The sequence below is a fragment of the Patescibacteria group bacterium genome (assembly GCA_028707065.1).
Taxonomy (GTDB): Bacteria; Patescibacteriota; Patescibacteriia; order Patescibacteriales; family WJLG01; genus JAQTUZ01.
Window position 1 is genome coordinate 1 of the sequence record JAQTUZ010000003.1, and the last position, 57,671, is coordinate 57,671.

Annotated in this window: 63 protein-coding genes (1 of these 63 running past the window's edge); 30 read left to right on the forward strand and 33 right to left on the reverse strand. The window is 43.7% G+C overall.

Annotation, left to right across the window (positions count from 1 at the left end; translation table 11 throughout):
- The 4 genes from PHE24_01590 to secE all read right to left on the reverse strand — a co-directional run.
- The coding region (locus PHE24_01590; GenBank protein ID MDD4901805.1) for a hypothetical protein at positions 1–735 on the reverse strand (735 nt) is incomplete at its 3' end.
- 139 nt (positions 736–874) lie between these two features.
- Entirely contained in the window at positions 875–1,306 is a 432-nt protein-coding gene (gene rplK, locus PHE24_01595; GenBank protein MDD4901806.1) for a 50S ribosomal protein L11, read from the reverse strand.
- A gap of 179 nt (positions 1,307–1,485) precedes the next feature.
- Complete coding sequence (nusG, locus tag PHE24_01600; protein ID MDD4901807.1) at positions 1,486–2,031, reverse strand: transcription termination/antitermination protein NusG; 546 nt, start codon at positions 2,029–2,031, stop codon at positions 1,486–1,488.
- Positions 2,032–2,165: 134 nt separating this feature from the next.
- Positions 2,166–2,357 (reverse strand): preprotein translocase subunit SecE, encoded by a 192-nt coding sequence (gene secE / locus PHE24_01605; GenBank protein ID MDD4901808.1) that lies wholly within the window; start codon positions 2,355–2,357, stop codon positions 2,166–2,168.
- Positions 2,358–2,940: 583 nt separating this feature from the next.
- Here secE and PHE24_01610 point away from each other — a divergent pair.
- The 22 genes from PHE24_01610 (at position 2,941) to PHE24_01715 (ending at position 20,885) form a co-directional block, all read left to right on the forward strand.
- Positions 2,941–3,417 carry a hypothetical protein gene (locus PHE24_01610; protein ID MDD4901809.1) on the forward strand — a complete coding sequence of 159 codons (477 nt, stop codon included), beginning with the start codon at positions 2,941–2,943 and terminating at the stop codon, positions 3,415–3,417.
- 174 nt (positions 3,418–3,591) lie between these two features.
- On the forward strand, positions 3,592–3,819 hold the full coding sequence (locus PHE24_01615; protein ID MDD4901810.1) for a hypothetical protein: 228 nt from the start codon (positions 3,592–3,594) through the stop codon (positions 3,817–3,819).
- A gap of 96 nt (positions 3,820–3,915) precedes the next feature.
- Complete coding sequence (locus tag PHE24_01620; protein MDD4901811.1) at positions 3,916–4,380, forward strand: hypothetical protein; 465 nt, start codon at positions 3,916–3,918, stop codon at positions 4,378–4,380.
- Between the two features lie 163 nt (positions 4,381–4,543).
- Positions 4,544–5,140 (forward strand): hypothetical protein, encoded by a 597-nt coding sequence (locus PHE24_01625; GenBank protein ID MDD4901812.1) that lies wholly within the window; start codon positions 4,544–4,546, stop codon positions 5,138–5,140.
- 302 nt (positions 5,141–5,442) lie between these two features.
- Positions 5,443–7,119, forward strand: a complete 1,677-nt coding sequence (locus tag PHE24_01630; protein MDD4901813.1) for a hypothetical protein — start codon at positions 5,443–5,445, stop codon at positions 7,117–7,119.
- A gap of 110 nt (positions 7,120–7,229) precedes the next feature.
- Positions 7,230–7,946 carry a 16S rRNA (cytidine(1402)-2'-O)-methyltransferase gene (gene rsmI, locus PHE24_01635; GenBank protein ID MDD4901814.1) on the forward strand — a complete coding sequence of 239 codons (717 nt, stop codon included), beginning with the start codon at positions 7,230–7,232 and terminating at the stop codon, positions 7,944–7,946.
- Between the two features lie 121 nt (positions 7,947–8,067).
- On the forward strand, positions 8,068–8,289 hold the full coding sequence (locus tag PHE24_01640; GenBank protein MDD4901815.1) for a hypothetical protein: 222 nt from the start codon (positions 8,068–8,070) through the stop codon (positions 8,287–8,289).
- A gap of 4 nt (positions 8,290–8,293) precedes the next feature.
- Positions 8,294–8,881, forward strand: a complete 588-nt coding sequence (locus PHE24_01645) for a CYTH domain-containing protein (GenBank protein ID MDD4901816.1) — start codon at positions 8,294–8,296, stop codon at positions 8,879–8,881.
- A 53-nt stretch (positions 8,882–8,934) separates the two neighbouring features.
- The gene (locus PHE24_01650) at positions 8,935–9,915 is read left to right on the forward strand and encodes a hypothetical protein (protein ID MDD4901817.1); all 981 of its coding nucleotides are present in this window, start codon (positions 8,935–8,937) and stop codon (positions 9,913–9,915) included.
- Between the two features lie 95 nt (positions 9,916–10,010).
- The gene (locus tag PHE24_01655; GenBank protein MDD4901818.1) at positions 10,011–10,538 is read left to right on the forward strand and encodes a nitroreductase family protein; all 528 of its coding nucleotides are present in this window, start codon (positions 10,011–10,013) and stop codon (positions 10,536–10,538) included.
- Positions 10,539–10,544: 6 nt separating this feature from the next.
- Positions 10,545–11,309: an inositol monophosphatase family protein gene (locus PHE24_01660; protein ID MDD4901819.1), complete on the forward strand. Its 765-nt coding sequence runs from the start codon at positions 10,545–10,547 to the stop codon at positions 11,307–11,309.
- A gap of 494 nt (positions 11,310–11,803) precedes the next feature.
- A complete protein-coding gene (locus PHE24_01665; GenBank protein ID MDD4901820.1) occupies positions 11,804–12,250 on the forward strand; it encodes a hypothetical protein in 447 nt (148 codons plus the stop codon).
- A 32-nt stretch (positions 12,251–12,282) separates the two neighbouring features.
- Positions 12,283–13,884 (forward strand): methionine--tRNA ligase, encoded by a 1,602-nt coding sequence (locus tag PHE24_01670; GenBank protein MDD4901821.1) that lies wholly within the window; start codon positions 12,283–12,285, stop codon positions 13,882–13,884.
- Between the two features lie 134 nt (positions 13,885–14,018).
- Complete coding sequence (locus PHE24_01675) at positions 14,019–15,245, forward strand: Kazal-type serine protease inhibitor domain-containing protein (protein MDD4901822.1); 1,227 nt, start codon at positions 14,019–14,021, stop codon at positions 15,243–15,245.
- A 19-nt stretch (positions 15,246–15,264) separates the two neighbouring features.
- The gene (locus tag PHE24_01680; protein MDD4901823.1) at positions 15,265–15,780 is read left to right on the forward strand and encodes a CvpA family protein; all 516 of its coding nucleotides are present in this window, start codon (positions 15,265–15,267) and stop codon (positions 15,778–15,780) included.
- A complete protein-coding gene (locus PHE24_01685; protein MDD4901824.1) occupies positions 15,781–16,500 on the forward strand; it encodes an L-threonylcarbamoyladenylate synthase in 720 nt (239 codons plus the stop codon).
- 55 nt (positions 16,501–16,555) lie between these two features.
- Complete coding sequence (locus PHE24_01690) at positions 16,556–17,896, forward strand: S41 family peptidase (GenBank protein MDD4901825.1); 1,341 nt, start codon at positions 16,556–16,558, stop codon at positions 17,894–17,896.
- A gap of 34 nt (positions 17,897–17,930) precedes the next feature.
- On the forward strand, positions 17,931–18,302 hold the full coding sequence (locus tag PHE24_01695) for a four helix bundle protein (GenBank protein ID MDD4901826.1): 372 nt from the start codon (positions 17,931–17,933) through the stop codon (positions 18,300–18,302).
- 50 nt (positions 18,303–18,352) lie between these two features.
- Positions 18,353–20,032, forward strand: a complete 1,680-nt coding sequence (locus PHE24_01700) for a CTP synthase (protein ID MDD4901827.1) — start codon at positions 18,353–18,355, stop codon at positions 20,030–20,032.
- A 29-nt stretch (positions 20,033–20,061) separates the two neighbouring features.
- Positions 20,062–20,406, forward strand: a complete 345-nt coding sequence (locus PHE24_01705) for a hypothetical protein (protein MDD4901828.1) — start codon at positions 20,062–20,064, stop codon at positions 20,404–20,406.
- 13 nt (positions 20,407–20,419) lie between these two features.
- Positions 20,420–20,614 carry a hypothetical protein gene (locus tag PHE24_01710; protein ID MDD4901829.1) on the forward strand — a complete coding sequence of 65 codons (195 nt, stop codon included), beginning with the start codon at positions 20,420–20,422 and terminating at the stop codon, positions 20,612–20,614.
- Positions 20,615–20,654: 40 nt separating this feature from the next.
- Positions 20,655–20,885 (forward strand): hypothetical protein, encoded by a 231-nt coding sequence (locus PHE24_01715; protein ID MDD4901830.1) that lies wholly within the window; start codon positions 20,655–20,657, stop codon positions 20,883–20,885.
- A 44-nt stretch (positions 20,886–20,929) separates the two neighbouring features.
- Here PHE24_01715 and rpmA read toward each other — a convergent pair whose 3' ends face one another.
- A complete protein-coding gene (rpmA, locus tag PHE24_01720; GenBank protein ID MDD4901831.1) occupies positions 20,930–21,223 on the reverse strand; it encodes a 50S ribosomal protein L27 in 294 nt (97 codons plus the stop codon).
- A gap of 258 nt (positions 21,224–21,481) precedes the next feature.
- Between rpmA and PHE24_01725 the strand changes: the two genes are divergently transcribed.
- Positions 21,482–22,711, forward strand: a complete 1,230-nt coding sequence (locus PHE24_01725) for a peptidoglycan DD-metalloendopeptidase family protein (protein MDD4901832.1) — start codon at positions 21,482–21,484, stop codon at positions 22,709–22,711.
- Between the two features lie 55 nt (positions 22,712–22,766).
- On the opposite strand, the gene PHE24_01730 is transcribed toward PHE24_01725, so the two are convergent.
- The 16 genes from PHE24_01730 to PHE24_01805 all read right to left on the reverse strand — a co-directional run bounded on the left by PHE24_01730 (position 22,767) and on the right by PHE24_01805 (position 37,831).
- Positions 22,767–23,006, reverse strand: coding sequence for a hypothetical protein (locus PHE24_01730; GenBank protein ID MDD4901833.1), 240 nt, complete (start codon positions 23,004–23,006; stop codon positions 22,767–22,769).
- A 161-nt stretch (positions 23,007–23,167) separates the two neighbouring features.
- Positions 23,168–23,404 (reverse strand): hypothetical protein, encoded by a 237-nt coding sequence (locus PHE24_01735; GenBank protein ID MDD4901834.1) that lies wholly within the window; start codon positions 23,402–23,404, stop codon positions 23,168–23,170.
- Positions 23,405–23,534: 130 nt separating this feature from the next.
- Positions 23,535–24,329, reverse strand: a complete 795-nt coding sequence (locus PHE24_01740) for a tyrosine-type recombinase/integrase (GenBank protein ID MDD4901835.1) — start codon at positions 24,327–24,329, stop codon at positions 23,535–23,537.
- The gene (locus tag PHE24_01745) at positions 24,326–24,805 is read right to left on the reverse strand and encodes a hypothetical protein (GenBank protein ID MDD4901836.1); all 480 of its coding nucleotides are present in this window, start codon (positions 24,803–24,805) and stop codon (positions 24,326–24,328) included. Before PHE24_01745 ends, PHE24_01740 begins: the two co-directional genes overlap by 4 nt.
- Positions 24,806–24,809: 4 nt before the next feature.
- A complete protein-coding gene (locus PHE24_01750) occupies positions 24,810–25,754 on the reverse strand; it encodes a tyrosine-type recombinase/integrase (GenBank protein MDD4901837.1) in 945 nt (314 codons plus the stop codon).
- 386 nt (positions 25,755–26,140) lie between these two features.
- Positions 26,141–26,299 carry a hypothetical protein gene (locus PHE24_01755; GenBank protein MDD4901838.1) on the reverse strand — a complete coding sequence of 53 codons (159 nt, stop codon included), beginning with the start codon at positions 26,297–26,299 and terminating at the stop codon, positions 26,141–26,143.
- Between the two features lie 141 nt (positions 26,300–26,440).
- Positions 26,441–27,298 carry an FtsQ-type POTRA domain-containing protein gene (locus tag PHE24_01760; GenBank protein MDD4901839.1) on the reverse strand — a complete coding sequence of 286 codons (858 nt, stop codon included), beginning with the start codon at positions 27,296–27,298 and terminating at the stop codon, positions 26,441–26,443.
- A 101-nt stretch (positions 27,299–27,399) separates the two neighbouring features.
- Positions 27,400–28,710, reverse strand: coding sequence for a serine--tRNA ligase (gene serS / locus PHE24_01765; GenBank protein MDD4901840.1), 1,311 nt, complete (start codon positions 28,708–28,710; stop codon positions 27,400–27,402).
- Between the two features lie 42 nt (positions 28,711–28,752).
- Positions 28,753–29,196 carry a hypothetical protein gene (locus tag PHE24_01770; protein MDD4901841.1) on the reverse strand — a complete coding sequence of 148 codons (444 nt, stop codon included), beginning with the start codon at positions 29,194–29,196 and terminating at the stop codon, positions 28,753–28,755.
- Positions 29,193–29,588, reverse strand: coding sequence for an NUDIX hydrolase (locus PHE24_01775; protein MDD4901842.1), 396 nt, complete (start codon positions 29,586–29,588; stop codon positions 29,193–29,195). The genes PHE24_01770 and PHE24_01775 overlap by 4 nt, the downstream gene beginning before the upstream one ends.
- A 13-nt stretch (positions 29,589–29,601) precedes the next feature.
- Positions 29,602–31,092 carry a lysine--tRNA ligase gene (gene lysS, locus PHE24_01780; protein MDD4901843.1) on the reverse strand — a complete coding sequence of 497 codons (1,491 nt, stop codon included), beginning with the start codon at positions 31,090–31,092 and terminating at the stop codon, positions 29,602–29,604.
- A gap of 950 nt (positions 31,093–32,042) precedes the next feature.
- Positions 32,043–32,516 carry a transcription elongation factor GreA gene (gene greA / locus PHE24_01785; protein ID MDD4901844.1) on the reverse strand — a complete coding sequence of 158 codons (474 nt, stop codon included), beginning with the start codon at positions 32,514–32,516 and terminating at the stop codon, positions 32,043–32,045.
- 150 nt (positions 32,517–32,666) lie between these two features.
- On the reverse strand, positions 32,667–34,223 hold the full coding sequence (locus PHE24_01790) for an O-antigen ligase family protein (GenBank protein MDD4901845.1): 1,557 nt from the start codon (positions 34,221–34,223) through the stop codon (positions 32,667–32,669).
- 173 nt (positions 34,224–34,396) lie between these two features.
- On the reverse strand, positions 34,397–35,122 hold the full coding sequence (locus PHE24_01795) for a glycosyltransferase family A protein (GenBank protein ID MDD4901846.1): 726 nt from the start codon (positions 35,120–35,122) through the stop codon (positions 34,397–34,399).
- Between the two features lie 82 nt (positions 35,123–35,204).
- The gene (locus PHE24_01800) at positions 35,205–36,344 is read right to left on the reverse strand and encodes a glycosyltransferase family 4 protein (protein ID MDD4901847.1); all 1,140 of its coding nucleotides are present in this window, start codon (positions 36,342–36,344) and stop codon (positions 35,205–35,207) included.
- A complete protein-coding gene (locus PHE24_01805) occupies positions 36,341–37,831 on the reverse strand; it encodes a flippase (GenBank protein ID MDD4901848.1) in 1,491 nt (496 codons plus the stop codon). The genes PHE24_01800 and PHE24_01805 overlap by 4 nt, the downstream gene beginning before the upstream one ends.
- Before the next feature lie 276 nt (positions 37,832–38,107).
- Here PHE24_01805 and rpmE point away from each other — a divergent pair, with 276 nt between their 5' ends.
- From rpmE to prmC, 4 genes are all read left to right on the forward strand, one after another.
- Positions 38,108–38,398, forward strand: a complete 291-nt coding sequence (rpmE, locus tag PHE24_01810; GenBank protein MDD4901849.1) for a 50S ribosomal protein L31 — start codon at positions 38,108–38,110, stop codon at positions 38,396–38,398.
- 172 nt (positions 38,399–38,570) lie between these two features.
- On the forward strand, positions 38,571–39,641 hold the full coding sequence (gene prfA / locus PHE24_01815; protein MDD4901850.1) for a peptide chain release factor 1: 1,071 nt from the start codon (positions 38,571–38,573) through the stop codon (positions 39,639–39,641).
- Between the two features lie 720 nt (positions 39,642–40,361).
- The gene (locus PHE24_01820) at positions 40,362–40,571 is read left to right on the forward strand and encodes a hypothetical protein (protein ID MDD4901851.1); all 210 of its coding nucleotides are present in this window, start codon (positions 40,362–40,364) and stop codon (positions 40,569–40,571) included.
- A gap of 106 nt (positions 40,572–40,677) precedes the next feature.
- On the forward strand, positions 40,678–41,580 hold the full coding sequence (gene prmC, locus PHE24_01825; protein ID MDD4901852.1) for a peptide chain release factor N(5)-glutamine methyltransferase: 903 nt from the start codon (positions 40,678–40,680) through the stop codon (positions 41,578–41,580).
- 67 nt (positions 41,581–41,647) lie between these two features.
- Here prmC and PHE24_01830 read toward each other — a convergent pair whose 3' ends face one another.
- The 4 genes from PHE24_01830 to PHE24_01845 form a co-directional block, all read right to left on the reverse strand.
- Positions 41,648–42,670, reverse strand: a complete 1,023-nt coding sequence (locus PHE24_01830) for a DUF3048 domain-containing protein (protein ID MDD4901853.1) — start codon at positions 42,668–42,670, stop codon at positions 41,648–41,650.
- 103 nt (positions 42,671–42,773) lie between these two features.
- Positions 42,774–43,472, reverse strand: a complete 699-nt coding sequence (locus PHE24_01835) for a 50S ribosomal protein L25 (GenBank protein MDD4901854.1) — start codon at positions 43,470–43,472, stop codon at positions 42,774–42,776.
- Positions 43,473–43,523: 51 nt separating this feature from the next.
- Entirely contained in the window at positions 43,524–44,627 is a 1,104-nt protein-coding gene (locus PHE24_01840; GenBank protein MDD4901855.1) for an FtsW/RodA/SpoVE family cell cycle protein, read from the reverse strand.
- Positions 44,624–45,550, reverse strand: a complete 927-nt coding sequence (locus tag PHE24_01845) for a hypothetical protein (GenBank protein MDD4901856.1) — start codon at positions 45,548–45,550, stop codon at positions 44,624–44,626. Before PHE24_01845 ends, PHE24_01840 begins: the two co-directional genes overlap by 4 nt.
- A gap of 316 nt (positions 45,551–45,866) precedes the next feature.
- Between PHE24_01845 and gyrB the strand changes: the two genes are divergently transcribed.
- Complete coding sequence (gyrB, locus tag PHE24_01850; protein MDD4901857.1) at positions 45,867–47,903, forward strand: DNA topoisomerase (ATP-hydrolyzing) subunit B; 2,037 nt, start codon at positions 45,867–45,869, stop codon at positions 47,901–47,903.
- Between the two features lie 174 nt (positions 47,904–48,077).
- A complete protein-coding gene (locus PHE24_01855; protein MDD4901858.1) occupies positions 48,078–48,509 on the forward strand; it encodes a divergent PAP2 family protein in 432 nt (143 codons plus the stop codon).
- Between the two features lie 147 nt (positions 48,510–48,656).
- Here the strand turns inward: PHE24_01855 and PHE24_01860 are convergent, their stop codons facing one another.
- The 3 genes from PHE24_01860 to eno form a co-directional block, all read right to left on the reverse strand.
- Complete coding sequence (locus tag PHE24_01860; protein MDD4901859.1) at positions 48,657–49,535, reverse strand: hypothetical protein; 879 nt, start codon at positions 49,533–49,535, stop codon at positions 48,657–48,659.
- 15 nt (positions 49,536–49,550) lie between these two features.
- Positions 49,551–51,137, reverse strand: a complete 1,587-nt coding sequence (gene gpmI / locus PHE24_01865; GenBank protein MDD4901860.1) for a 2,3-bisphosphoglycerate-independent phosphoglycerate mutase — start codon at positions 51,135–51,137, stop codon at positions 49,551–49,553.
- A gap of 225 nt (positions 51,138–51,362) precedes the next feature.
- Positions 51,363–52,619 carry a phosphopyruvate hydratase gene (gene eno / locus PHE24_01870; GenBank protein MDD4901861.1) on the reverse strand — a complete coding sequence of 419 codons (1,257 nt, stop codon included), beginning with the start codon at positions 52,617–52,619 and terminating at the stop codon, positions 51,363–51,365.
- A 159-nt stretch (positions 52,620–52,778) separates the two neighbouring features.
- On the opposite strand from eno, the gene PHE24_01875 reads away from it, so the two are divergent.
- Positions 52,779–53,036 carry a hypothetical protein gene (locus tag PHE24_01875; GenBank protein ID MDD4901862.1) on the forward strand — a complete coding sequence of 86 codons (258 nt, stop codon included), beginning with the start codon at positions 52,779–52,781 and terminating at the stop codon, positions 53,034–53,036.
- A gap of 141 nt (positions 53,037–53,177) precedes the next feature.
- On the opposite strand, the gene PHE24_01880 is transcribed toward PHE24_01875, so the two are convergent.
- From PHE24_01880 to PHE24_01900, 5 genes are all read right to left on the reverse strand, one after another.
- Complete coding sequence (locus PHE24_01880) at positions 53,178–54,389, reverse strand: phosphoglycerate kinase (GenBank protein MDD4901863.1); 1,212 nt, start codon at positions 54,387–54,389, stop codon at positions 53,178–53,180.
- A gap of 39 nt (positions 54,390–54,428) precedes the next feature.
- The gene (locus tag PHE24_01885) at positions 54,429–55,625 is read right to left on the reverse strand and encodes a PDZ domain-containing protein (GenBank protein ID MDD4901864.1); all 1,197 of its coding nucleotides are present in this window, start codon (positions 55,623–55,625) and stop codon (positions 54,429–54,431) included.
- Positions 55,626–55,649: 24 nt separating this feature from the next.
- Positions 55,650–56,387 carry a hypothetical protein gene (locus PHE24_01890; GenBank protein MDD4901865.1) on the reverse strand — a complete coding sequence of 246 codons (738 nt, stop codon included), beginning with the start codon at positions 56,385–56,387 and terminating at the stop codon, positions 55,650–55,652.
- A gap of 32 nt (positions 56,388–56,419) precedes the next feature.
- On the reverse strand, positions 56,420–56,776 hold the full coding sequence (locus PHE24_01895; GenBank protein ID MDD4901866.1) for a hypothetical protein: 357 nt from the start codon (positions 56,774–56,776) through the stop codon (positions 56,420–56,422).
- Positions 56,777–56,980: 204 nt separating this feature from the next.
- A protein-coding gene (locus PHE24_01900; protein ID MDD4901867.1) for an epoxyqueuosine reductase QueH crosses the window boundary here: on the reverse strand, positions 56,981–57,671 show its 3' portion. 233 nt of this gene lie beyond the right edge of the window; 691 of the gene's 924 nt are visible here — the last part of the coding sequence; its start codon lies off the right edge, out of view; the stop codon is at positions 56,981–56,983.

Consider the following 57,671-nt stretch of genomic DNA (forward strand, 5'->3'; position numbering starts at 1 on the left):
GATGGTGATATGCAAGTTGCCGGTATCATCGTTTTTGAAACTTAATTTGCCTTTCTTGAATTCGGCGATCGCTTTGATCGGATCCGGAGTAACCGTGTCGTTCTTCGGCGAAGGCATTAAGCCGCGGGTGCCGAGAATTTTAGCGATCACGCCCAATTTTCTCATCACTGACGGTTCGGCAATGGCCAGGTCAAAATCGGTTTTTTCGGTTTTTTTGATCTTAGCGATGAATTCGTCATTACCGATAAAATCAGCGCCGGCAGCAAGGGCTTCGGCTTCCTTGATCGGTTCGACAAAAGCGACGATGCGGACGGTTTTGCCCACGCCGTGCGGCAAGGCTACCGTGCCGCGGACCTGTTGTTCGCCCTTGGCCGTGTCGATGCCCAGATGAAAATGCACATCAACTGAAGCGTCGAATTTCTCGTGCGAATTTTCCTTGGCTAATTTAACGGCTTGATCGATCGGATAAGTTTTGCCGCGGTCGAAATTCAGGACAACTTTCTTTTTTTTCGGCGTACCGGCGCGGCGGGAAGATTTGCCCGATTTAGCTTTAGGGGCGGTTTTTTCGGCAGTCGGCTCGGTCTTTACTTCCTTTTTTTCCTCGATAGGTTTTTCAGCTTTCTCTTCTTTTTTAACTTCCGGTTTTTCCTTCTTTACTTTTTCCACTTTGGCTTCAGCCTTAGCAGACTTGTCCTCCTTAGCTTTAGCGGCGGAGGGCTTTTTTTCTTTCGGCATAATTTTTGGTTCGTGGTGTAACGGACAATTACAAATTAAAAATTAGAAATTACAAATAATTTGTAATTTGTCATTTGTAATTCAATCCTTCCACAATATTACAAATAATGAATATTTTTTTCTTTTTACTTATTACTTTTTACTTTATTTCAACCCCCATCTGCCGCGCGGTGCCGGCAATGATTCGTTTGGCGGCTTCGATATCGGTGGTATTAAGATCCGGCATTTTGATTTTGGCGATTTCCGTCAATTGCGCGTCGGTCAGCGTACCGACTTTTTCCATCAAAGGATTATGCGCGCCCGATTCGATCTTCAATGCTTTTTTGATCAAAGCCGAAGCCGGCGGTTTCTTCATTACGAAATCGTAAGTGCGGTTTTCATAGACATTGATGATCACCGGCAAAATATCGCCCTTCATCGCTTGCGAGGCGGCGTTGAACTTGGTGACGAATTCCTGGATATTCAAGCCGTGCTGGCCCAAAGCCGGACCGACCGGCGGCGCGGGAGTCGCGGCTCCGGCGGGAATCTGCAATTTTATCTGGGTGACTAATTTCTTTTTAGCTTTCGCCATAAATTTCATTTGTGCTGTTAGAAGCGAACAGTACAATTTTCACTTTTAATTATTTTGAATAGTCTGTCTATAATACGAATACTACGAATTATACGCGAATACTACAAACTCTGCGAACCGAATAAAATTTGTTAAATAGTTCGCGGTATTCGCGAAAAATTCGTAGTATTCGTATTATGTTATATCTTTTTAATCTGCAAGAAATCCAATTCCACCGGGGTTTCGCGGCCGAACATATTGACCAGGACTTTGACGCGGCCTTTTTCTTCATCAATGCTGGTGATCTTGCCTTCCAGATTTTTGAAAGGCCCATCGATGATCTTGACCGGCGAATCCACCGAGAAATCAATCTTGAATTTCGGCTCTTCAATGCCCATCCGTTTCTGCAAAGATTTTATTTCTTCTTCGGAAACCGGGGTCGGGGTCGTGCCCGTGCCGATAAAACCGGTGACGTTCGGCGTATTGCGCACCACATACCAGGATTTATCAGTCACGATCATTTCCACCAGCACATAGCCGGGGTAAATTTTTTCTTCCACGACTTTGCGCTTGCCGTTCTTGATCTTGATCTTTTTTTCGGTCGGCACCAAAACATTGAAGATCTGGTCTTCCACGTCCATAGTTTCGATTCTTTGGCGCAGATTAGTGGAAACATTTTCCTCATAACCGGAAGAAGTGTGGAGCACGTACCAGCGGCGGCCTTGATTTAAAGTTTGTTTAGCCATATATAAATGAAATTAGAAATTGGAAATTTGAAATTGGCTTTTTGACGAAGTATGATGTTCAACCAATTTCTAATTTCTAATTTCAAATTTCTTGTATTTGCCATGACAAAATATGCCGATGGCGAGATAATAATTTATTTCAAGTTGATCGCAGTCTGTAAGAGAGTGCTGAAAACATAATCCAGCGCGCCCAAAAAAGCGGCGACGCCCAAGGAAATGAGAATGACCAGCAGCGTATAATTATAAGTTTCTTTCTTGGTCGGCCAAGTGACCTTTTTCATTTCCTCGATCGATGATTTGATGTAATTGGTGATTGCGTTGGGCATAATATTTTAAATTATATTTTTTAGAACATGACATGATGCGAATACCGCGAATTTTTCGCGAATACCGCGAAATCTATTGACCGAAAACCCACCCCGCCTCGCTCACGCTCGGCACCCCTCCCAAGAGGGGAATAAAAATGGTTCGTAGTATTCGCGTATAATTCGTTGTATTCGTATTATATAACGGACGGCTCGAACAAGATAATGTTCCTATAATTAATATTATCTTCGCTTGTTCGGAAATGATCTCGCCTTACGGCGGATCATTTCTCTCACTTCGCTTGATAATAAAAAAAGAGCCCCGACCGGGCATTTATTCATTACTTTATTATAATACAGGAAACGGGGGAAGACGTCAAGAGAGAGAAGTAAGAAGTATGCCGACGTAATGTCGGCATCCCGAGCTTGTCTCGGGAAAAAGTAATAATTTAAAAAATGCTGATAGATTATAATAAAAATGGCTATTTAAGGGGCTTTTAAGGTTGTTGACATAACAAGGATATTATGCTATACTTAAAAGTTACGATAGATTTTTATTGACCTTTTGTTTTATATTCATTTCACAATTTTTCCAGGAGGAATCATGGAAAGCACAGTCAAGGCCCCGGCCGAAAGAAAACTCATTGCCACGTTTCATAACGTTGCTCGTCGGGTCGACAAAGTGGTGGTGGAGCGGAATGAAACCGGTTTGCATCTCGTCGCGGCGAATGCGCAGATCGGAATCGTCGAGCACTATCAACGGGGCGTCGTGGTGCAGGGCCGAATTCTGAACATGCATTTCTACGGCCTCGCCGTTGGTGATCTCGGTCGCAAGCTGAATTTCCGGATTGATGTCTATGAGAAAACCGTCGGGACAAAGACTTACACCTACGTCGACCTGCATAAAGTCAATGCTGTTCCCGAGGCGGATCTCAAGATCAACATCGAGGACCCCAAACTCGGCGGCGATGTCGCGATCGCGGGGACCAGCGCCTTCTTGCGGATCGAACCGCGCCCGGTAAGGACGCAAGCGGACGAGCCGCACCTCGAGGAACTCGTGGAAGCTGACTCGCAGCAGTAAGCCGCGGACAGTCAACGCATCATATTACCCCGAACCAAGAAAAAAATTCTTGGTTTCGGGGTAATTTTTTTTGTGCCAAAAGAAGCTGGCGATCGCCATAATCGCGGGACTTTTCGCCTTTGCTGAAAATGTGTTATAATATGATCAGGGTTAAATAAAAAATAAAATAAACATATGGACAAGGTTTCAACGGTAGTTAATAAAAAAATTAATCGCCTGATCCGCGTCTTGGTGATCAATGGGATTGTCTTGTTGATCCTGGCCGTGTTGATCGTCTGGACCCCATTTATGGCCCAGCTGGTGATGGGGCTGGTCGTAGTAATTATCGCTTATGTCTTTCTTTACAGCGCTTACAAGCTTTGGCATCTGAAAACCATCCTGGATAAATATATCAAGTTCTAATTAGAATAGCTTATCAGCGATTATTCTGCCGGACTTGATTTTTTATTATCAAATTGCTATATTGCTAAATTGATAATAATTTTGAAATCAAATTTTATGAAAAAAATACTTTATACTTTTTGTTTTTTGTTTTTTGTTTTTCTTTTAACAGGTTGTGCCGGCAAGCCGGTGATGATGGATCAGCTTAATAAGCAGGGCTTTTATCCTTATCACAACGAGATGTTTAATTTTAATCTGTCGTTGCCTAAGGAGTTTCAATATTATCAAACGCAAAGAATGACCTTTACCGATTACACCGATATCGATATTTTTGTGCCGACCGCTGACACGAATTATGTGGAACAAGTTCCGGGCTATGCCGAGCCGATCATTGTTCGCGTTTATGACAAGACCGCTTATGATAATTTAAGCGCCGATCTAAAAGCGCAAATGGTAAAAGTCGCGGAGAAAGGCAATAAAGTTTACAACCTCATCTTTTGGGATCAGCCGCCGAGCGATTGGGCGGGCAAATGGACGGATGCGATGAAACAGCAGCTGATCAAAGATTTTAAATTGAAATAAATTTCCGATTGATGAAAAAACGGCGCCGATCATCCGGCGCTGTTTTTGTTTCCATAGTTGTTGATATTTTTTTGCTGTCTTGACAAAGCAGGCATAATTACCTATACTTTTATGATTTTTAGTCCTTTATAATTTTGTTTAACTTTAGCAAGGGAGTTGCGTCATGCGTACATTTTTTACATCAATTATCATGGTTTTCGCTCTGCTCGGCGTGATGAGCAGCCCGGCTTTTGCCGGTGATAAAAACGACCTCTTAACAGAAGAAATATCCGGTATTATGAACGGGAGACAGCCCAAGGACCCTAATTACGTCTTGAAATGGAGCTTCATTGAATTCAGTAGTTTCCCTGTCTGCGTTGAAAAGCCGAAGTATCAAAAATTTGCCGAAAAACTCCAGGCTACTAATAAGATTATCGGTGCTATGGGAGATTTTAATTCTTCGGAAGACGGGTTTTCCGCGCAGGTGTGCGTGGTTACTTATTTGGAAAGGATTTCCGACGGGGCAGAGCTTCCCAATAAGCACTTCTGGAAAATTCGCTATACCTACGATGAACGTATAGCGGCCTGGCAATATGACGCCATCGAAAGTTGTGTTACTCGCTCGAAAAATAAAGAGAACAAATTATATCTCTACAAATGCGAGTCAACGTGGGGGATGAAGTCCTTAGACATCGCAATAAGGGCTGGTGTCGCAGGAGATCTTGCCAGAGAACCTGGTTTGAAAAGGGCGTTAATCGGTGGTGCCGATGAGATGTTTTGATTTATGTCTCAATCTGAGAATCAAAGGGTATTATGCATTGGGTCCAATATCGGCTCGGGCAACTTCTGGGATTTCCTCACTAAATAGCTATTTTGAACAAAACTCCGTTAATTTCCGACTTGGGAATCGCGGAGTTTTTTTATTTTTGGCAGTTGATTTTATCCGTAAAACAAGGTAAAATACAAGTATAAGATAAAATTAAATATCACGCAGAATAATGCCTAAAGTAGGCGGTTTTTTGATTGAAATTGAGAATTCCTTAAATTTTTAATTTATAATTTATAATTTGTAATTAATTTAATATGGTTAGTCCGCATTTAACCAAAAAGAAAAGCGAAATACTGACAGTTACTTTAGGCACCCGAAAACTTTTCCAGACCGTTTATCGCGAACAGAGCCAGGAGGTGAAAGAAAACGAAGGCGAAGCCAAGATAAAAGTTTCGGCGCTGATCTCCAAGGTCGCTTTTTATTACGAGAAGGTCCGCAATTACGTCGATTATAATGAAGAGCATCTGCACCGCAAGTACGCGGTGGCCCGCATTTTAAAACGGCAATTGGTCATCGAAGGCGCGGTGAAGATCACCAATAGCGAAGAAACGTCGCGCAATCTTCTGACCGAATTGATCCGCGCCGGCTATCTGCCCAATGACAAGATCCCCGAAGGCAAGATCGATGAAGTGAAAGCGATCCTGGAAAAACATTTGCGCCTGCGCGAACTGGCGATGCCGCACGGGATCACGGCTCAGATGGCCAAGCTGGTCACCAAGGAAAAAAGAGAATTGGGCGATTGGCTGATCGGTATTGCCGCTTCCGAGATCGAGTCGATTTTGGAAGTGGACAAAATCAAAGAGATGGTGATCAGCAATATGTACGAATATCTGGTCAAATTCATCAAGCTGCCGGTCAATTTCGCCGTTTACGAAAAAGATCTGCCCATTCAAATTTATTTAAGCATCTACCGCACTTATTTAAAGTTCGACCGCTCGATGCTGTCCTTCATAATTTTTAAATATTATAACGCTGACTGGTGGAACCCGACCGAAGAAACTACGGCTAAGATCGCCGCCAATATTCTGCCCTTGCGGCAGGCGATCGAGCGGCAGCTTGATCACCCGCTGGTCAAACAATTGGATAAGATCATCAACAAATACACGGTTTTTTATTCGATCCTCACCGATATGATCAAAGAAGACCCGGCGTCGCTTTATGAGACGATCAAGAGCAAGCCGCAGGTTTTTCCCGATCTGGTGAAAAACAATTTTCAAAAAAAATTTAATGTGACCAAGGCCCGCCTTTGGCGCGCCGGCGTCAATAGCATTATTTACATCTTCTTGACCAAGACGATCTTCGCGGTCTTACTGGAAATTCCGGCGACAAAATATCTGGGCGAAGAGATCAATCCTTATTCTTTGGCGGTTAATATTTTATTCCCGCCCTTCTTATTGCTTTTAGTGATTTTGTTCACTCGAGTTTCTTCGGAAGAAAATAACAAGCGCGTGGTGGCCGGGGTGGACGAAATAACTTTTGAGGAAAAGAACCGCCGCGATCCGATCGTCTTGCGCAAACCGACCATCAGGGGTCCGGTCATCAGCTTTATTTTCAGCCTGCTTTACTCGCTGACCTTTTTGGTTTCTTTCGGCGCGGTCGTTTGGGCCTTGGATAAGATCCACTTCACCTGGGTGAGCATCACCATCTTCTTGTTCTTCTTGGCTTTTGTCAGTTTCTTTTCGATCCGCATCCGCAAAAGCGTCCAGCAATTGATCGTCATCGAAGAAAGGGAAAATCTGCTCGATTTTCTGCTTGATTTTTTCTTCATCCCGATCGCGGCCGTGGGCAAATGGCTGTCAAAAAAGTTCGCCAAGATCAACGTCTTTATGTTCCTGATGGATTTCGTGATCGAAGCGCCGTTCAAAGTCTTCGTCGAGATCGCCGAGCAGTGGACGAAATATGTCAGGGAAAGGAAGGAGGATATCGAATAATTTGAAATGTAATACTAATCCACGAATACATACTAATATAACGAATAATAATTTAGAACGCATTCGTCATATTAGTATGTATTCGTATTAAATTAGTATTACAATAAAATATGCTTTATATAGTAGGAACGCCGATCGGCAACTTGGAAGATATCAGTATGCGCGCCATAAGAATCCTCGGCGAGGTGGATTTTATTTTGTGCGAAGACACGCGGACGTCAGGCGTTTTGCTCGAGCATTATAATATCAAGACGCCGCGCATTTCTTATCATCAGCATTCGGAAGATATCAAGGTCGATCAGATCATTAAATTATTAGAGCAGGGGAAGAATCTGGCGCTGATCACTGATGCGGGCACGCCGGGAATTTCCGATCCGGGTGGTGTTTTAGTTTCTAAAGTGATCGAGCATTTTGGCGAAGATATGAAGATCGAATCCGTGCCCGGCCCTTCGGCGGTCACGGCGGCGTTATCTATTTCCGGCATTCCGACCGACAAGTTTATTTTTATGGGTTTCCCGCCGCATAAAAAAGGCCGGCAGACATTTATTAAAAGAATTTTGGCCAGCGAATATCCTGTGGTCGTTTATGAATCCAAACACCGCATCGTCAAATTTTTGAATGAATTAAAAGCGATGAAAGAAAGCGCCAGCATTTCCGATGAAGAAGAAATTAAAAATAAGAAAAAAAATCTTGAATCAGTCGTGGTCGCGCGCGAACTTTCCAAAATGCACGAAACCGTCTATCGCGGCGATATTGATAATATAATTGCCAAAATAACCGCCACCCCGGACGACCAGCGCGGCGAATTTGTCGTAATCGTCGGCTAAACAAGTCCCCTCTAGAGAGGGGTGGCTCGCGCCGCGTGAGACGGGGTGTGTTACATAATTTAAAATAATTAACATTAAAAAAATATAAATTTTATGGCTTTCAAAGAACAATTTGCCCCCCTTGGCGGCAGAAAAGGGTCCCGGTAATATTGATGAAAAAATACTCAAAAAAACTCCAGCTCCCGGCGCCGCCGGATTGACTTGGGGCGAACTTTATGAACATGCCGCCGCGGAAAACGAGTTAAAATCAGGAGAAGATTTTTTCTCCTATGTCCGACGGTTAAAAAAACTTTGGGAAGAAGAAGACGACAAACCGAGCGCTCCGGTAAGCAAAGCCGCCTAATATTATGAATATCGAATACGAAGCGACATTTTTAAATATAGACAAGGAAGAAGCGAGAGAGCGATTAAAAAAGGCCGGCGCCAAATTGGTCAAGCCGGAAATTTTGATGAAGCGCTGTAATTTTACTTTGCCGAAAAATAACGAGATCGCCGGCAGCTGGGTCAGGGTGCGCGACGAGGGCGATAAAATTACCATGAGCGTTAAAATAATGACCGGCGATAAGATCGAAGATCAGAAAGAGATTTGTCTTTCGGTTGATGAAATGGAAAAAGCGATCGATTTTTTGGAAACTCTGGGTTGCCGCAAAAAATCCTATCAGGAAACTAAGCGGGAAACTTGGGAATTGGACAGCGTAATAATCACTTTGGATACCTGGCCGTTTTTGGAGCCGTTTGCCGAAGTTGAAGGTCAGTCCGAGCAGACTGTTAAGAGTGTAAGCGAAAAGATCGGTTTTGATTATACGCAAGCGCGTTTTTGCGCCGTCGGCACTCTTTATCATGAGAAATATAAAATCCCGCAAGACGTTATCAATAACCATACGCCGGAAATAACTTTTGCCAAAAACCCATTTATAAATAATTCCCCTCTATAAAGAGGGGTGGACTCGCGCCGCGCGAGGACGGGGTGTGTAAAAAAATGAAAGCTATGAATAATTCTATCGAATTTCCCGAACAGACAAAATCTCTTTCCTATCTTGATCGCGAAGAAGACTGGGAGCAGAAAATCAAAGAAACTATCGCATTATACGATTGGGGTATTGTTGATCTTTTGCATGAAGATGAATCTAAAAAGATTGAAAAAAAATTGGCCTTCGCGGATATTCCCGCGGCCGAGCAAGCGGCTTACGCTGAAACTGCCGGACGATTGGCGCTTGGTTTGATGAATTTTGGCGGTATGCGCGCCAGTTTGACCGAAGAAAAGTCAAGATTTGAAATGATTATGCTCCGTGGTAAAATTTCCGGTCATAATCCCGATTTGGAGCCGTTTTTGCATATGCTCTGTCTGCATTTGGCCCGCGAGGCTGATACTAATACTACCGGAGATTCATCCCGCGTATTTTCTGAAGTCATAACCGACGCCGCCGTAAATGCGGCCCGAGCCGGCAAGCCGGAATTGCATGATTCGCTGATCAACCCGTTTCATTTGGAAACTGGCATGGAAATATTAAAATTCAACGAAAAAACCGGTGAGGCGGAGAAAATGACGATTGAAACGCTGATCGAAAACGGCGACGGCATCATTTTCTTCGGCAAAGGCGAGAATGATTATGAGGATATCATTACTTTCAACCGGAAATTATCGCTGGGCGAATATGTGAAAAAAGATAGCGAGAATTATTTTGGCGGCGCAGGCTATCTTAAAGAAAAATTCAACTTGGATAAATTGGTACCGGGAACCGTGATAAAAATCGATGCCAGCCATCCATTGAGCAAGGAACAGATAACCGAGGAAGTCACGGTCGTTAAAAGCAATCAGGCCGAATTGGAAGAGCAATACGGTCCGGCCTGGCTGGCTTTTCTGGATCACGCTCCCCGAAACAAAAAATTGCTTACCGTCAGTATGAGGTCGGCTACCGGGGAGATTTTTGAGGATGTTAATTTTATGACTTTGAAAATCGTCGAATAATTTATCTAGTTTGTCATTTTCGCGAATGCGGAAATCCAAGATTGAGCGCACGGAATCTGGATCCCCGCATTCGCGGGGATGACTGAATAAAATTTATGACCGTCAAGGAGGCTATTCAAAAAAGACGCAGTATCCGGAAATATCAGAATAAGGAAATTCCGGCGGAAATAATTGATGAGTTGCTGGAAGCGGCGCGCTGGGCGCCGTCGGCGCGGAATGTCCAGCCCTGGGCATTTAAAGTGGTGACGGGCGCCGAAGATAAAGCCAAGCTGAAAGAGAATCATGTTTTTATGCGGGATTTTGTTTATGACGCGCCGGCGATAATCATCTGCTGCGTCACCGAGGAAGATTATCCCAAAGATAAATTTCAAGCCGGCATGCAAGCCACGTTTGATAAATGGTCAATGATCGATATCGGCCTGGCGACGGAAAATATATTATTGCAAGCCACTGAACTTGGTTTAGGCGGTTGCGTCGTCGGGATGATCGATATGGAAAAAATAAAATCAGTTCTGAATATCCCGGAAAAATATTTTATCCCATATGTTGTTCCTATAGGCTATCCCGACGAAACCCCGGCACCGACGCCAAGGAAAAGTTTGGAAGAAATAACCATGAATTAAAAGTATATGGAAAAATTCATTAAGCAGATAACAAAAGAAGCGGGCGCTGCTATTCTGAAAAAATTTGGGAAAGTGGGCGTTACGCATACAAAAGAAAATGCAGCAGATGTCGTTACCGAAGCTGATTTATTGGCAAATAATATTATTATCAGAGCCATTAAAAAGAAATATCCATCCCACGCGATAATATCCGAAGAAACAGGCGAACATCAAAACGGCGCTGAATATTGCTGGATTATCGATCCGTTAGACGGTACGCGTAATTTCCTTACCAGGACTCCGATGTTCGCGGTAATGATCGGCCTCGCCCATAATGGAAAGATGGAATTAGCCACTATCTATAACCCATGCACGGATGAATTATTTTTTGCGAAAAAGGGGGAAGGTACGTTTTTAAATGGAAAAAAGGTTCGTTGCTCACAGCATAAGACATGGGAGAACAGCTGGGGACTTACAAGCGCTAGAATGTCAAAAAATAACGTAGCTAATTTGCGTAAATTATTAAAGCATTCGGAGAAGGAAGAATTTTGGATGAGCGCTTTGGGATCAGCCGGGGTTAGTGTTATGTATCAGGCAGATGGCAGAAGAGATTGGCGGGCTTCGCAAGGCGGAGGGTTGTGGGATTACGCCGCTGCTTCGCTAATTCTTGCGGAGGCGGGATGTAAAGTCACTAATTTTAAAGGCGAGCCCTGGTCTATAAAAGATAGAGAGATTTTGTCGGCGAATAAATATCTTCATTCTAAATTATTGAAGATTATGAATTCCGAATAATTAACGTTAATTTTGCCGTGCTAGAGTCCGCTTTGCCTGCCCTGAGCTTGTCGAAAGAGGCGGAGACTGCGCCGGAACAAAAGTTTGCAGAAGGTCTGGTAGCTGGTATTTAGTAGTTGAGTCTTTTTGTCATCCTGAGCGCCGCGCGAAGGATCTATTAAGTAAAAATTGAATTTAGATTTAATTATCTTATAACTGCCGTTGGTTGCATTATAAAAAATAATAATGTCAGGAATAGACCCACCCCGTCTCGCGAGGCGCGAGCCACCCCTCCCAAGAGGGGAATAAAAAAAGTTGAAGAAATAATTAATCTCGGCGCAGTTCCGACTTGTCCCGAGCTTGCCGAGGGAGGCGGAGACTGCGACGGAACCAATCTATCTCCGAGAAATATTCTCTCAGGAATGAAATCCTATAATTAAGGCGGTAGAAATTAGGACATAAAGCGATTTATAGTCGCCGCGAGGTGCGACTTCTATGAATGACAAAATAAAATTATGAATTTTACAGAAATAATAAATGCTCGCGGAATTGTAGCAAATAAATTCGTCTCCATTGAGGGGTTGGTGGCGGTTATAATCTGCTTGCATTATTTAAAAAGAGTTGACAATAAATTTATATTAAATGTTTTAAAAAATGAGCTATCGTCCTTTGGTCTTTGTAAAAGTGTTTTAAAATTAATTATTGATAATAAAAAAAATGGCGACGAACTACAAAATTTAGAAAAATTAAATCGTATTCGTAATATTTTTAGTCATTCTGTTATTAGTGGCGATTCGGGCCAATCGAATGGTGATATTATGAATGCTAGTTTCGTTAATCATAAAGACTTGGATAAAAAAATTAATGCCGAAGAAATGCTTAAGGAATTTAATTCTTTATACGATTCAACTATTGAGTGGTTAATGAAAATTTTCGAAGAAAAAGGAGGTAATTTTAAATAATTTATAATTCATAATTTATAATTTGTAATTGAATGTCCAAGTTTTATATCACCACCACCCTTCCTTACGTCAATGCCGAGCCGCATATCGGGTTTGCGGCGGAGATTATCAAGGCGGATTGTTTAGCCAGATGGCACACGTTGCTGGGCGACGAGGTATTCTTTAATACCGGTACCGATGAGCACGGGCAGAAGATCTATGAGAAGGCCAAAGAGGCTGGCATTGATCCGCAAACTTATTGCGATGAATATGCGGCAAAATTCCGCAGCTTGAAAGAGCTGTTGAATTTAAGCGTGACTAATTTTATCAGGACGACCGATGAAAAACATATCAAAGCGGCGCAGGCTTTTTGGAAGCTCTGCGAGGCTAACGGTGATATTTATAAAAAGGATTACAAGATTAAATATTGCGTGGGCTGCGAGCTGGAAAAAACCGATTCGGAATTGGTAAACGGCTGCTGCCCGTTACATCCGAACAAAGCTTTGGAAGAAATAAACGAAGAAAATTATTTCTTTAAATTTTCAAAATATCAACAACCGCTTTTGGATTTGTATAAAAATAATCCTGATTTTGTGAAGCCGGAAGAACGCGCTAATGAGATCAAGTCTTTTGTGGAAAGGGGATTGCAGGATTTTTCTATCTCCCGCCTGGCCACGAAAATGCCTTGGGGGATTCCGGTGCCGGGCGATGAGACGCAAGTGATGTACGTCTGGTTTGATGCGTTGGTTAATTATATAAGTTGTCTCGGATGGCCGGATACAAACCACCCCCAGACCCCTCCTTCGGAAGGAGGGGGGCTGACACACCCCGCCTCGCCGGGCTCGGCACCCCTCTCGAGAGGGGACTTTGACACACCCCGCCCTTCCACCCAAGGCGGACAAGTCGGCACCCCTCTTGATAGAGGGGACTTATTTAGTGAGTATTGGCCAGGATTACAGGTTTGCGGCAAGGATAATTTAAGGCAGCAGACCGCAATGTGGCAGGCAATGTTAATGTCGGCGGGATTGCCTAATTCCAAACAGGTTTTGGTTTTTGGTTTTATTACCGTGAACGGACAAAAAATGTCTAAGTCGTTGGGGAATGTTGTTAATCCAGCAGAGATGGTGGTGAAATACGGACTTGATGCGACAAGATATTATCTTTTGAAAGAGATCAAACCTTTCGCTGATAGTGATTTTTCCTGGGAAAAGATGAATTTACTTTATACGGCCGACTTGGCCAACGGCATTGGAAATTTAGCCGCGCGTGTTTCAACTCTGCTCGAAAAAAATCAGATCGAAACTGTTTTGCTTACACCAACCATAACACACCCCGTCCGCCCAGGGGGCGTCCACCCCTCTCAAGAGGGGACTTTTGCCGCATTCGCGGAGAAGATGGAACAATATGCCTTTGACGAAGCTTTGGGAGTATTATGGAAAAAAATTGCCGAGTGCGACGTAACCCTCACCGAAAAAAAGCCTTGGAAAATGGAAGACAAGGCGGAAATTAAAAAAGTCCTCGAGCCGATCGCCCAGGAAATATTGAATATTGCTTATTTACTGGCGCCTTTTATGCCGGAAACTTCGGAAAAAATTATCAAGCAATATTCGGAAACGCAAATTAAAAAAAGCGATTCGTTATTCCCCAGAATCTAAGCGCCCCCTCCCGCCACCCCCGGCCATTCCTCAGACAGGAGGGGAGGCTGATCATAATTGTTATTAGCCGGGATTATTGATATAATTATAAGCAGTTAAAATAAATAATTTATTCATCTAAGTGATAAAAAAATATGAAAAAACTTTTTTTAGACGGTTTACTGGTCGCTGTTTTGGCGGTTTTTTCATTGGCGATTTGCGGCAACCGCGCTTTAGCGCAAGATAATTATGAAATAGCTTCGGCAACCACCACTCCGGCGGCTATTAATTTATACAACACGGACAATCCGGCCGTGGTGGGATGGAACGCGACAGGTACGGACAACCAAGGATTCAAGGTTGTCTGGTCAAAAAATGCCAACCCGACTTATCCCATCCGCTATGGCGATCACGTTGATAATATTCCCAGCGCCAGCGCGCATACTGATACTTTAACCGCCTTTTTGGGCAATGGAACTTATTTTGTGCGGGTTTGCAATCTGGTCAGCAATACTTGCGGAGTTTATTCCAATCAGATCACGGTTCAATTCGGCGTGCCCGCAATCCCGGCCACTTCCACGACTCCGGTCGCCACTTCCACGCCGGTGGCGTGCAATATGATCTATGCTCCGGTTTGCGGCGCGGACGGACAGACTTATACTAACAGTTGTTTTGCCGATGCGCATAAGGTGACGGTTAAATCTAACGGCGCTTGCCCGGCCGTGGCGACGACGACGCCGGTTATTGCCACCACCACCCCGGTTTTATCGCCGGTTTCGGACATCGACAAGATCAATCAAAGCGCCGAGGATCTTTATCAAAATAAGATCGGCAATATTTTGGGCCGGCTCGATACGGCGGTCGATCAGGCCAAGGAACAACAGGCGCAAAATAATTATTTGACCAAGCTGGAGCAGGGATTGGCCCAGCCGATCTCCGCGGCGAGCGCCAACTCGGTCACCGCTTTTATCGCTTACGGGGTTGATGCTAATACGCAACTTCTTGGCTCGGGACAGCGCGCGGCAGCGGTTTATTCTTTCAAGCAAGCTTATGGCAAATTGCCGACCGCTCAAGCTGATTTTGCCGATCTCATCAAGATCGCCAATGGCCGCTGGCCGTCAGTGACTTCCGCAACTGCCGAAGCGCTGGCCAAGGCGCAATTCAAGAAAATTTATCTGCGCGATGCCGATCTGAATAATCCGCATGACGCGGCCGCGATCGTGATAATCGCTTACGGTTTGCAGCAGCAGGCGAAAAACAGGAATCTAAAATCAGAAGCGGCGGCCCTGCATACTTTTAAAGCGATCTTCAATCGCTTGCCCTCGGGCACGGTTGATTGGAATACTTTGGGAGCCATAACTTATTCAGGATCAACGAGATAATTTTTAATTTTAATATAGCATGTCTAATTTTGACATTATTTTGATCGCGATGCTGGCCATCTGCGCTTTGCGCGGCTTGACCACCGGTCTGATCAAAGCCGTGGGCGCGTTCCTGGGGATTATCGGCGGCGCTTTTTTTGCCAGCCATTTTTATCTGGTTTTATTCGCGGCGACGCAAAAATGGTATGGCGGCTACGACAACATCGGCAAAGTCGTTTCTTTTATTATTATCTTCGTGGTCCTGGCCTGGGCGATCCATATTCTGTTCATTGTTTTGGATAAGACTTATAATCTGCTCTCGATCATTCCGTTCATGAAATCGATCAATCGCCTGGCGGGCGGAATTCTCGGGCTATTGGTCGGGGCGATCATCCTCGGCTTATTGATCTATGTCGTGGCGAAATACGCGCCGGCCGGAACCATGGTCGGCAACTGGCTCTTGACTTCGAAGGTGGCCCCCTGGCTCTTGGGAATAGCAAAAATTTTAATGCCGTTGCTTTCGGGAAGTTTGAAAAGTATTGAGTCGATAATTTAATTGGAAACCCACCCCGCCTCGCTCACGCTCGGCACCCCTCCCGGGGAGGGGAATAAAATGGAAACCCACCCCCAACTTCGCTCCGCCGAACGGAGCTACGATGGACAAGCCGGGGAAGGGGATAAAAATGTGAAAATTATTAAAATTAATCGCCATAAAGTTTCCGCGCAAGAAATCGGCCTAATCGTCGATTTTTTGAAAAAGGGAAAAACGATCGTTTACCCGACCGACACGATCTACGGTCTGGGTTGTTCGGCGACCGATAAAAAGGCAATTGACAAAATTCGCCGGATGAAAAAAAGGGACAAGAATAAACCGTTTTTGATTTTGATTGCCGATTTTAAAATGGTACATAAATATTTTAAAGTGGATAAAAAACAGGCAAGTTATTTGCGGAAAATTTGGCCGGGAAAAGTATCGGTAATTTTAAATAAAAAATCAGCGTTGCCCGGCTATGTTTCCGCGGGTTTGGCCAGCGCGGCGGTGCGTTTGCCAAAGAGCGAATTTCTTACTAAAATGATTAAAGAACTAAAGCAACCGATCGTTTCCACCAGTTTGAATAAAAGCGGTCAGCTGCATCTTGTCCGAGTCGCGGATTTAACCAATTATTTTACCGTGACCAAACCGGATTTGATCGTCGATGCCGGCACGATCAATGGCAAACCTTCGAAATTGATCGACTTAAGGGATGCGGCTAAAATAAAAGTTTTGAGAAAATAATCAATTAGTAAATTACGGGCGCTGATAAGTTTTTCATCAGTCCCTGACCGGATTAATGTTCAATTTTTTAAAATTTTTCCAAAAAAAGCAAAGAGAAGGGGAACTGGCCGCCAGGCATCATTTTGTCCGCCAGGCGATACTGGTTGTTTTGGTTATAATTTTATTATTTGTTTCTTTCGCCGCCGGAATGTACGCCACCGGCAAGAATAAACTGATCGCCGTTTTGGCCAGCAAAGAAACCGTTTATCTGGGCAAGATCACCGGCAAATATCAGCAAGATACGGGCGGGCGCTTGTCGCAGGATATTGATTTTAATTTGTATTGGGAAGTTTGGGATGCCTTAAAAGCCAGATATGTCGATAAGGACAAGCTCAATGAAAAGGAAATGTTTTACGGTTCCTTGCGCGGCTTGGCCGCGTCATTGGGCGATCCTTATACCGTGTTTTTCGACCCTAAGGATTCGCAAACTTTTGCCAATGATCTGTCCGGAACTTTCGAAGGCATCGGCGCCGAAGTCGGCTTGCGCAATGACGCGATCACCATTATCGCGCCGCTCTCGGGAATGCCGGCGGAAAAAGCCGGCATCAAGGCCGGCGATACGATCATTGCCATTAATGGTTCTTCAACTTTGAATATGACGATCGATCGGGCGGTGGAAAGGATCCGCGGCCCCAAGGGAACAAGGGTGACGCTGACGATTTTCCGCCAGGGATTCAAGGAAACCAAGGATATTTCGATCATCCGCGACGTCATTTATGTCAAAAGCGTGAAGACCGAATTCAGATCGGATAAAATTTTTGTCATCACTGTTTCCAATTTCAATGAAGACACCGCCGGTCTTTTTGAGAACGCCGTGCAAGAAGCGGTTAAGGACAAGCCGAAAGGCTTGGTTGTTGATTTGCGCAATAATCCCGGCGGCTTTTTGGATTCGGCGATCAGCCTGGCCTCCGAGTGGGTGCCTTCGGGCAAGCTGGTGGTGAGCGAAAAATCGACCGATCCGGCCGAGAATGGCCAATATGATTCTTCGGGCATCCAGCATTTGCGCGATTATCCCACGGTCGTTCTGGTCAACGGCGGATCGGCTTCGGCCTCGGAAATATTAGCCGGCGCGCTTAAGGATTACGGTTTGGCTAAAGTTGTGGGCGAAAAAACTTACGGCAAAGGTTCGGTGCAGGCCCTGGAATCCTTGAGCGATGGTTCGATGATCAAGATCACCGTGGCCAAATGGTACACGCCCAACGGCTATTCGATCGATGAGCAGGGGATTACGCCTGATATCACGGCCACCACTTCCGAAGCGGCCTTTAACGCCGGTAAAGACCCGCAATTAGACACAGCGGTTAATATTTTACTGGGTAAAAGCACTTCCACGCCGGGTACGGCAACCAAAAAATAAATTAGTTGATTAGTTAATTGGTTAATTAGTTTTTATGGGGAGGGGCTTAGAAAAATTAAAGATATACAGACTGTCGGTTCGCTTAGAAATTTTTGTTCACCGCGTAGTTAATGAAAAATTTCCCGAGGAAGAAAAATATCGCAGCTCTGACCAATTAAAAAGATCGTCATCTTCTTCGTCTGACAATATCGCTGAAAGCTACGGCAAATTTTCTTTTGGCGCTAAAATAAATCATTTATACATTGCGAGGGGAGAAATGGCGGAAACGAAAAGCGGAATTGAAAGAGCGTATTTAAAAGGTTTCATTTCCGAAGAATTGGCAGAATTCACGGTCAATAAATATACGGAACTAATTAAGCAAACCAATTGCTATATCAATTTTTTAAAACATAAAAAAATTAAATAGTTGAACTGGTTTATTCTAAAACTAATTAACCAATTAACTAATTAACTAACATGGTTGAGAAGATCAAAAAAGATAAAACCAAATATGTGTTTGTCGTCGGCGGCGTGATGTCCGGCGTAGGCAAGGGGATTACCACTTCGTCGATCGCCATGATTTTGCAGTCCAAGGGCTATAAGGTGAGCGCCTGCAAGATCGATCCCTATATCAACGTCGATGCCGGCACGATGAATCCGGTGGAACACGGCGAAGTTTTTGTGACCGATGACGGCGATGAAACCGACCAGGATGTCGGTAATTATGAAAGATTTTTGAATAAAAATATCTACCGCGAGAATTATATGACCACCGGCCGGGTTTATCTTTCCGTCATCCAAAAAGAGCGGAATTTGGAATACGGCGGCAAGTGCGTGGAAGTTGTGCCGCATATTCCGCTGGAGGTGATCGGCCGCATCCATACGGCCGCGGAAAAAGCCGGCGCGGAAATCATGGTAGTGGAGATCGGCGGCACGGTCGGCGAATATCAAAACTTGCTGTTCTTGGAAGCGGCCAGAATGATGAAACTTTATAATCCGGAAAGCGTCCAATTCGTGATGGTTTCTTTCTTGCCCATTCCCAGCAAACTTGGCGAGATGAAAACCAAGCCGACGCAATACGCGATCCATTCTTTGAACGCGGCCGGTATTCAGCCGAACTTTATCGTCGCCCGCGCCGAAGTGCCGGTCGACGAACCCAGACGCGCCAAGATCGCCATCAATTGCGGTATTGCTCCGGAAGACGTCATTTCCGCTCCTGATATTGATTCAATTTATGATGTGCCGCTGAATTTCGAGAAAGATCATTTGGGCGACCGGATCCTCGACAAATTCGGCTTAAAGAAAAAGAAAGATGATATGAAAGAATGGACGGCGATGGTGGCCAAAAGACGGAAAGCCAAAAAAACAGTGGAGATAGGCATTGTGGGCAAATATTTTGTCAGCGGCCATTTTTGTTTTACTGATTCCTATGTTTCAGTCATTGAAGCTATAAAACACGCCGCAACTTTTAATAATTGCAAGGCTAATTTGCATTGGCTCGGTTCGGATGAAGTGGAAAAAAACGGCGCGTCGTTCTTGAAAAAATACGACGGCATCATTGTTCCGCAGGGCTGGGGCTCGCGCGGCGCCGAAGGTAAGATCGCCACGATCGAATATTGCCGCAAGAATAAAAAGCCGTATTTCGGCTTATGCTATGGCATGCAAATGGCGGTGATCGAATTCGCCCGCCATGTTTTGGGATTCAAGGATGCCAACTCGGCCGAAGTCAATCCGGCTACCAAGCATCCCGTCATCCATATTATGCCGGGACAGGCGGAATTGCTCGCCCAAAAACAATACGGCGGCACGATCCGTCTGGGCGGCTGGCCATGCAAAATAGTTAAAGGCACGCATTTATATCGAGCTTATCAAGTTGATAAAAATAAAGACGATATTGTGATCGAACGCCATCGTCATCGCTATGAATATAATAACGAATACCGCGAATTAATGGAGAAAAAAGGTTTAACCGTGGCCGGTACTTCGCCGGATGGACAAATTGTCGAGGCAGTGGAAATTACTGATCACCCTTTCTTTATCGGCACGCAATTTCATCCGGAATATATTTCCCGTCCGCTCGCGCCGCACCCGCTGTTCGTCGAATTCATCAAAGTCTGCTTGACATTGAAGAAGAAAAAGAGTAAAAAAGATAAATAATGTTCATTTCAAAATCAATCGGAGGAACAATGAAATCAGTTAAAGATGCCAAGAAAAGAGTAAAGCACGATGACGCCAGTTTGGTTAAATTTATTCATCGGATGGTAATGGCCTGCTCGATGGAAAGATATTTGGGTTTTAATCTGCCGCCCGGCAAGCACACGACTCTCCATTATAGCGCGGAAAATTCGTATGTTTTTAGGAAAAATTTTCTTAAGGAAGTGCAAGAAAACGAGGGGGAAGGCCGGAGAATTAAGCGGGCGCTCGCCGAAGAATATCGGCTGCGGGGCTTGCCTGCCAGACTGAGGAGGCAATTATGTCAGATCAATTATCACTCTTTAACCCTTAAAATGCAGCAACCCGTTGCAGTTTAGCAAGGAGATTGTTATGGCCAGAGATGTGGATTACAAGGGAACGGATGGTTGCGGCGAAGCCAGATTTTGCGACACCATGGTTTGCCGGGGAACTGATTGCCACGATTACTTCGAAACAAAACAGCATAAAAAATGGCGTGAAGTTCAGAAGCGGAAGGAAACGCGAGAAGATAAGAAGCGCGGAGTATTTGTCAGCGGCCGCGACTGACGGATAATCCGCCTAATCGGACTGGAGAAAGGAGGCCCTAGTGAAAGAGAGAATAAATCCTCACGAAATAAATCCGGACGAATCCGACGATTATGATGACAAAAAAAATTCGGCGGACGAACCCGGAAGTGCCGAATTAAGCGGGCTCGAACCAGAGGAAGAGCCCGATGACGTCGATGCTCCTAAAAAAATTACCAGTGCCTTTGATGTTATTAAACAAATATTGCCTGACGGCGACGACGAAATTGACGAACTTGATTTTGATAGATAAAAAAACTGCCCACCTCAAGTGAGCAGTTTTTCATTTTTCAGCGATTATTTCTTTTTGGCAGCTTGCGGAATCACGTTGACGACTTTCACTCTGGCCGTGCGGTTATTATATTTCTTCATGGTTTTTTCGGTATATTTCACCAAACCGTTGCTGGTCGCGAATAAAGTGTGGTCAACGCCCATCTTGACGTTCTTGCCCGCGAAATATTGCGTGCCGCGCTGGCGGATGATGATGTTGCCGGCTTTGGCGTATTGTCCGTCGCTTAATTTTACGCCCAGGCGCTGGGAAGCTGAATCGCGGCCCAATCTGGTTACGCCGGCTGCTTTTTTATGAGCCATATTTAATCACATAACACATATCACATAACACGTAACATGCAATTATTTAAAATTAATTATATTTAAAAAATTAATGTCGCCCAAGGGGTGATCAGCCTCTGGCTGAAATAATTAAAAAAGAATCACTTATTAATGATTCGTTGATGTGTTTTCAGTATAACAAGAGGGGAGTGGGCTGTCAAGACAATTTGACTTGATTTTAAAATCATATCATAATAACGTATTGAGTATTTGAATTATCTATGCTATACTTAGATTATGATTAATCAAAAAATTAAAATATTTCTGGTAATATTATGCATTTTGGGCTTGAGCCTGAATACTTCGGCAGTGGTGCGCAGCATGACTGATGATCAGACGACCAAGGAGATTCAGCAGCTAAACCTGCGGATCAAGGATAATCAGAATAAAATGCAGGATATCGAGCGCGAGAAGGCGCAATATGCCGCCAATATCGCGGCCGCTCAGGCGCAAGCCAATACTTTGCAGGGGCAGATGGCGATTTTGGATAATCGCATTGCGGCGGCGGAGCTGGATATTGAGAGCACGCAAAATCAAATCGACCAGACCAATTTGCGGATGAAGCAGATCAATCTCGATATCAATAACAAACAAGCCTCGATCGAAAAGGAAAAAAATGATATTGCCATTACGATTAAATTAATTTATAAAGAGAAAGATGTCAGCGTCCTGGAAGCTCTATTGCTGAACAATTCGCTCGCGGATTTTCTTGATCGGATAAAATACTTGGAAGACGTGAATGAAGGAATGTCGGAAAGCTTGGATAATTTAAAAAATGACGAAGCGGACCTGGAAAAGGGCAAGGCCGAATTAACGCAAAAAAATACCGAATTGCAGACTTTAGCGGTTAGCCTCGAGCAAAATAAGCAAGCGTTGGAAAGCGACAAGCAGGATAAAGCCGGTGTCTTGGCGGAAACGCAAAATTCTCAGGCCAAATATCAAAGTTTGGTGCGGCAATTGAAAGAACAGCAGGACCAGGCAAATACGGAAATCACTAATTTGGAAAAAACTGTCCGGGAAAAGCTTGCCAGCTTAAGCCAAAATAAATTAGAGCTTAGCCCTAGCGGTTTGATTTGGCCTGTCCCCAAAAATTATATCACCACTTATTTTCACGATCCGGAGTATCCTTTCCGCTATTTGTTCGAGCATCCGGGCGTGGATGTCCGCGCCGCGCAGGGAACGGAAGTGGTGGCGGCCGATTCGGGCTATGTGGCTCATGCCAAGATGAACGGCACGGCTTATGCCTATGTTATGATCATTCACGGCAACGGCCTTTCCACGGTCTATGGCCATGTGGCCAAAATGTTCGTCAAGGAAGATGATTATGTGTCGCAGGGCGAGACGATCGGCTTGAGCGGCGGCACGCCGGGTACGCTTGGTTCCGGCCCGTTCACGACCGGCCCGCATCTTCATTTTGAAGTCCGCCAGGACGGCGTACCGGTCAATCCGCTCGAATATCTGCCGTAATCAGAAATACGAAATAAAAAAACGGTTTACTGATTAAACCGTTTTTTCGTTTTGTCTAAAAAAGATGATGATACCAGTAGGGATCCTTAACGATTAATTTTAAAGGCGACAGCTGAATATCTATGGTGCAACAAGAGGAAATAAGAAAAATAATAATCAGAATAATGCCAATACCCAGACAAAGTTCTCCCCGAATATCCTTTTTCCCGGTATAATGGTTTGGCATCACTGAAAAAAAACCAAACACAAACAAAGGAAATCCGATTATCGCCGTGATAAAAGCTAGCGTATTCATGCCGCCTCCTTTATTAAGGTCTGCTATAAGCTAATATCATACTTCAAAGAACTGACATAATTTAAGCATTTTATTCAAAAAAAATCAATCTCGCTTGAACCTCGAGAGGGGATTAAGCGTATAAAACAAAGGATGCGTTCGTCGCGCATCCTTTTTCATGTTTAAGCATCCGAATGGCTTATTTTTTTTGTGCCTCGCCTGACTCTGCAGCGGAAAATCTTTACGAGCTCGATTACCAAATGAGACAGATACTGATTGAAGTTATCTGACCACCCATCAAAGATCGCCAGCAGCAATGTCATTGATACGAAGAGACAAGCAAGAATAATAAATCCGACACAGCGAAACAGATTCTTGATATAGGCGATCATCGCCCTTTTTATTCGCGCAAAATTCATGGGAAACCCCCAGGGATATGTTAAATGTGCATATTTTGTAGTGTATTATCTTAGCAGATAAAAAACAGGAAGTCAAAGCCAGAATTTTTTTATTTTTTCAGATCTTTCCCGCCGTGCGACTGGCGGAGAATTAAAATTCTAGATAGCTTTTTTCGTCAGCCGGAAATTCAAAGTGTTTGAATATGCTTGTTATTTTAATATTATCTGAAAAAATATTGGCGGACAATGATTTTCTCAAGTCATTTATTGAGAAATCATTTTTGGTTATTTCTTTGAGTCTTTTTACAATAATCTGCGCGGCCCTTTCCGTGATAGGGGAATTAAAATTCTTCTTCCTGCGCTGGTAACTGAAAAAAAGATATTGGTCGCATTTAATATTATTTTTTAAACAAAAATTAAATATTGTTTTCAGAAGTTTTTTATTTAATATTATAATTTTACCGCCAATATTTATCCAGTCATTTTTTACGTTACCAAGTTTAATTTTTATAAGTTCCTTGGTTTTTAAGCCAGTTTCATATAGCATCATTATCAATAAATTATCTCTTTCGGCTGTTACTTTGTCGTTTTTCAAAATAATGCTCGATAAATTGTCTATATTTTCCACTCGTTTAAAATTTTTCTTCCCTGCCCTTTCGATTGGTATATTTTTTATTTCTATTGTTACGCCCTTGGTCTCCTTTAAAAAATCGCAATATTTTAAAATAGCATAGATATATGAATTCTTACTTTGCTTTGATTTTCCAGTAGTATATTCGGTAATAAAATTCAAAAAGTTTTTTTCGGGAAAATTAAAATAATTAATTTTTTCTCTTGCCAGGTAAGCCAAAAATTTATTTATTGAAATAAAATAATTCGATATAGTATTATGTTTATATCCCTTAGCCTTGAGCCAAGCAATAAATCCATCTAGTATTATTTTCATAAATTAAATTCTAATAAATAATCGTCAGACGGGACAAGCATTATTTTGCAATTTTTTAAGAAAGATAAATTCAAATAAAGTTTATATAAGTTGGTAGTGCCGACTTCTATAAATACATTCTTATCGGTCCCGAGGTCGGCTCGTCCATAATATAATGCCGGTTCTTTCTCGACTTTTATGCCATTGGTTAGAAAATATTTTTCTATGGTCGAGATAAGATCGTTATGCCAATTTCCTCCGTGTTTTTTCAAATTATCAGTATTAAGATTGTTTTTCGCCTGCCAAATAGAATTATTTAGATAAGAAATTTTTTTTAACTTCATTTTCCCTGAAACAATAAAAATGGCGATTTTTCTCAATAAGCAATATTCGCATTTTATCGGATCGTTTTGTTCGAAAGGGGATTGGGAAATATTGTTTTTAAGAAATTCAATTTCATCGGAGATCGCTTTTTCCGCTTCATTCCAATCGATCATAAAATTAATTTTTTAAAGGATGAAATTTTTTTTGAACGCTTTCGGCGTAACGATCAGAGGCATGAACGTAGCGCGTCGTGGTGTCCAATGATTCGTGGCCCAAAAGAACTTGAATGGCGGCGGGGTTAGCTCCGCATTCAGCTAAATAAGTGGCAAAGCCGTGTCTTAAAGTATGAGCGGAAACAGGAAGATTGATTCCCAAAAGCTCGCGATATCTTTTTATTCTTTCCTGAATATAGTTAGCGGAAATTTTAGCGCCCTTAATATTGTTGGCGTTCATTCCTTTGAACGGGATGAAGACAAAGGGGGATTGCTTGCCTTTTATTTTCAAGTATTCATCCAAATGCTTCCTGGCTCTAGGCGTCAAATAAACAAATCTTTCTTTTTTTCCCTTGCCTAAAATAAAAATTCTTCCTTGAGCGTCGATTTTATCCTGCCGCAGATTAACCAACTCGGAAATTCTCATTCCCGTGGCAAACAGTACTTCCATAATAGCCCTGTTTCTTAAAGCGATTCTTTTATCGGTTTCCAGCTTCATTGGTGATTCTATTAAAGTGATCAGCTCGCTTAATTCCGGTATCTGCGGTTTCTTTTTTATTGTCTTGCTCATCTTGATCGCGTCCGGCGGCAAAGGAACAGGATAATCCATCTCAATTAGATATTTAAACAAGGAGCGAAGAGAGGATAGCATCCGATTAGTAGAGTAGGCCGATAGATTTTTTTCGGTTTTTTGATCGGCCGGAGTCTTTCGATCAATGGAAATCAGATAAGCTTTATAATTCAAAATATCTCTTTTAGAAATTTTTTTAAATTCTAAATCCTCCTCTTCTAAAAAATTTTTAAAAACGGTCAAATCCCGTTCATAGTTATAAATCGTTTCGGGGGAGTAGCCATTAACTTTAAGATCAAGGAGAAAATCCTCTATTAATGGAAGTTCTATTGTTTTCATATTATTAGACTGAGTGTAAGGGATATTATACTCAGTACTTTTATATTATATAAAAGGGCTGATTCGTCGTCAAGCCCTTGGTTTTTAAAATCTATTTAATGTTTTAGTGTATTCACTATTGGATCCTGATGTTACAATACTACACTACCCGTATTTCCGGATAACCATGGGTATCGAAAATATTTATTTTTTTATTATAATTTAACAATATTATATTTTGTCTTTTTAGTTCTAATTTTAGGCTATGTTGTTAATAGCGATTCATGTATATTTTGTTAATATTAGCCATAAAATAGATACTTAGGCCCTAAAAGGCCCTATAGCGCTTGAGAACTGATTTTCAGTATTCCACCTCATCTTTTAAGATAAATTTTATAGTCAGGCGCTTAATTGGTCATCATTACTCCTAAAATATGGATAGCTGGAACGAAATTCAGTAAAAATTTGATAACCAAGAGAAAGATGCCGACAACTAAGATTAAAGCAACTAAGATGGCCAGAAAGAAAACGAATTTAAATATTCTTTCCGATGATTCATTGCTCATAAAAAAATAATGCTTGGTGATTTTGAACAACTTATCGATTTGGACCTGTTATCAGGTTTTTAAACCCGACGATCACGACCCAAATCTGCCTGCCTGCCGGCCGGCAGGCGAATTGTATCACAATCTCCAAATATATTATAGTTATTGATAATAAATTTTGTCGCCAAAGCGCAAGTCGATCATTTTTTGCTTGGCAAAATCATCTTTCAATTTTTGATCTTTTAAAATCAATAAATTGTTCAGTTGCTTACCGACATCGTCTTTGGTGTTGAAAATTATTTTTAAACCCTCAGGCGTCAGCAATTTTATCGTGTCCAGATCATCGTCGACGATAAAATGATCGATACTGATCCCCGGCATTTGTTTGGCGAATTTATCGTAAAGCGAGGCGGTAAAATTAAGGTAGCTCGGGTCAACCGCGATTCGGTTGCCGTACATTCGTTGCGTTGATTGATTGACGATCAAGGGATATTTATTGTCTTTTAGGTCCAGAGGGCTGATCTCTTGCACCGCGTAGCCGTCAGTATCGGCATAATAATATTTATCCCCTTCTCGCCAGATACAGGCCAAAGGCTTATTGACAATATCGATTGAGAGCGAATCCGGCCATTCTTTTTCAACATCGATCTTTTGAAAGTGATATTTTTTTTGCAAGGTGGCCTCGAATTTATTTTTACTGAAGAAAAGCAGATTGCTTTGCGGAAACAGCAGAAAATGATTGGCGCGCATTTGCTCGCTGATCAAGCCGCGCACATCGGCATCGGACATTTGATCGACGCCGGAGATGGAAATTTTTTTGATCCCCCAGAAATGCGAAATAAAAACGAACCAAATAATGAAAATCAAAACCAGGACGATGAAACCGATAATTAACTTGCCTTTGACGCCGGCAAATGACATTATCCTTTCCCGCCTTCTATAAAAAGGATTTTCCAGCTTTTTTTCGTGGTAGTCGATCGGCAGATGCCTTCTGGCTGGATAATTGCCGAATAGAGACATAGTTATAATTTTTCGGAACGCGATATTTTACTTTCCGATGGACAAGTTGATTGAGCCGGACGGCAGAATATTCCGTTCCGACGCGAATAAGGGCGGTAATTTTATTTGTGCTGAATAATTTTGAGGCCGCCCGGCATATATTTTTGTAAAATTTCCGGTATCTTAACGCTACCGTCCGCCTGCTGATAATTTTCAATAATGGCGATCAAGATGCGGCCAATGGCGAAGGCCGTGGCATCGTTCATGTGGACAAATTCCTTTTTGCCCGCGGCGGTTTTGTATTTGATATTCAAGCGGCGGGCCTGATAATCGGTCATATAATCGGAAGTATGGGTTTCGCGATATTTTCCCTGCCCGGGCATATAGCACTCAATATCAATTTGCCGATAATCGGGCTTGCCCATGTCGCCGGTGCAGACGGAAACGACTTGATAGGGAATTTTCAACGCGCTAACCAAATATTCCTGGACGCCGACGATAAAATCCTGTTCCTGCTGTCCCCCATCGGCCGTGGAAAAAATTTCCATTTCCAATTTATCAAACTGGTGGCGCCTTAAGATTCCCGTGGTGTCCTTGCCATAAGATCCGGCTTCGCGGCGAAAAGAAGTCGAATAGCCGATATATCTCTTGGGCAAATCTTTGGCATCAAATATTTCATCCATATGGATCGGGCCCAGGCTGTGTTCAGCGCTGCCGATCAGCAAAAGATCGTCTTCTTTAATGTAATATTTGTCTTCCAGAGGCTCGAAACGGTCCATCTTCTTCATTATTTCTGATTTGACCATATCCGGGACGATTACCGGCACAAATGGCTTAACTGAAGGATTGCCGGTTTTCTTGGCTATCTCCCCGATCGTTTTTTCATTAGTAAGCGTATCCATCACAAAATTGATCAAAGCAAATTGCAACAAAGCCGCGCCGCCAAAAAGATAATCGAAACGCGACCCGGAAATTATGGCCGCTTTTTCCGTGTCGATTATTCCTAAGGCCGTGCCTAGTTCCATATGATCCTTGGCCTTAAAATCAAAAACAACCGGCTCCCCTACTCTCCTTGAAACCACGTTGCCTGATTCGTCCGGGCCGATCGGCGTATCATCAGCGGCGACATTAGGAATTAAATATAAAGTTTTAAGATATTCATCCTCAATGATTGCTAAAGCTTCTTCTTGCGCGGCGATATCTTCTTTTAATTTCTTTCCCTCCTCGATTTTTTCCGGCGATGGCTTGCCGTCTTTCTTGCCTGCCTCGGCCAGTTCATTCCTTTTGGCCCGGTTAACATCGATTTGTCCCAAAAGCTCCCTTCTTTTGTCGTCAAGCGCCAATAAATCGTCAAGATTCACTTCCGCTCTTTTATTTTTTATCGCCTCCGCAACTTTTTCCTTGTTTTCACGGATAAATTTAATATCCAACATAACTTCAATTTAAAATTATAAATTATAAATGAAAAATATTTTCTAGATAATTTTTTTCAGATCGCCATTAATAATTATCGGAAACATACCGAGAATTTCTTCTTTATAGGAAATTTCCGGCAGAGGCTGAAGCAGGTAAATCGGTTTGTTCTGATAAAAAGCCAAGCCCATTTCCATTAAAGTATTACCACCGATATAATTCGCTATTCCTTTCTTGTCGTAATTAAGAACTATTATCGCTTCACACCAATCAATCTTGTCAAAATGTTCTCTGATACCCTGTTTTTTTATTTCCCAAATCCACTTCGCCTCATCTTTCGCCGCGTGACGGATGTTATAAAATTCCTGTGAGGAAATTATTCCGCCATCTCCGTTTGGTCTGTTGCCCGGCGGAATTTTAATTTCATGCCCCATGGCTTCCAATTCTTTTTGCACCGCCAGCATCTGATCATAAAAAGCAATGCTGCCACAAAGAGTTATCTTCATAAATAGCCTAATTTTTTAAACCAATATTTATAAGCTTCCTCAAGTTTCAACTTTTTTAATTCCGAAATCGCTACCCAATTGATATTTTTTACTTCGGATTCTTCTTTTTTGAGTTTTCCCGTCCATTCCGACACTTCATATAAGAACCAATTATGGCCGACCACTCCCCTGCTGCATTCATTCCAATCCAAAAATTCATTGAAAAGCAGGCGGCTTTTTCGTACCTTTAATCCAGTTTCCTCAAAAATTTCCCGCTTCATCCCCTGCTCCGGATTTTCGCCTTCTTCGATATGTCCGGAAGGGCAAGACCAGCCGAAAGGAAAAATAGCCCGCTCGATCAAAAGGATCTCTCCTTGATTATTTTTAATTACGGCGCCGGCGGATTGATGCATGTTTATATTGGCGTTATGTGTTATGCGATTTCGGTTTCATCAGCGGAAATAACTGGCATTCGCGGATCGGTTTATCGACCAGAAAGGCGAATAAGCGTTCGCCAAAACCAAACCCGCAGGTAGGCGGCATGCCATGTTCGAGCATCTCCACGAATTCCCAATCCGGCATCATCGCTTCCTTGTCGCCGCGGTCGATCAATTTTTGCTGTTCCTCAAAGCGCTGGCGCTGTTCCAGCGGATCATTCAATTCCGAATAGCCATTGCCAATTTCCGAACCGGCGATAATGACCTGAAAACGCTCGGTCAGCTCGGGATTACCGGGCAGTGATTTAGCCAGCGGCGAAACAAGCTTGGGATGATTGACCGCAAAAGCCGGGCCAACGATCTTTTTCCGGCAGAATTTCCAAAGCGTGTCAATCAGGCGTTCCTTGCTATCGCCTTCATATTTAACATTCAACTCGGCTAATTTGTTTTTAATCTTTTCCACGTCCGCGTCCAAAACATCAATTCCCGTCTCATCTTTGATCTTGGCGCAATAATCAATTCTGGGCCAATCCCCTTTTAAATCGTATTCCTGATCCTTGGTTTTAAATTCGGTGGTGTTGAAAACATCTTTGGCGATTTTTTGATAAAGCTCCTGGACAATCTTCATCCCGTCTTCATAGTTCGCATACGCCCAATAAAATTCCAGATTGGTGAATTCCTGAACGTGATCGGGAGAAGATCCTTCATTGCGGAAAACCCGGCCGATTTCGAAAGTCTTTTCAAAGCCGCCGGCCATCAATCTTTTTTGCCAGAGCTCGCCGACAGAAATTCTTAAATAAAGATCAAGATTAAAATCATCATGATGGGTGCGGAACGGATTGGCTTCGGCGCCGCCGGTAGTATTTTCCAAGCTGGGAGTTTCCACTTCCAAAAATCCTTTTTCCTGCATAAAACCGCGCACCGTGTTCCAAAATTTTGCTTTCTTGACGAAGAGATCGCGAACTTCCGGATCGGTCAGGAGATCCAAATATCTGAGGCGAAATCGTTCATCTTCGTTTTCCAAACCATGCCATTTTTCCGGCAAAGGCAGAAGAGCTTTGGCTAAAATTTTCCAGCTCGAAACCATCAAGCTTTTTTCGCCTTTGTGGGTGACAAAACAAGTGCCGGCCGCCTCGATAAAATCGCCCATATCGATCAGCTTGGTAAATTTTTTGAATTCTTCGAGGCCGATGTCTTTTTTGGAAAATGCTAATTGCATCTTGCCGGTGCCGTCAAAAAGTTCGATAAAAGTCAGATTGCCAAATTCCCTTTTGATCATTATTCTTCCCGCGAGAACAATTGTTTCTTTGGCGGCTTCCAGATCGGAAAAATCCGTCAAAGCGGCAAGGATCGAATGAGTTCGGGGTGATTTATCCGGAAAAGGATTGCTGCCGGATTTTTTTAGTTCCTCAAGTTTTTTCAAGCGGTCTTCTCTCTCGCCAGGAGTATGTTCAGCGCCATTTTGTTTTTCGTTTGACATATAAACAAAAAATCTTTCCCCTCCCGTAAGAAAGGAAATTGCTAATATTTATGTAGTTATTTTAATTCATTTTAAGTTTGTTGTCAAAATAACATGACGCGAATCTACGGATTGTTCGCGAATACTACAAATTATTTATCGAATTGTTAAAGTATAATTTGTTAATCTGTTCGCAGTATTCGCATTATATTTTGTATTTCAAATTTTGATTTTAGCTAAAAAAAGCCCTCGGAAAAAAAATAGGGCCGAGGGCAAGATGCGAGTGGAAAGAAAGGAAGGAACGGGGTGGGAAGATAGAGAGAAGGAGCGAAAAAAAATTGATTGAAAAAGGGGGAAAGGAAGAGAAAAGAGAGAAGAGAGAGAAAAAAAGTTAAAAGGGTCGGGGAAGGAGGTTGAGCGGGAGGGGGGGTAAATGGGCTTGGGAATGGGGTGATATCAATCAATTTAATTTAAAGGTGCGGGAGATTTTTTGTTTTTGGTGTTTTGCTTTTGGTGTTTTTTGCGGGGGTGATTAAGAACTGTTTTTTATTCTGGCGGTTCAGGCGCCAGCTAAAAGAAAAACAGGTGAGGTCGGCCGCTTTCGCGGCCACCTGCTTCCCCGCCCCCCGATCAAAATCGGGGGTTGGCGGTTTTCCCCGACCCATCCTTTACAGTGAAGCATCATACGCATAAAATGCGTATTATAATTGCCTCTAGGAAGGGCCAAGCAAGAATGACCGTTGTCGCGATGAAAATAACTTTCATGCTCCCCTCCTTTCAAGGAAGACTTTTACAGCACAAGGGCATAGAAGCACTATACCCGCCCCCTTTTTATCATAGTCCTAAAAATGTGTCAATATTGACAAAACAATGAATATTAATCATTCTTGGGCAACAAAAAAAGACGGAACATCGCCGTCTTTTTTGAATATTTTAAAGTATAAATTTATTTAACTAATTGGCCAATCAACTTATTCAATCCCCAATATTTTATATTTCATCTCCCCTTTTGGTGTTTCCACTATTACTTCGTCCCCTTTCTTGCGCCCCAGGAAAGCCATGCCCAGCGGCGATTCGTTGGAGATCTTGCCTTCGCCCGGAGCCGCTTCGTTAAAACTGACGATCGAGAAATTCTTTTCTTCGCCGGTTTTCACGTTTTGCGCCTTGATCTTCGAACCCATGGCCGCTTTGCCATTGCCATTGCCATGACCGTCGCTTTCCACGACAGTTAAATTTTTTAACAGATTCGAGAGCTCGATGATCCGGCCGTCATTAAAGGCTTGCGCGTCTTTGGCTTCATGATATTCGGCGTTCTCGCTTAAATCGCCCAACTCTTTGGCTTTCTCGATCCGATCAGCGATCTCTTTTCTCTTGACGTTAACCGCGAGATCCAACTCTTCCTGCAATTTATTAAACCCTTCTTGAGAAATGATTTGATCGGGCATAGCTAAAATTATAAATTATGCCGACGCGAGGTCGGCATCCCGAGCTTACCCCGGGATAAATGATGAATGCTAAAATAATCCCGATTGATAAATTTATCAACCATCAACTAACGTTTTTTTAATTTTTTATAGTCTTAAATATAGTACAAACTAGGAACAAGCGCAAGCCCCCCTCCGCTCATGATAAATCGCGGCCGCGGCCAGCAATAAAAAGCCGATTCCCAAAGGATGATTAGTGTAAGGGCTGAAGAAGCTGACAATAGTTATCAACAAGAGGCCGGCGCTTAATCCCCAGGCGAGCCAAGTTTTAATTTTCCAGGCATCCTTAATGACTTTACCGATCAGTAATAAATAAGCGAGCAGGCCGAACAAGCCAAGCTTCAACCAGATATCCAGCCAGCCCCATTCGAAAGCATAGGTGGTGTAGGTTCCGCCCGGGCTGGCAGCCAAAATGCGCGGATCGCTGGCGCGGTAAGTGATCGTCGTACCAAAACCATCGCCCCAAACCGGATCATTGCTGATTTTTTGCCATAAAGGCGGCAACAAGGAATAGCGCGAAGCCAGAGCGGCTTCATTGGAAATTTTCCCGGCGCGATCGGCCAGGGCCCGGGTAATGTCAAAATCGATGCTTGGTTGGGGAAAAGGAAAACGGGCCACGGCAAAAATAAGCGCGAGGCTCGCGATCAAGGAAATAAAAAGAAGCGAGATCAGGGAAAAAAGTTTTTTCCAGCCATAATTTTTAGCGGTCAGCCAGGCGTAGAAAATGAAAACGGCCGCGGCGCCGACCCAAAAACTGCGGGAAAAACTGATCGCCAATGTTCCGATCATCGCCGTTCCGGCGGCGGCGGCGAAGATAATCTTGCGCCGGCTTTTCTTGATTTCTTCCCAAAAATGGTTGACGGCGAACAAACCGAGAAACAGCGAGAGCAGAACATAGATCTGCGACTGCATAAAAATTCGCACAAAGCCGTTGGGCATCACTGTTATTTCTCCGACCAGCGTGTCCCTCACCCATTGATATATCCGATCGGTTAAAAGCCAATGCCAAATGCTCGAATCGGGAAAAGCATGAGTGAAAAAGAAAAACAATAAAAAAGTTTTAAAACAAATCCAGGCCGTGCCGGCGGCCAGCAGGCGCCAAACCGGCGCAAAGGGCCGGTCGCCGGCGATCGCCGGATTGAAGAAAGTTTCATAAAAAGGAAAGATCAAAAGGAAAAACAGCCAGCCGTTGGCGTCAAAAAAAATATTTTGCCAGTCATTACCGCGGAAATATCCGATCAGGACGCCCAAGACGAGAAAAAAACCAAGGATCAGAAAATAAGAAAAATTAGCCGTCTTGAAAAAATTAGTCTGCAAGAATATCGAATGCTGTTTTTTTTGTTTGTCCAGCAAAGCGAATAAAAAATCTTTGCTCCAAACCGAAATTACCACCAGCCATAAAGCGATGCGCAAAGATATTTTTACCGTCCCAAGATCAAGATGCAGAAGATAGCCTTGCGAGCCGATGAACAATTCTAACAAAATTATCCAAACGCCGTATTTGATATTAACGAGCGACAAGATCAAGGTCAACAAAACTACCAAAGCAAAAACCCAATGATCGATATCTAAAAAAAGATGCCCGAAAAAGGACATTAATTCGACAATTGCGATTACCAAAATGATAAAATAAAACGCGGGATTGAAAATTTTTTTTAAATCTTCCATATAATATATAATCCGAATACTACAAACTGTATCCGAGTACTACGAACTCTACAAAACGAACAGGATGTTCGAAAAAAATGTTCGTAGTATTCGGACACATTATAACTAATTCGGATGAGCCGCATTCGTAGTGCGGCGGACGAATCACGTAGGTTCGGATTATATTTTTAACATTATTTCTTTTCTTTTTTCGGCAACAGCAAACCGTGTTTTTCTTTGACGATCCGCACCGCCAGATTGTATTTTTTAACTGTTGGCAAAAATGGCAAAAATTTATAGGCGACCGACGGCAGCCAGCTGGACATGGTCCCGCCGGTGCAAGCGGAAAAAAGCGGCTTGTCGATCCAAATCCCCTTGTCACCCTGTTCGCTGATGGTCAGCCATAGATCCCAGTCTTGAAATTTCTTCAGATTTTCGTCCCAGCCGGTGATCGGAAAATTTTTCGCGCGGATCATCGACATCGTGGAAATATAAGGCATCTGCCTTAATTTTTTCGCGTCAAAGTCTTGCAGTTTGAAAAGTTTATCGCCCCACTTGAAAGAACAATAAACAAAGGCGGCTTCGGGATGATTCTTCAGAGCGTTGATCATCTCCCAAAAGCAATTGCGGTCTAAAACAACATCGGCGTCGCAAAAAAATAAGTAATCCCCTTTTGAAGCCTGAAAACCGTGATTGCGGGCATTGGGCGCGCCCTTATTCGCTTGTTCGATCGATCGATAGCTGATTTCCGCCAATTTAAATTTATCCTTAAACGAATCAATGACCTCGGCGGTATTATCGGTCGAGCCGTCGTTAACCGCGATAACTTCAAAATCTTTATAACTTTGCACTAAAACGCTGTAAAGGCAGCACCTTAATTTTTCACCCTGATTATAGGCGGGAATGATGACACTGATCATAAATTGGTTGATTAGTTGATTGGTTAATTAGTTGTTGAACAGTCGGCTTCGTTCAACGAGAAATTGGTTGTAATAAAACCAATTAACTAATTAACCGATTAACTATTTTTTCTACCATTTTTTTAGCACTAAAATTTTCCACAACGCGCCTTTTGCCTTGCTCGCCCAATGACTGCCTTAATTTGGGATCGGCCGCCAGTTTGATGACCGCTTGGGCGATTTCTTCCGGTTTTTCCGGATCAATCAGCAAGCCGTTGATATCGTGGATTACCGCGTCGCGCACTCCCCCGCTGTCTCCGGCAATCACCGGCTTGCCGGCCAAGTTCGCTTCCAGATAAACCGTGCCGAAACCTTCATAATCGCCGGCGATATTCCGGGAGGGCATTATAAATATATCACATAACTCAAGCCATGCCCACCGGTCGGCGTCGGAAATCTGCCCCAAAAAAATAATTTTATTATTAATCTCCGCCGGCAAGCCCGCAGCCATTTTTTTAAAAGTATCGGCATCCGGTCCGGCGCCGGCAATCACATAAACCGTAGCAGGGGCTGATTTAAGTATCGCGCTCATCGCTTCGATCACTTTATCAAAGCCTTTGCGCCGCACCAATCGGCCCAAACCCAGCAAGACTGTTTTATTTTCCTGGCCATATTGCCGTAGCAGGTCCTGGACGCGGCGCGGGTTTCTGACAAAGCTCGGTTCGATGCCCGGATTGACCAGGCCCATTTTTTCGGCAAAACTGCCATTGAAAACTTTGACCGAATTAGCCGTATAGCTGTTGGAACAAATGATCTTGTCCGCCCCGCGCAAAATTTTTTCAGTGATTCGCCTCTTTCTTTTGGTGGCGGTAGCTAAGGAAAAATCCAGGCCATGAAGCAGTACGGTATATTTGAATTTGATGAATTTGGATAAATAATAAGCGACAATGCCCAGCGGAAGTATTTGCCCCACGATCACCCGTACTTCTCCGCCCAGATCATTGATCGCCGAGCGCAACTGGAAAAAAGCCGGTAACCAGCGCGGCCGGATCTTAGCGGATAACAACCGGCGATATTTTATCGGCTCGCGGTCTTTTACTCCCAAGGCGTCATCAGCTAAAACAAACAAACTGCCTGCCGGCCAATATTCGGCATAATTTTCGTAGAGCGTCGCTACGCCGCCCTTTTGCGGCGGAAATTCCAAAGTGACTAATAAATATTTTTTTTCGGCCAATGGTTTCATGTTGATTTTTTTTTCGTAAACGATCGCCAGACATAGGCGATCTCCTCTGTTTTAACGGTTTTGAACAACAAGATCAAGACAAGATAGAGTATCGCCGAGCCGGGCACGACGATCAAGATATTTAATTTCGTTTTAAGATAAAAGGCAAACAAAGCCATGATGATTGCCGCGGCCAAAATTTTTCCCAAAGCCACGATGATTTTTCGCTGATCGATCTTGATGATTTTTTTCGCCCAATAGAATCCCAGCAAGGTCATCAGAAAATTAGTGATCAGCACCGTCACGCTCGCCCCCACGGCTTTATAATGCGGGATTAGCAGGAAATTAAGCGCCACGCTGATGACGGTGACGATGATCATATTGAACGTATTGTTTTTTTGCCGGTCGCAGGCGTTAAGCAATGATCCGATCGGATAATTGATAAAAATAAAAATGGCGGCCAGGATGGTGATTTGCATCGGGAAGACCGCTTCGGCATAGCCGGTTTTAAATAATAAAATGATCTTGTCGGCCAGCGCGAACACGCCGGCGGAAATAGGCAGCGAAATGATGGCCAGATAAATAATGGCCTTTTCAAAAGAAACGGCCAATTGCGCCCGATTGCTGACCCAGTAGCGGCTCATGGCCGGATAAAGCGAAGCGATAAACGCGCCCGGCAAGAATTGCAGGGCGAAGATTATCCGGAAGGAAATCTGATAATAGCCGACGAATTTGTTTCCGGCAAAATGTTCCAGCAAGACCGAGTCCAGATAGGTGTAAACGCGCTGAAAGATCGCGTAAATGCCGAACGGTACGGCGATCAAAACAATTTTTTTCAGCAATTCCTTATCCCAGTAAAACCCGATCTTGACGCCGATCTTGCGCCGCAGAACCGCGTAGGAATAAATAAAATTAAAGGCGCTGGCGATGGTCAAAGAGGCAAAAATGAACGGCAAGGAAAACCCGTAATACATAAAAAATAAACCGCCGATCATCACGATTATTTGGAAAATAACCGAGGAAATGCTTTCGAAAAATAAATTATGGAAGCCGCGAATGACGCTGTAAAAAGTTACGGTAAAAGAATCAAACGCCGCCGCGATCGCCGCCAGATAAATAAGGATTTTGATCTCATCGCCATAGCCGGCGATCTGCGCCGCGACGAAAATAAAAAAAAGAGCCAGCAGCGTCAGCGGCAATTTGATCGCCATGACCGTGCCGAGCAAATTCTTAGCCTCCAGATTCTTTTTGGCCACTTCTCTGGTCAAAACCCCGACCAAACCCAGATCCATGATGATGGAAAAGATCGTGGTAAAAGAAATGGCAAAATAGTATTTGCCTAAATTTTCCGGTCCCAGGTTCCGCGCCAGTAAAGTAAAATAAGTGAACGAAATCACCTTTTGCAAGATCAAGGCAAAAGTGAAATAAGAAGTGTTGCGCGTCACGCTGCCGTCGATTTTCATCACGTCTTCCGCTTCCCGTTCGATTTCCAATTCGTCATTTTCCATGGAAAATTAATTTAGCCGATATTGTTAATATTATAGCACATCTTTATCATGGTCAACGCCGATAAGCTATTATTTTTTTGTCTTAAAATTGGCCAAAATAATTTCTCTTGCCTATTTTAATCTTTTATGTTAACATTTAATCATTATTTATAGCATCAGCAAATGCTATTTTATTTACTTAAATAATTTATTCGCGGTATTCGTAATTCCCCTCTCGGGAGGGGTGGCGCCGCCTCGGCGACGGGGTGGGTTATCGCGAAATTAGCCTTATATTTTATGAAAAAGGATATTCATCCGAAATATTATGAGAACGCCAAGGTGACTTGCGCCTGCGGCAATGTTTTCACCACCGGCTCGACTAAGCCGGAATTAAGAGTCGATTTATGCTCGGCTTGCCATCCTTTTTATACCGGAAAACAGAAGTTAGTCGATACGGCAAGGCGCGTGGAAAAATTCCAGGCCAGACTTGAAGCATCCGGTAAAATGGCCGGCAAAAGAGTGAGCAAGAAGGAAAAATTGACGGCTAAAGCCGTTAAACGCGCGGCCAAGAGAGTCGAAAAGGAATAATGCCACTAACGGCTATTCTTTTTTGCGTGCTATAATATAGTTTGTAGCATGCAGGGAAGAATAGCCGTTTTAATTTTTGTAATTTCTAATTTTTAAATTTTTAAATAATTTTTAATGTTCAATTTTTAAAAATTAAAAATTAAGCCTTATTTAAAAATTATAAAATTTAAAAATTTCCGCTATGTACGAAGACATAAAAAAACAATTTTCTGACCTGGAGGCGCGATTGATGGATCCGGCCATTGCCACTGACCCTGCCAAAATGGCTTCCCTGGGAAAAAAGCACGCCAATCTTAAAGATTTAATGGCGAATATTTTGGAATTGGAAAAAAATGAAAAAATTATTATTCAGAGCCAAGAATTGATTAATATCGAAAAAGATCCGGAGATGAAAGCCATGGCGCAAACAGAATTGGCCGAGGCGGAAATGAAAGTCGCTGTTTTAAAAAAACAGATCGACGAAGAATTGCATCCGGCCGATCCGAACGACAAAAAGGACGTGATTATCGAGATTCGCGCCGGCGCCGGCGGGGACGAGTCGGCTTTGTTCGCGGCCGAGCTTTTTCGGATGTATTCCCGGTTTGCCGAACGCCATCATTGGCAAGTCGAAATTTTTGAATCCAGCTTAACCGGCATCGGCGGTTTTAAAGAAATCGTTTTTGGCGTCAAGGGCAAGAATGCTTATGGTAATTTGAAATTTGAGGGCGGAACTCACCGGGTGCAGCGCGTGCCCGAAACGGAAAAACAAGGCCGCGTGCATACTTCCACGGCCACGGTGGCTGTCGTTCCGGAAGCGGAAGACGTTGACCTGGTCATTGACGCGAAAGACCTGCGCATTGATACTTATTGCTCTTCCGGACCGGGCGGCCAGAAGGTCAACAAGACTTCTTCGGCGATCAGGATCACCCATTTGCCGACCAATGTCGTGGTGCAATGCCAGGATGAAAAATCCCAGCACCAAAACAAAGACAAAGCGATGATGATTCTGCGTTCGCGCTTGCTGCAAAAGATGGAAGATGAAAAAAGAGCCAAGGATGACGCGGCGCGCAAAAAGCAGATCGGCACCGGCGATCGCAGCGAAAAAATTCGAACTTATAACTTTCCCCAGGACCGGATCACTGATCATCGGATCAAGCAATCCTGGAGCAATATCACGGTGACGATGGAAAACAATCTGGAAGACATAGTCCAAGCTCTCAAAGAAGCTGAAAAAAATCTCAATAAAGGCGGTGAATTAAAATAAAAAGCGGCCAAACAAGGAATTCCTCGTTGGCCGCGAAATCTGCCCGCGCTGCCTACCGGTACGGCATCCTGAAGATAAAAACAACTTATTGGGACCCTGTTTTGGGTGCGGGTCCTTCGGACAGAACAGGCTGAAGGATTAAATTTATGCATCCATCTTTTATTCCCCGCTTTTCGAATTGATCGGAAAATAATGAAGATGACACCAGCCATTAGCATGACTAATGTGAGCCAGGGAAAAATCCTTCGTTATAACCATTGGCTCAATGTATATTAGCACTCTATAAGATTTGAATTTTGCAGTCAAGCATCACTTCGTTATCCCGCCCCGATTTTAATAAAATAATAAGGTTTTAGATATAAAATTAAACACGATAAATTCATCATCCAATCTATTTTCCGGCAAAACTGGAGCGGGATTGTCTCAAGCGGTTTCCGCATAAAAAAACCGGAGTACGCTCCGATAAACAGAGGTGCTCCGGGTAGTACAGAGGGAAAGCCACAGCGCTTCCACTGCTCTGCTTTACCGCGCCTATGGGTAACGCGGTATATTGTCAAACGAGGCGGCCGATGCCCCAAAAGGATATTGACGGATCACGTTTCCGGGGAAATGACGGATTCTAATCCGCGCAAATGCACGCCGGACAGATCCATGCCCACCCTTTTTTCCTCTGAAGGAAGGGCTTCTCGGCCGCGATTGATCGAATCTTACCGTTAAACCGTGGCATCACCGGTTTGGGGTGAATCAAATCGCTGGATCACCTCCCTTCGCGTGATCGTCTGCGATCTTAAAGATCCGTTTAACGGTCTTGACGCCCTGCTTAAGGAGCTGGAACGGCATGCTTCCTCCTTGTTGCTGGTGATGATTGATTATACGCGTCCGAATTCGGTTCAAGCTAGCTCGACTAATCTTTTTAGTTCTGCGCAATAACTTTTGGTTTTATTTGCGCAGCTGGTTATCCGCCAAGCTTACCTCTTTCGGCTTTCAGCTCTTTATGATTTAAGATTATCAAATTTTAATATTTTGTCAATATTTTATGAACATTCGAGCGGCGCTGGTATTCGGCGTCAAAGAAACTGAAGTTAAAAATATCGATCAGCCGGAAATTGAAGCGGAAGAAATTTTGTCATTTGTTTTGAAGAAAAATAGAGAATTTTTGTTTACTTATCCGGAAAAAAAATTAAATTTTTGCCAAAGCGCCAGATATAAATATCTGATCAAGCGCCGAGTCCGCGGCGCGCCTTTAGCGTATCTTACCGGGCACCGGGAGTTCTATGGTTTGGATTTTAAAGTCAATAGGAATGTCTTGATCCCCCGCCCCGAAACCGAATTGATGGTCGATGAAATTCTAAAGCGATTTAAAAACGCCCGCCAGGGAATGATCAGCACCTGGCAAAAAAAATCAGCCATCAGGAATATTATCGATCTGGGCACCGGTTCCGGCTGCATCATCATTTCCTTGGCTAAAAATTGGCGCGGTAATAAAATTAAATATTGGGGTTTGGATATTTCCCGGAAGGCGCTCGCGGTCGCCCGCCGGAATGCCAGACTAAATGGCTTAAAAGGCCGTATAAATTTTTTATACAGCGATTTGCTTAATAATATTGATAAAAAAATTTTTAAAGAGCCGCTGATCATCGCGGCCAATCTCCCTTATTTGACCGCGGCTCAAGTAAAAGATTCGCCAACTATCCAAAGAGAGCCAAAAATCGCCTTGCTGGCCGGAGTCGATGGCCTTGATCATTATCGGCGGTTATTTCGGCAGATCAAGGATCGCGCCAGATTGTTAAAAAATAAAATATTTGTTTTTTGCGAGATCGATGATGCCCAAAGAAATCCCCTGGAAACGTTGGTTAAACAAAATTTTTCCAATTCCGAATTATCTCTCATCAAGGATCTGGGCGGCCATGATCGTTTGGCGATCATTGAACTGCATTAAGATTTTTGAATCATAAAACCCCGGCTGCTCACCGGGGTTTTATGATATTTAAAGGGACTGGCGGCGGCTAATTCGGGCGCATAACTTCGATCCAAGTCGTGCCGGCATTGAATTTAACTTCTTCGCCGTTAGCATAGTTGAATCTGGTTCGAGACGCGGAATCTTCCTTGACCCACCGTCCGGCTTGGCAGGCGCCATCAAGACAGATCGTGGCATCGCCCGAACCGACATTCTGCATTTTTAAGCGCAATACAGCGTCGATAACCGCGGCCGGCACGATTTGAATGATGATATTTTTGGCAATGATCAAGTTATTGTCAGCGGTCAATTCCGGCCCGTTCTCGAAATAACGGATATAATCATTATCGGTTTTATCATAGACCCATTTTGCCCGAAAACTAGGCGCGCGGTAGTTGATCGAAATTTCAGCGGTGGTGGAAGAGTTCGTTGTCGGCGCGTCCTCTTTGAATTGCCAGGATGAATAATCAGAGGGCAAAATATTTTTGTCAATCAAGAACTTGTTAAAATTATCCGAAGAAATATAAATATTGTGGGGAGCGGCGCGATTGGTCGCTCGCCAAAAATATTGGCCGCTGTAAAATTCGTTCAGATCGACCAAGCCCTTTTGCTCGATATCAACCAAAGCTTCGGGACTGCCGCCGCAATGGCCGTAAACCGCGCCAAGTTCGTCAGCCCAATCAACAAAATAGGGGCGGGCGGAACGAAGCGGGCCGATCTTCTCAACCTTCTCGTCTGTCGCAAAAACAGCCATCAGCCGGGTGTAATACCCTTCCACCTCGGCTTCGTACACTAAATTAGCCTTTTCCAGGCCGGCTTGCGGCCGGGCGTCGGGGTGATTGTCGATCATGATGGCCGCTGGCGCCAAATTGGCCACGGCGGTTTTGACGTAAACGCCGTCGATCCGGCGCCTAGCGCAATCAACGCATTTTGAAGTCCCGTCGATTTTTTGGCCAGAATTGCCGTTCTCTTTTGCCGCGCCGGTTGCCGAATTTTCCGATCCGGAATGAAAGGCGAATGCCCAAAGTAAAAAAGCGATCAGCGCCATAAACAAAACTATGGAAATAATCATGATATTTTTCCATAGTTTTGGACGGTTTTGAAGATAATTTTGGATATTGGCGAGCATTCCCCTTGTTCGTTTCTTTAAAATAATGCCAAAGTAAAGAAGATGATTATTTTTTGCCTTCCGTTTTAGCTTCGGGCTTGGTTTCGGTTTTTGCTTCGCCCTCAACCGCGGCTTCTTCGCCGGCGACGCCGGTTTCCACTGCCGCGACTTCCGCGCTTTCGGCCGGAGCGGTTTCAAACACTTCTTCCGCTTTCGGTTCGGCAACGGTCGCCACCACATCATCGGTTTCACGGAGCAACTTGATTCCTTTGGGTAATTTCAAGTCGTGAATTTTAATGACATCATCAAAAGTATTAAGCGGTGAAATGTCCACGTCAAGATGATTGACCAAGTCTGACGGCAAGCATCTGACTTCGATTTCGTTAATGCTTCTGATCAATACGCCGGATAATTCTTTGACCGCCTTGGACTCGCCGATAAAGTGCAGCGGAATTTCGGCATGGATCTCTTTGCTCATATCGACTTCATAAAAATCAACGTGGATCAAAGTATCCTTGACCGGATCGCGCTGCTCCTCTTTGATTAAAACCTTTCCCTCCGCTTTGCCCGCCACGATCAGATCGATCAGGGTCGATTCGCCGGCGGCGGCGACGAGTTTGCGCAGATCATTAACCGAGGCCTTGATCAGCTTGTTGGTTTTAAGATGCGGGCCATAAACAACCGCCGGAATAAATCCGGACTTAATCATTTCTTTAACGTTTTCTTTTTTGTCTCTTTTTTGCGCTATTAACTTCAGACCGTCCATATTTAATTTGTTTCTAGTTAACCGTTGGCGATAACCAAACAGACTAATTAGCTAATAATTTATTTTAGATTTTATAATGATATTTTCAATTATCCCGATCATGATCAGGCTGGAAATAATAGAGCTGCCGCCGTAGCTCAAAAATGGCAAAGCGATCCCCACGATCGGCATAATGCCGATATTCATACTAATATTAACGAACATTTCCAGAAAAATCAAGCCCACCCCGCACAAGATAATAAAAATGCCGAAATCATTGTTGATTTTACGGGCGACCGAGAGACAGCGATAAAAAATTATGCCAAAAAACAGGAAAATCAGCCCCACTCCCAAAAACCCCAGTTCTTCGCAAATAACCGCGAAAATAAAGTCAGTTTGGGCTTCGGGAAGAAACTTCAATTGCGATTGGGAGCCAAAACCCACCCCGCGGCCGATCAAGCCTCCTGAACCGACCGCGATCATCGCCTGCGAGGCGTTATAACCGCGATTCAGGCTATCGGAATGCGGATTGATAAAAGTTAAAATTCGCTGTTTTTGATAATCCTTAAAAGAAAAAAACCAAAGACTGGCGCCTCCCAATAAGATGATAATCAGCAAAATAATAAAAAATTTTTTATTGAATCCGGCGATCGCCAGCATCATCAGCCAGATTAAAAATAAAATCATCGTCGAACCGAAATCCGGCTGGATAAAGGTTAAAAACGCCAAAGGCAAAAGCAATAAACCGGAGATGATCAGCTGTTTCGTTGATCTGATCTTGATCGCCCGCGAAGAAAAAAAATACGCCAGCAGAATAATTAAAATTATTTTAACAAATTCTACCGGCTGCAGGCTCAATCCCATGATATCAAACCAGCCCTTGGTGCCGTTGATCGTTTTACCAAACAATAAAACAGCGCCCAAAAAGGCGACAGCCAGAACATATAAATACTTGATGGATAATTTTAAATAATTAAAATCCAAAAAGGAGAAACCGAACAGGAAAAAAATGCCTAAAATGACGAACAATATTTGTTTTTTGAAGTTCAACAAGTCAGCCGTCCCCCGCCCTAAAGCGATGCTGTAAATTTCGACCAAGCCGAAGCAAACCAGCAAGACCACGGCAAAAAAAAGGACCCAGTCGAAATTTTTTAAATAGATGATCAGCTTGTTCATTGCGGTTGCCGATAGGCTCCTTGATCTAAAATATTCAAATCCGGCGTGATATTGATGCCGGTAACGTCGCTGATCGTCCCTGGCCAGGTTATTTCCGCCCGGCGTTTTTCCCGGGAAATAAAATTGCTGATCGTGTATCGATCAAGATAAACGATTCGATTGCCGCTGGTCAAAATTATCGTCAAAGGAACTTCATAAAAACTATAAGCGCTATTATTGGCCAGCTTGAAAGTTAAAGTGTTGAGGGCGATTTTTTCCGATACCGCGTTGCTTTTAGCCGGAGTAAAAAGCTGGTCTTCCACGGCAATATTAAGGTGATCCGCCTGATATTGAGGCCAATTGCTGATCACGTGATTATTGATTTTTTGCCAAACAATATCGGTTAAAGCAAACTTTAAGTCGTTGGGGCTGGCATTAAAGGATTGATTTAAAGATAAAATATATTTTTTTTCGCCGGGGAGAAGGAAGTCTTTTCCGCAGATTTTTTCGCCGGCCGATCTGGTGAAACAATAATCAAAGGCCGCCCACCACCGCGCGTTAGGGTTGGTAGCTTGAAGATAAAGATCATATTTGCCGTCAAGGGCGAGATATCCGACCGGAGATAAAATTAAATTTTTCGCCTTGAGCTGATCAAGATAAGCTTGGCCGACCATCGTTGATTGCGCTAAATTTTTAACCATTTGCTCGTCGGCATTCATTCCCACTAGGAGATAATAACCATAACCGTAAAGAGTATAGCCCCAGCTCAAAATTGAAACCGATAATAAAAAAATAATCAGGATATTTTTTAAAATCCCGCGATTTTTTGTCCACCACAAACCGGCTTCCAGGGTTTTCATCGATACGCCCGTGACGTCGGTTTCGTAGCGGTTCAAATTAACGCCGGTTTTTTTATTGGCGTCGAGTTTTTGTTTGTCAGCCATAAAATATGTTTATGTTCTTAATTTTAACACATCCATGGAAAATTATAAACGCGATGGCCGGTTTTGTCCATTTTTACGTCACAATTTTTTAACGATTTTGTAAAGGTTTTATCATCATTTTTTAGCGCCTAAAATTCTTGCTTATCGGTTCTTTTTTTGCTATAATTATAGCAGACAAAGCAATAAACCTGTGTTAATAAATCAAGTAGCTTGAGTGTTGTTTATGGGGCTAATATTAAGTGATTAATTCGACTGGATGACTAGCCAAATTAATTTTATTTAATCAACTTTTCCCCAATCAACCAATTAACCAAATATGACCAATAAAGAACTGGAAAAGAAGAAAAAAGAATCGACTTATGACGCGAGCTCCATCACGGTTTTGGAGGGCTTGGAACCGGTCAGAAAACGGCCGGGAATGTATATCGGATCGACTTCGGCGGCCGGCTTGCATCATTTGATCTGGGAAGTAGTCGACAACAGTATCGATGAAGCGATGGCGGGATTTGCCAACTATATCACCGTCTCTCTTTTGTCTGACGGCATGGTAGAAGTTATCGATAACGGGCGCGGCATTCCGGTGGGAAAACATAAAGCCACCGGCGTTTCGGCTTTGGAAACGGTGTTAACTAAATTGCACGCGGGCGGAAAATTCGGCGACAGCGGCTATAAAGTTTCCACTGGTTTGCATGGCGTCGGCGTCTCCGTGGTTAATGCCTTGAGCGAATACATGAAAGCGGAAGTTCACGTCGACGGTAAAGCCTGGGTCCAGGAATATCGCATGGGCAAGCCAAAGGCGGCGGCCAAGCCAGTCGGCAAAGCGGTCGGTACCGGTACCATCATCATTTTTAAACCGGACGCGACGATCTTTACCGAATTGGAATTTGATTGGGAAAAAGTGCTTACTCGGTTGCGCCAACAAGCTTATTTGACCAAAGGCATTACTTTTGAAGTCAACGATAAACGCGTTAAAGGACAGGAAAAAAAATATAAATTTCATTTTGAAGGCGGAGTGCTTGCTTATATCAAGGCCCTAAACCGAAATAATACCGTTAAGCATGAAAATATTTTTTACGTAGACAAGGAAATTGAAGGTTCCCGAGTGGAAATCGCTTTACAATACAATGATGAATTTAATGAATTGGTTTTACCTTTCGCCAATAATGTCCATAACCCCGAAGGCGGCACGCACGTCATCGGTTTTAAGACTGCCTTGACCAGAACGCTTAACGCTTATGCCCGCAATCACAATTTAATCAAAGAAAAAGATGAGAATCTTACCGGCGACGATGTCCGGGAAGGTTTGACCGCAATCATCAGCGTTAAATTGAAGGATCCGCAATTCGAAGGACAAACCAAAGCGAAATTGGGCAACGCCGAGATTAAGACCGCTGTGGAACAAGTTTTTGGCACGGCCTTTGCGGATTTTCTTGAAGAGCATCCTAAAGACGCTGAAGCGATCATCGGCAAATGCGTTTTGTCGGCCATGGCTCGCCTGGCCGCCCGTACGGCCCGCGCTTCCATTCTGCGTAAAGGCGCTCTGGAGGGTATGACCTTGCCGGGAAAATTAGCCGATTGCTCCAGCAACAGCCCGGAAGAATGCGAATTATATATTGTCGAGGGCGACTCGGCCGGCGGCTCGGCCAAACAAGGCCGTGATCGGCGTTTCCAGGCCATTCTCCCTTTGCGCGGCAAGATCTTGAATGTTGAACGCGCCCGCTTGGACAAAATGCTTGCTAACAATGAAATTAAAAACTTGGTCATCGCACTCGGCACAAATATTGACGAGCAATTCGACTTAACCAAATTGCGCTATCATCGCATCATTATCATGACCGATGCTGATGTCGATGGCGCTCATATCCGGACCTTGCTTTTGACTTTATTCTATCGCCATTTCGAACCGTTGGTTACCAACGGCCATCTTTATATCGCCCAGCCGCCATTGTATCAGGTTAAAAAGGGCGCGCAGATCGAATATGCTTATTCGGATGAGGAAAAAATAAATATTATTAAAAAATTGGGCGGCAAAGTCGAGGAGATCGAAGAAATCATGGAGGGTGCGGATGAAACCGAGGATTCCGCCTCTGCTTCGCCGGGCGAAGCTACGGCGGACAATGCAAAAAAAGCAGCGAATTTGCGCATCCAGAGATATAAGGGTTTGGGTGAAATGAATCCGGAACAGCTTTGGGAAACGACTATGGACCCGGCCCGGCGCATCCTCAAACAAGTCTCGCTTGATGATGCCGAAGCCGCGGACGAAATTTTCGATATGCTGATGGGCGACGACGTGGCGCCGCGCAAACATTTTATCCAGACGCACGCCAAGAAAGTGAAGAACCTCGATATTTAGAGAAAATTCCAAAATTCTAAGCTCAAAATCCAAAACAAGCACGAAATTAAAAATCCAAAATTAAAAAAATTCGAGTTTTGGTCATTTGAATTTTAAATTTATTTTGGATTTCGGATTTTGTGCTTCGGATTTAAATATAAAATATAGCGATAAATTTAAATTTATATAACCTTTATGCAATATTTGCTCTTGCCGCTGATTGCCGCGATTATCGCCCAGACGGCGAAATTTTTCATCAAGTCCAATCACGAAAAAGCGTCCTGGAAAAGCATTACCGCTTATTCCGGCATGCCTTCGGGCCATAGCGCGCTCATCGTCTCTTTGGCGACAATCGTCTTTTTGAAGGACGGCTGGCAATCCCCTCTCTTCGCCATTAGTTTGATTTTTGCCGTTATCGTCATCAGGGACGCGGTCGGAATCCGGCGTTATCTGGGCGAGCACGGACGGATGCTTAATGAATTGGTAAAAGACTTAAAAGAAGAGCCGGACCAGCCCTTAGACCAGAATTATCCGCATCTCTTGGAAAAGATCGGCCATACGCCGGCGCAAGCGGCTATCGGCGCCCTGATCGGCTTGGCGGTCAGCCTGATCGGATTCTGGTTGTAAATCTATACGAACTACGAATCTTTACGAATATACGAATCAACGAATTAATCCATGAATTTTAGAATTCGTATATTCGTAATTATTCGTAGTTCGTAGAGTATAAATAAAAAAGCGGCCATAGGCCGTTATTTTTATTGTCTGGTAATATTAGATTAACGCTTTGCCATCCAAATCATCGGGAAGCGGTAAGTTCATGATTTTTAAAATCGTCGGCGTTACATCCAGCAGGCTCCCGGCCGGAGCGACCAAGGCCAAATCGCCGCCCGGCGCTTCCATAAAGCCAAAGGATTTGCCTTCAAATTGCTTGCCGACAATAATGAACGGCACGGGATTGACCGTGTCTTTTTTATTTTTCAATTCGGTTTTCATTTCGATCGCTTCCTCGGCATTACCGTGAGTGGAGCTGATCAATAACACTCCGGAATTATCCAAAACGGTTTTAACTATGCCGTTTAAGGCGCGATCCATGACTTGGGCGGCCTCGACCGTAGCGGAAAAATTTCCCCGATGCGCCACCAGGTCAAGATTAGCCATGATCGCCAAGATAAAATCAAATTTCCGGCTCTTAATTTTTTTAAGCAATTCAGCGGCCAATAATTCAGCGGCCATGGCCGGCGTTTCGGAATAATCATCGGTAGGGCCGCTGGAAATGATCTGAAAATTTTCCTCCTTCACCTTTCGCTTATTATTGATAAAAAAAAGGCCATAGGCCATTTTTTCCGGTTCAGTGATCACTGTCCAGTCTAATCCAGCCCGATCAAGATAGCCGAAAAGACTCAAGTTGGCCTGGGATAATTTTTGTTTTCCCGTGCCCAGGGCCAGGTAGTTATCAGCGATCTTGGTTTTTTTGCGAATAATTCCCGGCCGGGAAGAGTTTAAAATAGTGGCCGGATATTTCACGATCAGTTCTCGGAAATTCGGCGTTTTGGCCCGTGAAACCGCGTTGCCGTCGCTTCCGGCGGCGATCCCCCAGCCGTCCAGAACCAACAATACCACCGGTCCTAAATTTTCATTTTTTCCGTTCATGATCGGGGAGATTATTTAAATTAATAAGCTGGTGCCGCTCATGATGGAGGGTTTTTTCTTGTTGATAATATCCAAGATGGTCGGTGAAATATCGCAAAGCGAACCCCTGGTTTTTAATTTTTTAGCTTTAAGTTTATTATTCACCAGAATAAACGGCACCGGATAGATTGAATGTTCCGTATCAACCTCTCCGGTTTTCAAATTGATCATTTCTTCGATATTGCCGTGATCGGCGGTAATGATTACCGTGCCGTGTTTTTTCAAGTAAGCATCGGAAATTTTTTTAACGCACTTATCCAATATTTCGCAGCACTTAACGGCCGCTTTTAGGTTGCCGGTATGGGCCACCATGTCCGAAGCGGCAAAATTCAACACGGTAAAATCATATTTTCTCCGCGACAAATTGAGCAAAATTTTTCTCGTCAGTTCGATCGATCTCATCTGCGGGGTTTTATCATAAGACGAAACCGAGGGCGAAGGGATCATAAAATGGTCTTCGCCATTGATCATGCCGGCATAACCGCCATTGAAAAAGTAAGTGACATGGGCGAATTTTTCCGATTCGGCGATATAAAGCTGGGAAATATCGCTTAAAATAATAGGCAAGGTGCTGCAAATATCAACACTGGGGTAAGCCGAAAGAATGTTGTCCAAATCCGGACCGAAATCGGTCATGGTCACGAACAGCAAGTTTTCCAAATTCTTCTTTCTGATAAAAGATCCTTTGTTTCTTTTGGCAAAATTCTTTTGCACGAAAACTTTGGCTAATTGGCGGGCGCGGTCAGAGCGCAAATTGAAAAAAATCACCGAGTCATTGTCGCCGATCAAGCCTTGGCGGTTAATGACATAGGGTTTGATAAATTCATCAGTTTCGTTGCGATTGTAGCTTTCAATGATCGCTTTTTCCGCGTCTGGCGCGTTCAAACCTTTGCCCAAAACCATGCAATTATAAGCAGCTTGGGTGCGGCTCCACTCTTTTTTTCTGTCCATCGCGTAAAATCTGCCTATCAAAGTGGCGATTTTAACATGATTTTTGACGTTCTTTTTTAAATTTTCCACGATGCGCAAGGCTTCGTGCTGGGGCGAATCGCGGCCATCGGTGAATAAATGCAAATAAACTTTCTTTACTTTGTTTTCTCGGGCGAGCCTGATCAGCGCCTCGAGATGGCTTAAGTCGCTATGCGGACTCATGCCATTGGAAAGCATGCCCATTAAATGCAGCTTGGATCGTTTTTTTATGGCGTTTCGGCAAGCTTCCTTAAAAGCCGAGTTCTTAAAAAAAGTGCCATCCCTGATGCTGCGATTGATTTTTACCGCGTCTTGCTCTACCACTCTTCCCGCTCCGATATTCATATGGCCGGCTTCGCTATTGCCGACTTGATGCGGCGGCAAACCCACATAATGGCCGTGCGCGTGCAGCTTGGTATACGGATAAGTCCTGCTTAGGTAATTCAAGGCTGGTGTTTTAGCCAGATAGATAGCATTGCCGCGGCTAGACTTGGCAATTCCCCATCCATCCAGGATCACTAAAATCATCGGCAAGCCGCCCCACCTTTTATCCTGAATCTTTTTTTTGCCTGATTTTTTTGATTTTTTTACCATAATTATTTTTATTATCAAGCGAAGCGAGCGAAATAATCCCGCGCCGCGCGGAGATTATTTCCGAGCGAGCGATGATAAGATTGGTTATCAAGCGAAGCGAGCGAAATAATCCCGCGCCGCGCGGAGATTATTTCCGAGCGAGCGATGATAAATACCCCGTCCGCTTGCGGCGAGGATACCTTTTAAAAAAGATGGGCGCAGGGTTTGCTCTGCGGTTGATACCATTCATTGGATAATTGCTTCAATTTCCATTAGACGATTATATTTGGCCAGCCGTTCTCCCCGCGAGAGCGAACCGGCCTTGATAAAATTCGCTCCCGCCGCCACCGCCAGATCGGCAATAAAATCATCGTTGGTTTCGCCGGAGCGGTGCGATACCATTATTTTATAATTATATTTTTGGGCCAATTTGACGCATTCCATGGTCTCGCTTAAGGTGCCGACTTGATTCGGCTTGATCAAGATGGCGTTGGCGGCTTTTTCTTTCAGCCCTTTGCGGAAGCGATTGATATTTGTGGAGAATAAATCATCGCCGATCAGCATTATCTTGTCGCCCAATTCCGCGGTTAATTTTTTCCAACCCGGCCAATCATCTTCGCCCAAACCGTCTTCGATGGAAATGAGGGGAAATTCATGCAGCCATTCCTCGTATAAACCGATTAAGTTCTCGCTGGCATAGAAAGCATTGTCCAATTTAAAAACATATTTTCCGCTTTCCTCGTTATAAAGCTCCGAAGAGCCGACATCGATGCCCAATCCGATATCAACCCCGGGCTTATATCCGGCATTGATGACGGCGGTAACGATGAATTCGATCGCCTGCACCGAGGAAACGATATCGGGAGCATAACCTCCTTCGGCGCCGACATCGGTATCAAAACCTCCCTTTTTAAGAACATTCCCCAGCTCATGAAAAATTTCCGCTCCCATTCTGACCTTTTCGCGAAAGGAAATTTTGGCGAGCGGCAAGATCATAAATTCCTGAAAATCCAAATTAGTATCCGCGTGCTTGCCGCCGTTAAAAATATTAAAAGACGGCGTGGGCAGAGAAAATTTATTTTGGAAGCCGTAGATCTCTCTCAAATACTCGAATAATTCCTGTTTTCTTGATAGCGCGCCGGTTCGGGCGGCGGCCAAGGAGACGGAAAGAATGGCATTGGCGCCCAAATTCTTTTTATTATCAGTGCCGTCAAGCTTGATCATTTTTTCATCGATTTCCGACTGCTTGATGATATCCGCTCCGACTAATTCAGGGGCGATTATCTCATTGACGTTTTTAACCGCCGTTAACACGCCCAAGCCGCCGTATCTTTTCTTGTCGCCATCGCGCAATTCGTGCGCTTCGTGAATTCCGGTCGAAGCGCCGGACGGCACGCTCGCTTTGCCGACCGTCCCGTCATCTAAAATAATCTTTGTTTCCACGGTCGGATTGCCCCGGCTATCCAGAATTTCCCGAGCTTTTATTTCTTTTATTTTAGGCATAAAGATTAAATTTACAATTTACAATTTTAAATTTTCAAATAATTTTCAAATGTTTAAATTCTTAAAAAATGCATTCAAACATTGACAAAAAAATATTTTTATGCTAATCTCTCTCTATAAGATTTTAACACATTGCTCTATATTACAAGGAGGATAAAAATGAATCAGAGAAGTACTAATGTTTCTGCGTTTGGTCTTCTTGTGAACGCGCTGACTAAAAAAAGCGACGATGGCGATACTGGGGAAATCTTCCCCCTATCTGACGCTAAAGATTTAGAATGCGGCGCTCAAATGATCCCCAGAAAAGTTACCGATGCCAGGCGTGCCGGTAAAAAGGTTATTTTTTCCACAAAAGGCGAACAACATCAATGGTATTGGTTAATGCCAGATGGTTCTAAAATTTATAACGAAGTTTAAAGAACCTTTTAACATGCAAATCCTTGATAGCCCTTGTGCTTTCGTGCAAGGGTTTTTTATTTTTAAAAATTTATAAATTAAAAAATTATTTCCCTGGCCGCGTCCCGCATCCGCGGGCAGGCAAAATTGAAAATTTAAAATTTATTCTAACCCGGGCATCCTCTCTCCGCCCAAATACGCGAGCATCGCTCCCCCGCCGGTGGAAATCCAATCGACATATCCTTCCATCTTGGTCATCTTTAAAGCCTCCAGGGTTTCACCGCCGCCAACCACGCCAAAAGTTTTGCCGCGGGATCGGGCCGCGATCAATTCTCCCAAGGCCATAGTTCCGTAGCGGTAATGTCTTTGTTCAAACGCGCCCAGCGGACCGTTCCAGACGATGGTTTTGGCTTTTTTGATCAAGGTCGAAAAAAGCATGATCGTCCGCGGTCCGATATCAAAAACAATGTCTTTGGCGCCGATATCGTCGATCAACTTCACCAGCGCGGAACCGCGGTGGTTTACCACCACGTCCAAAGGCAAAACGATCTTTTTATCGCTCAATAATTTCTGGGCGATCGCCACGCTTTCCTTATCCACTAAAGATCTGCCGACGTTCATCCCCATCGCTTTGAAGAAATTATTCGCCAAAGCCCCGCCGATCAATATTTTCGCCGCCTTATCCTGCAAATTCTTGATTAGTTTGATTTTAGTTTTGATCTTGGCTCCGCCCATCAGGATAATCAAGGGTTTGACGGGCTTTTTTATCTGGTCCAAATTAAAAATTTCTTTTTCCAAAAGCAAGCCGGCAAAGGACGGCAAGAACCGCCGGATGGCGCTGACCGAAGCGTGGGCGCGATGACAGACCGAAAAGGCTTCATTGACGTAAATATCGGCCGACCGTGATAATTCCCGGGCAAACGCCCGGTCGTTTTTTTCCTCGCCTCGGTTAAAACGCAGATTTTCCAGAAAGATTATTTTTCCGGGCTTAAGCGCTTTGATCGCCTGATCCGCTTCCTTGCCCACCGCGGCCGCGACGAATTTGACGCGATTGCCGCCCAAAATTTGATTTAATCGTTTAGCTAAAAATTTACAAGACAGTTGGGGAATTTTTTTCCCTTCCGGCTTGCCCGCCGACTTGTCCGCCGTAACCTTGGCAGAGGCGGAAGCTGTGCGAAGGCTGGGTTCGCCCAGGTGGGTCGCCAAGATCACCCGGCAGCGATAGCGCAATAAAAAACGGATGGTCGGCAAAGCGGCTAAAATTTTCGTCTCATCTTTAATCTTGGTCTTAACCCGCGGCACATTAAAATCCACTCGCAAAAAAACAGTCTTGCCTTTAATTTGTTGAATATCGTTGATAACTTTTAATTTCATAGCTGGCAATATTAATTGATTATTTCCCGCCGTGCTATTTTATTTGAGCGCTTGTAATTTTACCATTACCGAGTTTTCCACGCCGTTACGGCGATAGATCAGGTTGATTTCATCCTGGGCTGAATATTTTTCCAGGATATTATCCAGATCATGCAAAGCATCGATCTTGGTATTGTCCACCGAGATAATAATATCGCCGGCTTGCAAACCGGCCACTGCCGCCGCGCTGCCGGCTTTTATTGCCGGCGTTTTGCTATCGGAATAGATCAGCGCGCCCTGATCGTAACCCGCGGCCTTAATGGCGTAATCCCGCAAATTGACATAACTAACGCCCAGCGAGGCGCGCTGGCTTTCCTTGCCTTGCAATAATCCTTTGATCAGAGGTTGAAAATTATAAAGCGGGACCGGCCCGTTTATTTTGTCAAAATAACCGATCACCTTGCCGTCCAGGCTGAAAATAAAAGCATTGTCGAAATAATCGCCCAAGTTATTGGCAAAAATAATATCTTGCGAGCCGTTATCACTGTCGGCAACCGGTTGGTTGCTGGCTACTTTATCAACGATTGAAGTCAAATAGCTCTCCCCCAGCCAATTCAAAGCTACCAGCGATTGGCTGTTCGTCAGATCCATCTTGCTGACGAAACTTTTAACCGGTAAATTTTTGGCGTTGGCCAGATGGACAAAAATATATGAATCAATTCCGGTTTGGCTGATCTTATCGATATTGTAAATGTCTTTTGTTTTCGTAATAACAACAAAGTTTTTCAAGATTGAGCTTTCCGGAGTATTTTTGGTAAAATCCGAGGTCAAAATCCACCCGTCGCTGGTAACTACGATCCCTTCGCCGATCGCGTCACTCAGCTTATAATAATCGGCGATAGCAAAAGCTTTCCCCGCGGCTGGCGGCGAACCGGTGGCCGTGATCTGGTTTTTTTTAAAAACGCCGACCAGGCTGTTTTGACCGGAATTGATAGTGTCATTGATCTTATTTTCTTGGCCGGCAATGATTTTTTTGGCATTTTCAATGATTGAATTGGCCTGGCGCAAACTCTCCTGGGCCGCAGTATCGGTTTGATTGGTTAATGTCGTCGGGCTGACATTTTGCCCTAAATAAGGCCGCAGAATGATCAAAGCGGCCGCTCCGCCACCCCAGCCGAATATTATAGCCAAAACAATGACCCCTAATAAAAAAAGGTTACCTCGCTTTTTTTTCAATGTAGAATTGATTTCTTTCATATGATCAGAAAAAAAATTGATGGGTTATGCCCATTTTGTCGTTAAGAAGATCAAGACCAATGAAATAGATCCCGAACTTAAGTATAATTTAATACTGCGGCTGGTTAATTTATCCGCTAACGATAATTTGATAAAACCGCTCAATAGATAGAAGGCAACAGTGGCGATCAACCCCAGGGTGTTATAATTAAAAGGCAGAAAATAAATAGCCCAGGCCAACTGAACCAGTAAAAGTCCGGCGAGAAAAACATAAGCCAAGGCGTTTCTCGCCGTAATCCCGTTAGCCCAAAGAATTTGATAAATCACCAAGATAACCAGCGCTGCCGAACATAAGATCAGCAGCCAGATCGGCCAACCAAGGAAAGATTCCTGGGCATAAATGACCGCGAAGGAAAAAAAGACAGTTAGCAGATTTCCGTAAGAAGAAATATTTTCCAAGAAATCCCGTTGCCCGCCTTGATAAATATTTTTTAAATAATAGTAGCTAAGGCCGAAATTCAATAGGTATAAAAAATGAATAACGTATTGATTGACCGCGAACAGCGAGTAAAAGGCCAGAGAACTGGAAAGAAGCAACGGCAGAATTGAAAAATTCCAAAACTCTTGGCTAATTATTTTTTTTCCGGTGATCAGGCGCACGGCAATCAGCAGCAGCAGATTGGAGGCGATCAAAGCCGGATAAAACAAATTAGCCTTAAGAAAGAAGGCTTCAAAAAGAATAAAATTTACCAATGGCGTGGCAATGACAAAAAGGTAAACCATGATTTTAAAAATTCACCGGCTGATAATAATCATCAAAGTGTTTCCGGAATGCTAAATTTCTCCGCGTTGACTTCGACCCAATCGCTATCGCTCTCTTCCCATTTATAAACTTTGAGGCGAGAACTCTTTTCCGTCGGACTATAAAGATACTCCACTCCCGTATCTGACCCGCCGCGGTGGGAATAAATGGTTTTTTTATCCAAAACAATCGGTTTTTCCACAAATTCCAGCCTGGTTTTCCCTAGCGGGCTCTCGAATTCCACAAAATCAACATCAACGCCGCCTTCTTCCTCAAAATGCTCCTGGCCCTTATCGATTATCTCAAACGCATCCAGGACTTTTCCCTTGATCGCTTCCCATTTTTCGCGGGTCATATATTCACGTAGCACATAGCACGCAACACATAACAAGCGCGCAAAAGCTGCTTTTTATAAAAAAATTATCTCAATGCAATTATACCATTTTTTTAATAAAAATCAATTAAGCCGCGGCCTCATGCCAGGTAATCAACTGCAATGTTAATTTTATAAAATTATCGCAAAATAAGGTATTTTATATTTTCTGTCTCTTTCTAAATCCGGTAAATTTTATATTTATGTGTTATGTGTTACGTGCTTTATGCTATGTGCAGAAAATTCGCAGCCGCAATATTTCTGCCGATAAAATCTAAATTTTCGGGAAAGCAATAATGAGCGCTGCCAGCCGTTATTTTCCTTAAAATCCTGATCCAGAAATTTTTGGCCGGTTATTTCGGCAATGGCTAAGCCGGCTTTATTGACGAGGTAAGAATTTTTATGCGGGCTGACCGTCAAGGTCGTAGCGTAATAAGGAATATTTTGCCGGCTGGCAAGTTGCGCCGCCTCCCGCAAGCGATGGGCAAAACACAATTCGCATCTCGATCCGCCTTCGGGTTGATCTTCACGGCCTTTGATCGCCGCCAGCCAATCTTGATGATCGTAATTTCCGATCCGTAATTTTATCCCGAAATTCCTGGCCAATTTTTTAACTTCGGCCAGGCGTTTTCGATATTCTCTTTCCGGGTGGATGTTGGGATTAAAAAAATATAATTCCAATTTAAAGCCTGACGACAAGATTTCCGCCACCGCCGAGGCGCAAGGCGCGCAACAGACGTGCAAAAGAAGTTTTTGCCGCGGCGAATGATGGATCATATAGGCGATGGGAATGGCGAGCGAAGCTCCGACCACGCCGGCCAAAAAATCCAGATAAGAAGGGATTCTGCCGGGTATATAAGCTTGCACGAATTCACCAAGAACATTGATCAAG

Coding starts and splice junctions, on each gene's coding strand:
- PHE24_01845 (MDD4901856.1), bottom strand. CDS start 45,550: ATGGCTGACAAACAAAAACTCGACGCCAATAAAAAAACCGGCGTTAAT.
- eno (MDD4901861.1), bottom strand. CDS start 52,619: ATGCCTAAAATAAAAGAAATAAAAGCTCGGGAAATTCTGGATAGCCGG.
- PHE24_01655 (MDD4901818.1), top strand. CDS start 10,011: ATGACCGTCAAGGAGGCTATTCAAAAAAGACGCAGTATCCGGAAATAT.
- PHE24_01725 (MDD4901832.1), top strand. CDS start 21,482: ATGATTAATCAAAAAATTAAAATATTTCTGGTAATATTATGCATTTTG.
- PHE24_01750 (MDD4901837.1), bottom strand. CDS start 25,754: ATGAAAACAATAGAACTTCCATTAATAGAGGATTTTCTCCTTGATCTT.
- PHE24_01740 (MDD4901835.1), bottom strand. CDS start 24,329: ATGAAAATAATACTAGATGGATTTATTGCTTGGCTCAAGGCTAAGGGA.
- PHE24_01790 (MDD4901845.1), bottom strand. CDS start 34,223: ATGGAAGATTTAAAAAAAATTTTCAATCCCGCGTTTTATTTTATCATT.
- lysS (MDD4901843.1), bottom strand. CDS start 31,092: ATGTCAAACGAAAAACAAAATGGCGCTGAACATACTCCTGGCGAGAGA.
- PHE24_01700 (MDD4901827.1), top strand. CDS start 18,353: ATGGTTGAGAAGATCAAAAAAGATAAAACCAAATATGTGTTTGTCGTC.
- PHE24_01625 (MDD4901812.1), top strand. CDS start 4,544: ATGCGTACATTTTTTACATCAATTATCATGGTTTTCGCTCTGCTCGGC.
- greA (MDD4901844.1), bottom strand. CDS start 32,516: ATGCCCGATCAAATCATTTCTCAAGAAGGGTTTAATAAATTGCAGGAA.
- PHE24_01875 (MDD4901862.1), top strand. CDS start 52,779: ATGAATCAGAGAAGTACTAATGTTTCTGCGTTTGGTCTTCTTGTGAAC.
- PHE24_01710 (MDD4901829.1), top strand. CDS start 20,420: ATGGCCAGAGATGTGGATTACAAGGGAACGGATGGTTGCGGCGAAGCC.
- PHE24_01860 (MDD4901859.1), bottom strand. CDS start 49,535: ATGAACGGAAAAAATGAAAATTTAGGACCGGTGGTATTGTTGGTTCTG.
- PHE24_01760 (MDD4901839.1), bottom strand. CDS start 27,298: ATGTCTCTATTCGGCAATTATCCAGCCAGAAGGCATCTGCCGATCGAC.
- PHE24_01675 (MDD4901822.1), top strand. CDS start 14,019: ATGAAAAAACTTTTTTTAGACGGTTTACTGGTCGCTGTTTTGGCGGTT.
- PHE24_01885 (MDD4901864.1), bottom strand. CDS start 55,625: ATGAAAGAAATCAATTCTACATTGAAAAAAAAGCGAGGTAACCTTTTT.
- PHE24_01645 (MDD4901816.1), top strand. CDS start 8,294: ATGAATATCGAATACGAAGCGACATTTTTAAATATAGACAAGGAAGAA.
- nusG (MDD4901807.1), bottom strand. CDS start 2,031: ATGGCTAAACAAACTTTAAATCAAGGCCGCCGCTGGTACGTGCTCCAC.
- rsmI (MDD4901814.1), top strand. CDS start 7,230: ATGCTTTATATAGTAGGAACGCCGATCGGCAACTTGGAAGATATCAGT.
- rplK (MDD4901806.1), bottom strand. CDS start 1,306: ATGGCGAAAGCTAAAAAGAAATTAGTCACCCAGATAAAATTGCAGATT.
- PHE24_01690 (MDD4901825.1), top strand. CDS start 16,556: ATGTTCAATTTTTTAAAATTTTTCCAAAAAAAGCAAAGAGAAGGGGAA.
- PHE24_01755 (MDD4901838.1), bottom strand. CDS start 26,299: ATGAGCAATGAATCATCGGAAAGAATATTTAAATTCGTTTTCTTTCTG.
- PHE24_01830 (MDD4901853.1), bottom strand. CDS start 42,670: ATGATTATTTCCATAGTTTTGTTTATGGCGCTGATCGCTTTTTTACTT.
- PHE24_01735 (MDD4901834.1), bottom strand. CDS start 23,404: ATGAATTTTGCGCGAATAAAAAGGGCGATGATCGCCTATATCAAGAAT.
- PHE24_01615 (MDD4901810.1), top strand. CDS start 3,592: ATGGACAAGGTTTCAACGGTAGTTAATAAAAAAATTAATCGCCTGATC.
- prmC (MDD4901852.1), top strand. CDS start 40,678: ATGAACATTCGAGCGGCGCTGGTATTCGGCGTCAAAGAAACTGAAGTT.
- PHE24_01665 (MDD4901820.1), top strand. CDS start 11,804: ATGAATTTTACAGAAATAATAAATGCTCGCGGAATTGTAGCAAATAAA.
- serS (MDD4901840.1), bottom strand. CDS start 28,710: ATGTTGGATATTAAATTTATCCGTGAAAACAAGGAAAAAGTTGCGGAG.
- PHE24_01840 (MDD4901855.1), bottom strand. CDS start 44,627: ATGAACAAGCTGATCATCTATTTAAAAAATTTCGACTGGGTCCTTTTT.
- gyrB (MDD4901857.1), top strand. CDS start 45,867: ATGACCAATAAAGAACTGGAAAAGAAGAAAAAAGAATCGACTTATGAC.
- PHE24_01890 (MDD4901865.1), bottom strand. CDS start 56,387: ATGGTTTACCTTTTTGTCATTGCCACGCCATTGGTAAATTTTATTCTT.
- PHE24_01630 (MDD4901813.1), top strand. CDS start 5,443: ATGGTTAGTCCGCATTTAACCAAAAAGAAAAGCGAAATACTGACAGTT.
- PHE24_01680 (MDD4901823.1), top strand. CDS start 15,265: ATGTCTAATTTTGACATTATTTTGATCGCGATGCTGGCCATCTGCGCT.
- PHE24_01835 (MDD4901854.1), bottom strand. CDS start 43,472: ATGGACGGTCTGAAGTTAATAGCGCAAAAAAGAGACAAAAAAGAAAAC.
- rpmA (MDD4901831.1), bottom strand. CDS start 21,223: ATGGCTCATAAAAAAGCAGCCGGCGTAACCAGATTGGGCCGCGATTCA.
- PHE24_01775 (MDD4901842.1), bottom strand. CDS start 29,588: ATGCATCAATCCGCCGGCGCCGTAATTAAAAATAATCAAGGAGAGATC.
- PHE24_01660 (MDD4901819.1), top strand. CDS start 10,545: ATGGAAAAATTCATTAAGCAGATAACAAAAGAAGCGGGCGCTGCTATT.
- PHE24_01745 (MDD4901836.1), bottom strand. CDS start 24,805: ATGATCGATTGGAATGAAGCGGAAAAAGCGATCTCCGATGAAATTGAA.
- PHE24_01800 (MDD4901847.1), bottom strand. CDS start 36,344: ATGAAACCATTGGCCGAAAAAAAATATTTATTAGTCACTTTGGAATTT.
- gpmI (MDD4901860.1), bottom strand. CDS start 51,137: ATGGTAAAAAAATCAAAAAAATCAGGCAAAAAAAAGATTCAGGATAAA.
- PHE24_01705 (MDD4901828.1), top strand. CDS start 20,062: ATGAAATCAGTTAAAGATGCCAAGAAAAGAGTAAAGCACGATGACGCC.
- PHE24_01670 (MDD4901821.1), top strand. CDS start 12,283: ATGTCCAAGTTTTATATCACCACCACCCTTCCTTACGTCAATGCCGAG.
- PHE24_01855 (MDD4901858.1), top strand. CDS start 48,078: ATGCAATATTTGCTCTTGCCGCTGATTGCCGCGATTATCGCCCAGACG.
- PHE24_01795 (MDD4901846.1), bottom strand. CDS start 35,122: ATGATCAGTGTCATCATTCCCGCCTATAATCAGGGTGAAAAATTAAGG.
- PHE24_01880 (MDD4901863.1), bottom strand. CDS start 54,389: ATGAAATTAAAAGTTATCAACGATATTCAACAAATTAAAGGCAAGACT.
- secE (MDD4901808.1), bottom strand. CDS start 2,357: ATGCCCAACGCAATCACCAATTACATCAAATCATCGATCGAGGAAATG.
- rpmE (MDD4901849.1), top strand. CDS start 38,108: ATGAAAAAGGATATTCATCCGAAATATTATGAGAACGCCAAGGTGACT.
- PHE24_01770 (MDD4901841.1), bottom strand. CDS start 29,196: ATGAAGATAACTCTTTGTGGCAGCATTGCTTTTTATGATCAGATGCTG.
- PHE24_01695 (MDD4901826.1), top strand. CDS start 17,931: ATGGGGAGGGGCTTAGAAAAATTAAAGATATACAGACTGTCGGTTCGC.
- PHE24_01730 (MDD4901833.1), bottom strand. CDS start 23,006: ATGAATACGCTAGCTTTTATCACGGCGATAATCGGATTTCCTTTGTTT.
- PHE24_01620 (MDD4901811.1), top strand. CDS start 3,916: ATGAAAAAAATACTTTATACTTTTTGTTTTTTGTTTTTTGTTTTTCTT.
- PHE24_01610 (MDD4901809.1), top strand. CDS start 2,941: ATGGAAAGCACAGTCAAGGCCCCGGCCGAAAGAAAACTCATTGCCACG.
- PHE24_01805 (MDD4901848.1), bottom strand. CDS start 37,831: ATGGAAAATGACGAATTGGAAATCGAACGGGAAGCGGAAGACGTGATG.
- PHE24_01650 (MDD4901817.1), top strand. CDS start 8,935: ATGAATAATTCTATCGAATTTCCCGAACAGACAAAATCTCTTTCCTAT.